The organism is Cohnella caldifontis, assembly GCF_029360585.1.
Lineage (GTDB): Bacteria > Bacillota > Bacilli > Paenibacillales > Paenibacillaceae > Cohnella > Cohnella caldifontis.
The window spans coordinates 112840-170510 of the sequence record NZ_JAQZSJ010000001.1; the positions used below are offsets into that span (position 1 = coordinate 112840).

At 61.4% G+C, this 57671-nt stretch carries 47 protein-coding genes (2 of these 47 only partly in view); 15 read left to right on the forward strand and 32 right to left on the reverse strand.

What is annotated here, in order from left to right; genetic code table 11:
* Together PTZ19_RS00570 and PTZ19_RS00575 are read left to right on the forward strand one after the other, a co-directional pair.
* Positions 1-715: the 3' portion of a class I SAM-dependent methyltransferase gene (locus tag PTZ19_RS00570; protein ID WP_276352272.1), read on the forward strand. 155 nt of this gene lie to the left of the window's left edge; 715 of the gene's 870 nt are visible here — the last part of the coding sequence; its start codon lies off the left edge, out of view; it ends in the stop codon at positions 713-715.
* Entirely contained in the window at positions 708-2000 is a 1293-nt protein-coding gene (locus PTZ19_RS00575; RefSeq protein WP_276351498.1) for a CapA family protein, read from the forward strand. The genes PTZ19_RS00570 and PTZ19_RS00575 overlap by 8 nt, the downstream gene beginning before the upstream one ends.
* Positions 2001-2140: 140 nt before the next feature.
* On the opposite strand, the gene PTZ19_RS00580 is transcribed toward PTZ19_RS00575, so the two are convergent.
* Positions 2141-2674, reverse strand: coding sequence for a MarR family winged helix-turn-helix transcriptional regulator (locus PTZ19_RS00580; RefSeq protein ID WP_339329278.1), 534 nt, complete (start codon positions 2672-2674; stop codon positions 2141-2143).
* Between the two features lie 188 nt (positions 2675-2862).
* Here PTZ19_RS00580 and PTZ19_RS00585 point away from each other — a divergent pair, with 188 nt between their 5' ends.
* Positions 2863-3045, forward strand: coding sequence for a hypothetical protein (locus PTZ19_RS00585; protein ID WP_276352294.1), 183 nt, complete (start codon positions 2863-2865; stop codon positions 3043-3045).
* 13 nt (positions 3046-3058) lie between these two features.
* Here PTZ19_RS00585 and gyrA read toward each other — a convergent pair whose 3' ends face one another.
* From gyrA to leuC, 15 genes are all read right to left on the reverse strand, one after another.
* The gene (gene gyrA / locus PTZ19_RS00590) at positions 3059-5530 is read right to left on the reverse strand and encodes a DNA gyrase subunit A (RefSeq protein ID WP_276351500.1); all 2472 of its coding nucleotides are present in this window, start codon (positions 5528-5530) and stop codon (positions 3059-3061) included.
* 566 nt (positions 5531-6096) lie between these two features.
* A complete protein-coding gene (gene parE, locus PTZ19_RS00595; protein ID WP_276351501.1) occupies positions 6097-8070 on the reverse strand; it encodes a DNA topoisomerase IV subunit B in 1974 nt (657 codons plus the stop codon).
* A gap of 37 nt (positions 8071-8107) precedes the next feature.
* Entirely contained in the window at positions 8108-9097 is a 990-nt protein-coding gene (locus PTZ19_RS00600; RefSeq protein ID WP_276351503.1) for an ABC transporter permease, read from the reverse strand.
* The gene (locus tag PTZ19_RS00605; RefSeq protein ID WP_276352273.1) at positions 9090-10064 is read right to left on the reverse strand and encodes an ABC transporter ATP-binding protein; all 975 of its coding nucleotides are present in this window, start codon (positions 10062-10064) and stop codon (positions 9090-9092) included. The genes PTZ19_RS00600 and PTZ19_RS00605 overlap by 8 nt, the downstream gene beginning before the upstream one ends.
* Before the next feature lie 23 nt (positions 10065-10087).
* Positions 10088-10906 (reverse strand): GDSL-type esterase/lipase family protein, encoded by an 819-nt coding sequence (locus PTZ19_RS00610; protein WP_276351504.1) that lies wholly within the window; start codon positions 10904-10906, stop codon positions 10088-10090.
* Between the two features lie 738 nt (positions 10907-11644).
* On the reverse strand, positions 11645-13444 hold the full coding sequence (locus tag PTZ19_RS00615) for an ABC transporter ATP-binding protein (protein ID WP_276351505.1): 1800 nt from the start codon (positions 13442-13444) through the stop codon (positions 11645-11647).
* Positions 13441-15243, reverse strand: a complete 1803-nt coding sequence (locus tag PTZ19_RS00620; protein WP_276351507.1) for an ABC transporter ATP-binding protein — start codon at positions 15241-15243, stop codon at positions 13441-13443. The genes PTZ19_RS00615 and PTZ19_RS00620 overlap by 4 nt, the downstream gene beginning before the upstream one ends.
* Positions 15244-15557: 314 nt before the next feature.
* Positions 15558-17006 (reverse strand): FMN-binding glutamate synthase family protein, encoded by a 1449-nt coding sequence (locus PTZ19_RS00625; RefSeq protein WP_276351509.1) that lies wholly within the window; start codon positions 17004-17006, stop codon positions 15558-15560.
* Positions 16993-17268: a hypothetical protein gene (locus PTZ19_RS00630; protein WP_276351511.1), complete on the reverse strand. Its 276-nt coding sequence runs from the start codon at positions 17266-17268 to the stop codon at positions 16993-16995. The genes PTZ19_RS00625 and PTZ19_RS00630 overlap by 14 nt, the downstream gene beginning before the upstream one ends.
* A 111-nt stretch (positions 17269-17379) precedes the next feature.
* Positions 17380-21060, reverse strand: a complete 3681-nt coding sequence (locus tag PTZ19_RS00635; protein WP_276351512.1) for a dynamin family protein — start codon at positions 21058-21060, stop codon at positions 17380-17382.
* Positions 21057-21746, reverse strand: a complete 690-nt coding sequence (gene nth / locus PTZ19_RS00640; protein WP_276351513.1) for an endonuclease III — start codon at positions 21744-21746, stop codon at positions 21057-21059. Before nth ends, PTZ19_RS00635 begins: the two co-directional genes overlap by 4 nt.
* A gap of 119 nt (positions 21747-21865) precedes the next feature.
* Positions 21866-24562 carry an S-layer homology domain-containing protein gene (locus PTZ19_RS00645; protein WP_276351514.1) on the reverse strand — a complete coding sequence of 899 codons (2697 nt, stop codon included), beginning with the start codon at positions 24560-24562 and terminating at the stop codon, positions 21866-21868.
* Between the two features lie 58 nt (positions 24563-24620).
* Complete coding sequence (locus PTZ19_RS00650; protein ID WP_276351516.1) at positions 24621-26411, reverse strand: N-acetylmuramoyl-L-alanine amidase family protein; 1791 nt, start codon at positions 26409-26411, stop codon at positions 24621-24623.
* A gap of 185 nt (positions 26412-26596) precedes the next feature.
* Entirely contained in the window at positions 26597-27196 is a 600-nt protein-coding gene (gene leuD / locus PTZ19_RS00655; RefSeq protein WP_276351518.1) for a 3-isopropylmalate dehydratase small subunit, read from the reverse strand.
* A 19-nt stretch (positions 27197-27215) separates the two neighbouring features.
* Positions 27216-28637: a 3-isopropylmalate dehydratase large subunit gene (leuC, locus tag PTZ19_RS00660; protein WP_276351519.1), complete on the reverse strand. Its 1422-nt coding sequence runs from the start codon at positions 28635-28637 to the stop codon at positions 27216-27218.
* 124 nt (positions 28638-28761) lie between these two features.
* Here leuC and PTZ19_RS00665 point away from each other — a divergent pair, with 124 nt between their 5' ends.
* From PTZ19_RS00665 to PTZ19_RS00685, 5 genes are all read left to right on the forward strand, one after another.
* Positions 28762-29667, forward strand: coding sequence for a LysR family transcriptional regulator (locus PTZ19_RS00665; RefSeq protein ID WP_276351520.1), 906 nt, complete (start codon positions 28762-28764; stop codon positions 29665-29667).
* 125 nt (positions 29668-29792) lie between these two features.
* Positions 29793-30689: an ABC transporter ATP-binding protein gene (locus PTZ19_RS00670; RefSeq protein WP_276351521.1), complete on the forward strand. Its 897-nt coding sequence runs from the start codon at positions 29793-29795 to the stop codon at positions 30687-30689.
* An 18-nt stretch (positions 30690-30707) separates the two neighbouring features.
* Positions 30708-31460, forward strand: a complete 753-nt coding sequence (locus tag PTZ19_RS00675) for an ABC transporter permease (RefSeq protein ID WP_276351522.1) — start codon at positions 30708-30710, stop codon at positions 31458-31460.
* Position 31461: 1 nt separating this feature from the next.
* Positions 31462-32619 (forward strand): sensor histidine kinase, encoded by a 1158-nt coding sequence (locus tag PTZ19_RS00680; RefSeq protein WP_276351523.1) that lies wholly within the window; start codon positions 31462-31464, stop codon positions 32617-32619.
* Entirely contained in the window at positions 32616-33218 is a 603-nt protein-coding gene (locus PTZ19_RS00685; protein ID WP_276351524.1) for a response regulator transcription factor, read from the forward strand. Before PTZ19_RS00680 ends, PTZ19_RS00685 begins: the two co-directional genes overlap by 4 nt.
* 73 nt (positions 33219-33291) lie before the next feature.
* On the opposite strand, the gene PTZ19_RS00690 is transcribed toward PTZ19_RS00685, so the two are convergent.
* Positions 33292-34089 carry a carbon-nitrogen family hydrolase gene (locus PTZ19_RS00690; protein WP_276351525.1) on the reverse strand — a complete coding sequence of 266 codons (798 nt, stop codon included), beginning with the start codon at positions 34087-34089 and terminating at the stop codon, positions 33292-33294.
* A 159-nt stretch (positions 34090-34248) separates the two neighbouring features.
* On the opposite strand from PTZ19_RS00690, the gene PTZ19_RS00695 reads away from it, so the two are divergent.
* The 7 genes from PTZ19_RS00695 (at position 34249) to mtnB (ending at position 41742) form a co-directional block, all read left to right on the forward strand.
* Positions 34249-35421 (forward strand): pyridoxal phosphate-dependent aminotransferase, encoded by a 1173-nt coding sequence (locus PTZ19_RS00695; RefSeq protein WP_276351526.1) that lies wholly within the window; start codon positions 34249-34251, stop codon positions 35419-35421.
* A gap of 387 nt (positions 35422-35808) precedes the next feature.
* Positions 35809-36936, forward strand: coding sequence for a glutamate 5-kinase (gene proB, locus PTZ19_RS00700; protein WP_276351527.1), 1128 nt, complete (start codon positions 35809-35811; stop codon positions 36934-36936).
* Positions 36929-38176 (forward strand): glutamate-5-semialdehyde dehydrogenase, encoded by a 1248-nt coding sequence (locus tag PTZ19_RS00705; protein WP_276351528.1) that lies wholly within the window; start codon positions 36929-36931, stop codon positions 38174-38176. Before proB ends, PTZ19_RS00705 begins: the two co-directional genes overlap by 8 nt.
* Positions 38177-38191: 15 nt before the next feature.
* The gene (gene proC / locus PTZ19_RS00710) at positions 38192-39082 is read left to right on the forward strand and encodes a pyrroline-5-carboxylate reductase (protein ID WP_276351529.1); all 891 of its coding nucleotides are present in this window, start codon (positions 38192-38194) and stop codon (positions 39080-39082) included.
* A gap of 21 nt (positions 39083-39103) precedes the next feature.
* Positions 39104-40333, forward strand: coding sequence for a 2,3-diketo-5-methylthiopentyl-1-phosphate enolase (locus tag PTZ19_RS00715; protein ID WP_276351530.1), 1230 nt, complete (start codon positions 39104-39106; stop codon positions 40331-40333).
* The gene (locus tag PTZ19_RS00720) at positions 40330-41028 is read left to right on the forward strand and encodes a 2-hydroxy-3-keto-5-methylthiopentenyl-1-phosphate phosphatase (protein ID WP_276351531.1); all 699 of its coding nucleotides are present in this window, start codon (positions 40330-40332) and stop codon (positions 41026-41028) included. Before PTZ19_RS00715 ends, PTZ19_RS00720 begins: the two co-directional genes overlap by 4 nt.
* Before the next feature lie 60 nt (positions 41029-41088).
* Positions 41089-41742 (forward strand): methylthioribulose 1-phosphate dehydratase, encoded by a 654-nt coding sequence (gene mtnB, locus PTZ19_RS00725; protein WP_276351532.1) that lies wholly within the window; start codon positions 41089-41091, stop codon positions 41740-41742.
* A gap of 64 nt (positions 41743-41806) precedes the next feature.
* Here mtnB and PTZ19_RS00730 read toward each other — a convergent pair whose 3' ends face one another.
* From PTZ19_RS00730 to dinG, 15 genes are all read right to left on the reverse strand, one after another.
* On the reverse strand, positions 41807-42217 hold the full coding sequence (locus tag PTZ19_RS00730) for a DUF2500 domain-containing protein (protein WP_276352274.1): 411 nt from the start codon (positions 42215-42217) through the stop codon (positions 41807-41809).
* A 148-nt stretch (positions 42218-42365) separates the two neighbouring features.
* Positions 42366-43748, reverse strand: a complete 1383-nt coding sequence (locus tag PTZ19_RS00735; RefSeq protein WP_276351533.1) for an arsenic transporter — start codon at positions 43746-43748, stop codon at positions 42366-42368.
* 37 nt (positions 43749-43785) lie between these two features.
* Complete coding sequence (locus tag PTZ19_RS00740; protein WP_276351534.1) at positions 43786-43989, reverse strand: hypothetical protein; 204 nt, start codon at positions 43987-43989, stop codon at positions 43786-43788.
* Between the two features lie 232 nt (positions 43990-44221).
* Positions 44222-44956, reverse strand: a complete 735-nt coding sequence (locus tag PTZ19_RS00745; RefSeq protein WP_276351535.1) for a DnaD domain-containing protein — start codon at positions 44954-44956, stop codon at positions 44222-44224.
* Positions 44957-45010: 54 nt separating this feature from the next.
* Complete coding sequence (asnS, locus tag PTZ19_RS00750) at positions 45011-46312, reverse strand: asparagine--tRNA ligase (RefSeq protein ID WP_276351536.1); 1302 nt, start codon at positions 46310-46312, stop codon at positions 45011-45013.
* 24 nt (positions 46313-46336) lie between these two features.
* Positions 46337-47548 (reverse strand): acetate/propionate family kinase, encoded by a 1212-nt coding sequence (locus tag PTZ19_RS00755; RefSeq protein ID WP_276351537.1) that lies wholly within the window; start codon positions 47546-47548, stop codon positions 46337-46339.
* The gene (locus tag PTZ19_RS00760) at positions 47545-48417 is read right to left on the reverse strand and encodes a 3-hydroxyacyl-CoA dehydrogenase family protein (protein ID WP_276351538.1); all 873 of its coding nucleotides are present in this window, start codon (positions 48415-48417) and stop codon (positions 47545-47547) included. Before PTZ19_RS00760 ends, PTZ19_RS00755 begins: the two co-directional genes overlap by 4 nt.
* 174 nt (positions 48418-48591) lie before the next feature.
* Positions 48592-49767, reverse strand: coding sequence for a hypothetical protein (locus tag PTZ19_RS00765; protein ID WP_276351539.1), 1176 nt, complete (start codon positions 49765-49767; stop codon positions 48592-48594).
* Positions 49760-50314, reverse strand: coding sequence for an RNA polymerase sigma factor (locus PTZ19_RS00770; protein ID WP_276351541.1), 555 nt, complete (start codon positions 50312-50314; stop codon positions 49760-49762). Before PTZ19_RS00770 ends, PTZ19_RS00765 begins: the two co-directional genes overlap by 8 nt.
* Before the next feature lie 146 nt (positions 50315-50460).
* The gene (locus tag PTZ19_RS00775) at positions 50461-51990 is read right to left on the reverse strand and encodes an AAA family ATPase (RefSeq protein ID WP_276351542.1); all 1530 of its coding nucleotides are present in this window, start codon (positions 51988-51990) and stop codon (positions 50461-50463) included.
* Positions 51983-52513: a hypothetical protein gene (locus PTZ19_RS00780; RefSeq protein WP_276351544.1), complete on the reverse strand. Its 531-nt coding sequence runs from the start codon at positions 52511-52513 to the stop codon at positions 51983-51985. Before PTZ19_RS00780 ends, PTZ19_RS00775 begins: the two co-directional genes overlap by 8 nt.
* Positions 52514-52757: 244 nt before the next feature.
* Entirely contained in the window at positions 52758-53285 is a 528-nt protein-coding gene (locus PTZ19_RS00785) for a cell wall elongation regulator TseB-like domain-containing protein (protein WP_276351545.1), read from the reverse strand.
* Complete coding sequence (locus tag PTZ19_RS00790; protein WP_276351546.1) at positions 53282-54589, reverse strand: amidohydrolase; 1308 nt, start codon at positions 54587-54589, stop codon at positions 53282-53284. The genes PTZ19_RS00785 and PTZ19_RS00790 overlap by 4 nt, the downstream gene beginning before the upstream one ends.
* On the reverse strand, positions 54586-55242 hold the full coding sequence (locus PTZ19_RS00795; RefSeq protein ID WP_276351547.1) for a redox-sensing transcriptional repressor Rex: 657 nt from the start codon (positions 55240-55242) through the stop codon (positions 54586-54588). Before PTZ19_RS00795 ends, PTZ19_RS00790 begins: the two co-directional genes overlap by 4 nt.
* Positions 55239-57671: the 3' portion of an ATP-dependent DNA helicase DinG gene (gene dinG, locus PTZ19_RS00800; RefSeq protein ID WP_276351548.1), read on the reverse strand. It continues 450 nt past the right edge of the window; 2433 of the gene's 2883 nt are visible here — the last part of the coding sequence; its start codon lies beyond the right edge, outside the window; its stop codon occupies positions 55239-55241. The genes PTZ19_RS00795 and dinG overlap by 4 nt, the downstream gene beginning before the upstream one ends.

Consider the following 57671-nt stretch of genomic DNA (forward strand, 5'->3'; position numbering starts at 1 on the left):
CCATTACCACCGCAGTTCCTCCGGCGGCGGCCATTGGACGTTCCGTCGCACGCTCCCGGAACGGTGGCAAATCGCCTACGGCCCCTTGAAGTTCCATATCCGGCCGACCAACTTCAAGCACACCGGACTGTTTCCGGAGCAAGGAGTCAATTGGAGCTGGATGATGGAGAAAATCCGGAGCGCCGGCCGTCCCATCCGCGTGTTGAACCTGTTCGCCTACACGGGCGGCGCGACGGTGGCTTCGGCTGCCGCGGGCGCTGAAGTATGCCACGTGGACGCGGCGAAAGGCATGGTGCAATGGGCCAAGGAAAACGCGGCCTTGTCGGGGCTCAGCGATGCTCCGATCCGTTACATCACCGATGACGTGTTCAAATTCGTCGAGCGGGAGCAGCGTCGGGGAAGGCAGTACGAAGCGATCATCATGGATCCCCCATCCTACGGCAGAGGGCCGAACGGCGAAGTGTGGAAACTGGAGAACAGCCTTTACCCGTTCCTCGAGTCGTGCGCTTCGATTCTGTCGGACCGGCCGCTGTTCGTGTTGGTGAATTCCTATACGACGGGTTTTTCCCCTACCGTCCTCAGCAACCTGCTGCAAATGGCCATTCGCCGCAAGCACGGAGGCAACGTCAGCTGCGGGGAAATCGGCTTGCCGATCACGAAGAGCGGACTCGTGCTCCCCTGCGGGATCTACGGCCGCTGGGAAAGCGATGCTTGAACGAAGTCGGAACGGGAAACCGGCGGGCCTATGGGGATGGGCCCGTCCGTTTCCCCTTCTGGTTTTCTTGGCATTGATGCTGTCGGCTTGTCTGGACGGGGGATCTCCCTCGTCCTCCCATCCGGCATCGCCCGCCGCGACCGGGATCGACAAAGTCGCGCTTCCAGGCCCATCCGAATCGGAACCCGCCGAATGGGCATCGCAGGAACCGGATAACGAATCGCCCGCCGAAGCGACGCTGCTTGCCGTCGGCGACATCATGGTCCATATGCCCCAACTCCCCGCTTACTACGACCCGGCCAACAAACGATACGATTTTTCCCCTTGGTTCGAACGGGTCGCTCCCCTATTCCGACATGGAGATTGGGTCATCGGCAATTTGGAGACGCCGCTGGCCGGCGCCGAATTGAAATATACCGGCTTTCCCCGCTTCAACGCCCCGGCCGAATTGGCGGACGCGCTGCGGGATGCCGGGTTCGACCTCGTATCCACGGCCAACAATCACGCGATGGACCGCGGTTTCGCGGGCATCGAGCGCACTTTGGCCAATGTGCGGAAAGCCGGTCTCCTTCCGGTCGGCACGGCCGGAACGGAAGAAGAGGCGGAGCGCCTGACGATCGTGGAACGGAACGGGATCCGGATGGGATTTCTGGCTTATACGTACGGCACGAACGGGATCCCCGTACCGGCAGACAAAGCATTTGCGGTTGCCTTGATCGATCCGGATCGCATGGCGTCGGATATCCGGCGCCTGCGGGAATCGGGCGCGGATGCGGTGACCGTATCGCTTCATTTCGGGATCGAGTACCAGAAGCTGCCGAACGACGAACAGCGGCGAATCGTCCGCGCGGTCGTCGGTTCCGGGGCGGACATCGTGCTCGGTTCGCATCCGCATGTGGCGCAGCCGTACGACATCGTCGAGATTCCGGCGTCCGAAAGCGCGCTGGGCGTCGTCCGCAGAGGGATCGTGATTTATTCGCTGGGCAATTTCATTTCCAACCAGACCGGCAACGGCAAGGACGTCGGATTGATTTTCGGCGTCCATCTGGTCAAAACCCGCGGCGCGGACGGCGAGTACTTAACCGGTTGGGATCGCGTCGAAACGACCCCGACGTGGGTCTGGATCGCCAAAAAAGGCGGCAAGCGCTATTATACGATCCTTCCTCTGAAACAAACGCTGGCGAATCATGACGTTCCCGGAGCGACCGATGCGGAGTACCGGCAAATGAAAACTTTGCTCGACGGCATCGACCGTCATTTGCATTCCTACCAACAAGCGAAGTGAGCTCGCGCGCGCCTAGCTTATCATCCTGTTCAATGAACGCAAAAAGCCTTGAGGCCTGCCGTCGGGCGGGGTGGAAACCACTCGGCCGAAGCGCTTCAAGGCTTTCCTTTTGGCGTACAGAATCCATGCGGACCGGACGTTCAGACGCCCAATTCTTGGTTTTCCCTAGCGGATTCCGCCGGCTGCGCCGATTCTCCGCTCTCTCGGCTTTGCGGCGATCCCGCGGCGTTTTGCGGCGGATCCGAGCCGGCTTGGGCTTTGTCCTTGGATCCGGCCACCTTTCCGATCAAATAGACGAGAAGCTGGCGGTTATGGGCGGATATGCGCTCCAGAGACCGGTTCGCCACCTCGGCCCGCACGCGCAGCCCCCGATCCGCCTCCGACCGGCCGAGCTCGGTCATGCGGATCCAGACGATCCGCCGGTCGTGCTCGTCCCGTTTCCGTTCCACGAGTCCGGCTCTCTCCATCCGATCCAGCAGCGTCGTGATGGCTGCCGGGGTCGTCTCCAAGTACGGAAGCAGGTCCGACGGTTTCATCGGCTCCTTGGACAGCAGAAGCTCCAGAACCTCCAGTTGGCCGGCCGTCAACTGCGGAGCCAGCTCCTCTTCCAGCGAAGCGTTCCATTCTTTCGTAAGCCTCATCCAGATTTTCACAAATTCCGCCGCCGTATCCATCAAACCGTCTCGCCTCCCCGAACCATGCCTTCTCTTTTATTATACTCGGGGGGGATGTCGAATGATAGTTTAACGCGATTAAATATTTACGACATGAATTTGCAAATTCCAGAACCAGGCGACAGCCTATTACATATACTAATGACAAATCTTGCACTCCGCGGCGAATGCGGGCAAGGAGGCTGACCATGACAATGTCCATGTCCGACGAACGGATCCGGATGATCGGCCAGATGGCGCTAGAGGCAGGGCTGATCGAAGACCCGCAGTGGCTGGAACGGCTCGAAGAGCCGGTGCCGCTGTGGGTCTTGTTGGATACGCTGCTCCGTTGGATCGATCGGATGGATCCGCAAAACGGTCCTTTCGACTAAACGCGATTCAAGATCAAGCTTGCAGCGGCTTTTCGAACGCTTCCGCGATCAAGTCGTCTCGCCCGGCCGTTACGACCGCTTTCCCTTGCGCCCGGCGATCCTCGATCGGCGCCGACTCGGATCCGAACTCGGCTGTCCCGCCTCCGGCCGTTACCGCCAGCAGGGTCACGGCTTCTTTCACGTGGAAGGCGGATACCAGGCGGGTGCCGTTCGGTTTGACCCGTTTGCCTTCTTTGAACTCGAACGTCTGGATCCCTTTCCCTCCCCGCCCTTGGAGCGGATAATCAAGCAGCAAGGAACGTTTCGCGTAACCGTAATCGGTCAGAACGAGGATTTCCCCCTCGTCTCCGGTTACCGGGACGGCATCGGCCACCGCGTCGTTCTCTTTGAGGTTGATGCCCCGGACGCCGCCGGCGACGCGCCCTTGCAGGCTGACCTCTTGTTCCGTGAAGCGGATGCTCATGCCTTGCTCGGAGACGAGCAGCAGGTCGGCGGGTTCGTCGGAGCGCAGCACCTTGATGACTTCATCCCCGTCTCCCACTTTGCAGGCGGCGATCGCCATGTTGCGGTTGGTCGCGTATTCGGTCAGCAAGGTCCGCTTCACCTGCCCCCGTTTCGTCACGAACACGAGCGCGGGACCTTCTCCCGCCGGTCCGCCTTCCGGCGGCGCGAGTTCGGATGCTTTGACGGGAATGACCGATACGATCCGGTCGTCCTTGGCCAGCGGCAGCACGTTCACGATCGCCGTTCCGGTATCCTTCCACTTGAATTCGGGAATCTGATGGACCGGAAGCAGGAAGTATTGTCCCTTCTGCGTGAACAGCAGCAGCGGGTCCAGCGTGCTCACGTTCAAACTCCACCGGATGACGTCGCCTTCCTTGACGCCCGCGTTATCGAGCTCGCCGCCCGAGCGCGTAAACGACAGCAGGCTCGTCCGTTTCACGTATCCGCCGCGGCTGATCGTGACGAGCACGTCTTCGGCCGGCACGATGACCTCCAGGTTGACTTTGATTTCCTCCACTTCGCCCTGGATGACCGATCGGCGGTCGATGCCGTATTTGTCGCGGATTTCCGTGAGTTCGTCCTGAATGACTTTCAGCAGCTTGCGGGGATTGTCGAGGATCGACCGCAGCTGGGCGATTTTCTTGTTGGTCTCCTCCAGTTCCTTCTCCAGCTGATTGATTTCCAGATTGGTCAACCGGTACAGCTGGAGCGTGAGGATCGCATCGGCTTGCCGCTCGGTAAAGCCGAATTTCTCCACCAAGTTGTCTTGGGCGTTCTGGCGGTTCTTCGACGCGCGGATCGTCTCGATCACGGCGTCCAGAATGTTGAGCGCTTTGACGAGGCCTTCCAGCACGTGGGCGCGGTCCTCCGCTTTTTCCAGGTCGTACTGGGTGCGGTGGGTCACCACTTCTTTCTGGTGTTCGATGTACGCCTCCAGGAGCGGCTTCAGTCCCAGCTGGCGGGGCGCTTTGTTGACGATCGCCACCATGTTGAAGCTGTATGCGATTTGCAGATCGGTCTTCTTGAACAGGTAAGCGAGGATGCCATCGGCATCCGCGTCTTTTTTCAGCTCGATGACGATCCGCAGCCCTTGCCGTCCGCTCTCGTCCCGAACCTCGGCGATGCCGTCGACTTTCTTCTCCAGCCGCAAGGTGTCGATCGCGAGCACCAGCTTGGATTTGACGACCTGGTACGGGATTTCCGTGATGACGATCTGCTGCTTGCCTCCGCGCACGTCTTCGACGGCGGTTTTGGCGCGGATGTAAATGCGCCCTTTCCCCGTCTCGTAAGCTTCGCGGATTCCCTCTTCGCCCATGATCAAGCCGCCGGTCGGGAAATCCGGGCCTTTGACGATTTTCATCAGGTCGGCGACGTCCAGGCTGGGTTCGTTCATCACCGCGATGCAAGCGTCGATGACTTCCCTCAGGTTGTGGGTCGGAATCTCGGTGGCGAAACCGGACGAAATCCCGCTGACGCCGTTCACCAACAGGTTCGGATACCGCGAAGGAAGCACGACCGGCTCCTTCGTCGAGTTGTCGAAGTTGTCCTTGAACGGGACCGTGCGCTTCTCGATGTCCCGTAACAGCTCCATGGCGATCGGCGACAGCCGCGCTTCCGTATACCGCATCGCCGCGGCCGGATCGTCGTCCATCGAGCCCCAGTTGCCGTGACCGTCGATCAGCGGATGCGCCATTTTCCAAGGCTGCGCCATGCGGACCATGCCTTCGTAGATGGACGAGTCCCCGTGCGGATGGTAGTTGCCCATCACGTCGCCGACGGTTTTCGCCGACTTGCGGTACGGCTTGTCCGGCGTGTTGCCGGCATCGTACATGGCGTACAGGATCCGCCGCTGCACCGGCTTCAGTCCGTCGCGCACGTCGGGGATCGCCCGGTCCTGGATGATGTATTTGGAATAGCGCCCGAAGCGGTCCCCTACGACCTCCTCCAGAAACGCCGGCAAAAAGTTCTCAAGAATGCTCAAACCCTGGTTCCTCCTTCAAGGAAGGCTGGTAGTAACGGCAACTCGCCGCCAAAAGGACGGCTGGTCGGCCGTACCCTTAGGCGCTAACGGACATCCTGTCCGTTATTCGGTAAAAACGCATGTCATAAAAATGTAACGGTCACCAGCGACCTTATTTCCCCCGATTCCTCTTCAATACCGGCGATAAGCGTCCGATAAGAGCACCTGTGTCCGTTAGAATTCCAAAAACCCGAATTTGTTACCATTAGCGGCCCACGTGTCCGTTAGACGTACAAGACCTGAGCGTCACCATGCATTCTCTGATCTCTTCTTCATCCATCGCCCATCATCCTCCCGTCCCACCACACCGTACCTCAAACGCGCCAACGTCGTATTGCGGGTGTCCAGAGGGCGCAGCGCCTCGGAATCCCCCTTCCGGGGAAGGGGGAGCTTAGGGGGTTGGCGGTACCCCTGACTTAGGGGGTTGGCGAAGAGGTTTGGAAAAATGTTTTGCAAAAAGGGGCACGAGAGCGGATTTCGGTGTTACGCACCGGCATTATGAAAAAAGGAGGGGAGGAGCCCTCTCCTCATTCCTCGTACTCCGTGAAGTCCACGTTCTCGATGATCCACCGCTTGCGGGGATCCACCTTGTCCCCCATCAGCGTCGATACGCGGCGCTCCGCCTTGGCGGCGTCCTCGATCTGCACCTGCAGCAGCGTGCGCGACTCGTAGTTCATCGTCGTTTCCCACAGCTGCTCGGGGTTCATCTCCCCCAACCCTTTGTACCGCTGCAGCTCGGCGTTTTTGCCGAACTCCTTCAAATAGTTCTGAAGCTGTTCGTCCGTCCAGGCGTACCGAATCGTCTCCAGCTTGCCGGACTTGCGCGTGATCTTGTACAGCGGCGGCTGCGCGATGAACACGCGGCCCGCATCGATCAGAGGCTTCATGTACCGGTAGAAGAACGTCAGCAGCAGCACCTGGATATGGGCGCCGTCCGTGTCGGCGTCGGTCATGATGATGATTTTCGAGTAATTGCATTCGTCCACGTCGAATTCGGAGCCGATGCCCGCCCCGATCGCGGAAATAATGGCTTTGTATTCCTCGTTCTTCAGAATGTCGAGCAGCTTGGCCTTCTCCGGGTTCATCGGTTTGCCCTTGAGCGGCAGGATCGCTTGATGCTTGGAGTCGCGTCCCTGCTTGGCCGAACCGCCGGCCGAGTCCCCTTCGACGATGAACAGCTCGTTCTTCGTGTAATCCTTCGACTGCGCGGGAGACAGCTTGCCGCCGAGGCTGGGGCTGTCGCTGCGCTTCTTGCCGCTGCGCACTTCCTCGCGCGCTTTGCGCGCCGCCTCGCGGGCTTTGGAGGCTTGCACCGCTTTGCGGATCAGCATGCCTCCGACCTGCGGATTCTCCTCCAGGAATACCGCCATCTTCTCGGACACCACCGCGTCGACGGCGCTCCGGGCGGACGCGCTGCCGAGCTGGTCTTTCGTCTGCCCGACGAATTCGACGTCCGACATCTTGATGTTGATGACGGCCATCATGCCTTCGCGCAAATCGGCGCCCTCGAGGTTCTTCTCCTTCTCCTTGAGCTGTCCGGTCTTGCGGGCGTATTCGTTCATGACCCGGGTATACGCGGTCTTGAAGCCGGTTTCGTGCGTGCCGCCGCCGCGCGTCGGAATCGCGTTCACGAACGATGCGATCGTTTCGGTGTAGCCGTCGTTGTATTGAAGAGCCACCTCGACCTCGATGTCGTCTTTCTCCGCCGCGAAGTGAATGACGTCGTGCAGCACCGTCTTGTCCTCGTTCAAATACTGTACGAACTGTCTGGCTCCGCCTTCGTAGTGGAACACGTCCGCTTGGCCGGTCCGTTTGTCGGTCAGCGTGACCTTCAGGCCGGAATTCAAAAACGCGATTTCCTGCAGCCGTTCCGCGAGCGTGTCGTAGCTGAGGTTGATCGAGCCGTGGAACACTTTGGCGTCCGGTTTGAACGTCACCTTCGTGCCGGTCTTGTTCGTGTTGCCGACGACTATGAGGTCCGTGACCGGCTCGCCGACGTGCTCGACGCCTTTCGCGTCGACCCAAGTTTCGAAACGCATTTTATGTATTTTGCCTTCGCGGTAAATCTCCACTTCCAGCCATTCCGACAGCGCGTTCGTCACCGACGCGCCCACCCCGTGCAGACCGCCGGATTTCTTGTAGCCCCCGCCGCCGAATTTGCCTCCCGCGTGCAGGATCGTGTACACGACTTGCGGCGTCGGAATGCCCGATTTGTGCATGCCGGTCGGGATGCCCCGTCCGTTGTCCGTCACCGTGACGGAGTTGTCCGCGTGGATCGTGACGTCGATTTTCGAGCAGAACTTGGCCAAATGCTCGTCCACCGCGTTGTCGACGATTTCCCATACGAGATGGTGCAGCCCTGCGGACGTCGTGCTGCCGATATACATCCCCGGCCGTTTGCGGACCGCGGTCAGTCCCTCCAAGATCTGAATGTCATCCGCGCTGTATTCCGTTCCTGCCTGCGCCGCGCTCTCCGCGAACAGGTCCAATTGTTCGGCCACGAACGGACCTCCTTCGAGTCTTTACCTTCGTCCTATTTTAATTTAAGATATCTTGCTTCGTAAAGACGGCAAACGATACGGCCAACCCCGCAGCCGCCCAGATCCCCAGCATGGCAAGGGAAAATCCGAGGGTCATGCCTTCGATCGGAGGGGGCGTTCCCTGTAAATAATCGGTAAGCTCCAGGTTGACGTTGAACAGGTATTTGGCGGAATGCCACGAAGACGCCATGTTCGTAAGCACGGTGCCGGCAATGACCGCGGCCATCATCGTGACGAAGCTTGCCGCCGTGCTGCGGACGAGCACGGACACCATCAGCGCCAGCACCGCTACCGTCATCGCGGAGCACCAGACCAGCCCGGCCTGCATGAGCAGGTACATATACTGCGGAACCGCGTGAACCGTCGCGACGTTGACGTCGGCGCCGCTCACCCGGAACCCCGTGAAAATCGGCTCCCCCCAACCCTGGTACCCGAAGGCGAGACCGGAGATCAAGTAGCACAACGCTGCGTTCGTGACGATAATCAAGGAAACGTATAACGTAAGCGTAACCAGTTTCGATAAAAGAATCCGCCACCGTCGGACGGGCCGGGTCAGCAGCATTTTGATCGTCCCGGTCGACCGTTCCCCGGACACGAGGTCCGAAGCGATCGCGAGCACCATCAGGGGGATGAATAGGGTAACGGAGTTGTCCAAGTACCCCCGGGTGAACGTGACCGCGTTCGGCGTGTTCGGATTCATGTCATGGTCCAAATAATATTGAAGCTGCTGCACGAGCGCACGCCGCCACTTCTTCCATTCTTCCGGAATGCGTTCGCTGCCGAGCGCCCGGGTATTGTCCGTGATGCGGTTCTGCAGTTCCGCCCGCCAGTCGCCTTTGAACTTCTCCGCGCTGTTTTGCGCGATTTTCATCTGGGCGTAAACGAACACCGGAATGAGGACCAGCAAAACGAGCACGACGAACGCGAAACGTTTCTTTTTCCACACCTTGATCGTCTCGTTCTGCACGAGCGCCAGCCATTCAGCCAATTCCCTCACCCTCCGTCAGACTCAAGAATAGCTCCTCCAGCGAAGGCGTGACCCGCTGGACGGCCCGCACCTCGACGCCTGCCCGCACCAATTCTGCCACCATGCCGGGAATCCGGTCCTCGTCCATCACGGTGACGATCGCCTCCTTCATCCCGGCCAGCACGGCATCGTCGATCCGGTGCTCATGCTCTCCGACCAGGCGAACGTTCGGGTCGGCCGCCAGCATCCCGCGTCCTTTGCCGGGCTGGTCCAGCAGCCAGAGGGTGTATGTATCCGCATGGGCAATCAGCTCCTCCACCTTGCCTACCGCGATCACTTCCCCGTGGGAGATGATCGCGACGCGGTCGCACATGAGCTGGATCTCGCTCAGCAGGTGGCTGGAGATGAACAGGCTCATGCCTTCGTCCGCCAACCGCCGGATGAAGGCGCGCAGTTCCTTGATCCCGAGCGGATCGAGGCCGTTCGTCGGCTCGTCCAGGATGAGCAGCTTCGGACTTCCGAGAAGGGCTTGGGCGATGCCGAGCCGCTGGCGCATGCCGAGCGAATAGGTTTTGACCTTGTCATGGATCCGTTTATCCAGCCCGACGATCTCCGCGACCTCCAGGATGCGCTCGCGGGTAATGCCCTTCTGCATCCGCGCGAAATGCTCCAGGTTTTCCCATCCGGTCAAATAACCGTACATCTCCGGGTTTTCCACGATGCAGCCGACGTGCCGAAGCGCCTTTTCCGGAGAGCGGCTGACGTCTTCCCCGCACACCAGCACCCGGCCGCCCGTAGGCTTGATCAGATCGACGAGCATGCGGATGGTCGTCGTTTTGCCTGAACCGTTCGGGCCCAGGAAACCGAAAATTTCGCCGGCCCTCACGTCGAAGGAGACGCCGCGGATAATGGGCTTTCCCCCGATGTTCTTTTTAAGCCCTTGCACGGACAGGACGATGTCGCCGCCTTCGATCGGATTCGCGTTCATCACGGCATTCGCCTCCTCTTCGGTTACTGCAGGGCTTGGACGATCCGCGCGGCTATGCGGGCATAACCGGCTTCGTTCGGATGGAAATGGTCCGAAGACAAATAGCTTCCGATGTCGGACTCGAACAGATCGAACGTCGGCACGACGGTCGCGTTGCCGTCCGCGGCCGCGAAGCCGTGGGCGTATGCGTTCCATTTCTGGATCGTATCGCTGGCGGGGATGCGGAGGCTCTCCACGTCGTAAAACGGGTTGTACAAGCCTACGTAAACGATCCTCGCCGCCCCGTTCAGCATGCGAAGCGCAGCGAGCACGTCGCTCAGCCTTTTCTCCGCGACCGGCAGCCGGCTGTCCAATTGCTCCGGGGAGATTTCGCTTCCTTGGGCCAGCGATCCGCCGTCGGTCGCGAATTCGAACAAATCGTTGGCGCCGATGGTCAACATGACGATATCGGCCTGCACGATGGCGTCGACGTATCCCTTGTCGTCCAAATGCTCCAGCAGTTGATCCGCCCGCAGTCCGCCGATGGCCAGATTGTTGATCACCCGCACGGGCTTGCCCATCGCTTTCGACAGGTCGGCGGCGGCGGTTTTGACGTACCCGTTGCCGGTTTCGTCGCCGGTCCCGACGGTCAAGGAATCGCCAAGCGCCGTGATTTTCAGCTCCGGCTTCGATGCCAAGGATCCCGCCGCCGCGGCCGGAGGCTTCGAAGCCTCGGGAATCGCCATGCCGGCCGAAGGCGCCCAGTGATCTTTCAGCGCCAAGCCGAAACCGGCGAGCAGCACGATCAGGCAAACCAAAGTCACGGCGCCCAGCCCGCGCCACAACCACGAAGTCGGTCTCATCTCTCTCCACCCCGTTCGTTGGAAAAAAACGCTTCTTTCCGCTATCCTTTCACGATAACGGTTTGCGGCGACATTTTCAAATGCCGGGGTGTTCCCCCATCCCCCGATACATTGCCGCCAACCTCCACAACCCTTAAAACTTTACCCCCGGATCCCCCTAACCTTTCGCCATCCCCCTAAGTCCCCCTTCCCCGGAAGGGGGACCCCGAGGCGCTGCGCCCTCTGGACACCCGCATGACGACTTCTAGCAGGAGAGTTACGAGAGTGGAGAGACTTACGTCGATTCCTGGCAACAGGTATTTCTTTGCCTCAACCAACCGTTTCGTGCGCATTCGTGCGGATCGGTTACAAGTTGGCTTCCATTTACAACGGCTGCTGCAATGAGCCTCACCCGCTCCCCTTTTAGCGTAGTACTAAAATGCACTTAATTCCCGCAAGATCAAGGGTTTTCTTAGTACTTAAGTGCCAATGCGCATTTATTTGTTTGAAAATCGGTTTTTCTAACCAATTCCTGCGAAACTAAATGCACTTAGGTTCTTGACACTTCGATTTTGCTGGCTCCCCCGGTTTTTAGATGTATTTTGGCATTTGAGCTTGACAAGTTGATGCAGAGCCCGTGTGAAGGGGACACGGAATGCGAACGTTTCTCCGCCCGTTATTTTCAAACAAAACCCGACCAGCCGAAGCCGATCGGGTTGTTCGCATTGCTTCATTTACTGATCATCCCTGCTGCACCCATTACGCCGTCAAGAAACGGTACTGGGCCTCCACGAGGCTGCGGTAATGCCCCGGGCGCTTCATGAGCTCGTCGTGGTTGCCCTGTTCCACGATCTCGCCGTGATCGAGCACGACGATCGTGTCCGCATGGCGGATCGTCGACAGCCGGTGCGCCACGATGAAGGACGTGCGGCCTTCCAGCAGCCGGCCGAGCGCCTCCTGGATACGCAGCTCCGTCTCGGTGTCGATGCTGGCCGTCGCTTCGTCCAGGATGAGGATTTTCGGATCGGCGAGCAGCGCCCGCGCGAACGAGAGGAGCTGCCGCTGGCCGACGGACAGCGCGCTGCCCCTCTCCTGCACCTGCGTATCATAGCCGTCCGGCAAGTTCACGATGAAATCGTGGGCCAGCACCGACCGGGCCGCGGCTTCCACTTCCGCGTCCGTCGCGTCGGGCCGGCCGTAGCGGATGTTCTCGCGGATCGTGCCCGAGAAGATGAACGTGTCCTGCAGCACGATCCCGACCTGCGACCGCAAGCTGTCCAAGGTGACGTCCCGCACGTCGACGCCGTCGAGCAGCACCCGGCCTTCCGTCACGTCGTAGAACCGGCACAGCAAGCTGACGATCGTGCTTTTTCCCGAACCGGTATGGCCGACGAGCGCGACCGACATGCCGGGCTTGACGTCCAGGCTGACGTTCCGCAGCGCCAGCCGGTCCGCGTCGTACGCGAAAGACACGCGATCGAACTTGACGGCGCCTTGCAGGGCGGGCATCGGAAAGGCGTCCTTTTTCTCGGGAACGGCCGGCTTTTCGTCCATGTATTCGAAAATCCGCTCGACCGACGACATCGCGATCAACAGTTGGGAATACATGTTGCCGAGCCGCGTGATCGGCTCCCAGAAGCTCCCGACGTAGTTGACGAACGCGACGAGAATGCCGACCGTTACCGCCCCGGTTTGGATCAGGTGCGTGCCGTACAGGATCAGGATCAGCGTGCCGACGGCCGACGTGATCTCGATCACCGGACCGAACAACTGGTTCATCGCGGATGCGAAGTTCCAAGAACGGAGATTGTCCCGGACCATGCCTTCGAAAAACGTTTTGTTCTCGTCCTCCTGCGTGAACGCCTGCGTGACCCGGATGCCCTGGATCGCTTCGTTCAAGTGGGAGTTGATGCGGGACGACTTGATCCGCACGATCTGCCAGGCGAGCCGGATCCGTTTCCGAAGCGAGGTGGAAACGAGGAACATGACCGGCACCGTGATCATGACGGCGAGGCCCAGCTTGAAATTCAGCGCGAGCAGGATGACGATGATGCCGAACAGCTGCAAAATGTCGATGATCGAGTTGACGAGGCCGTTGGTCAGCATTTCCTGCAGCGAGTTGACGTCGTTCGTGACCCGGACCAAGACGGACCCGGCAGGCCGCTTGTCGTAAAACCGGAAAGACAACGATTGCAAATGCTTGAACAGCGCGGACCGCACGTCGAAAATGACGAACTGTCCGATCCGGTTCGTTTTGTTGATCGTATAGTGCGACGACCACCAGCGGACCGCGTACAGCAGCAGCATCACGGCTGCAATCGTAACCAGCAGCGGCACGCTTCCGGGGCCGTCCTTCGGATGGATCGCCCGGTCGATGGCGGCGCTGAGCAGCAGCGGAATCGCCAGCCGCGGCAGCATGCCGAACAGCAGCATGACGACGGACACTTTCGCCACGTCCGACTTGTACGGGCGGATATATTGCATCAAGCGGGCCATCTGCTTCCAGTTGAACGGCTTGTCGATCAGGACGTCGTCCTGGTAGACGAATTTCCGGCTCATCCCGTCACCTTCCTCTCGATCACGGAGACGGTTTCGAGCGGGGCAAGATCCAGCTCATCCGGCCGATCGGCGAATTGGATTTTATACGTCTCGCGGTATAATCCGGGCTGGCGCAGCAGTTTCTCGTGTTTGCCCCGCTGCACGACATGCCCTCGGTCGAGAACGACGATTTCGTCGGCGTGCATGAGCGACGAGATGCGGTGGGCGATGATGAACGTCGTGCGCCCTTTCATGACTTCCCGCAACGATCTCTGGATGGCCTGCTCCGTCTCCATGTCCAGCGCGCTGGTGGAGTCGTCGAGGATGAGCACCTTCGGCTTCCGCAGGAACGCGCGGGCGATGGCGATCCGCTGTTTCTGGCCGCCGGAGAGGCCCATGCCCCGCTCGCCGACGACGGTCTCGTAGCCGTCCGGAAGCTCGCGGATGAACCCGTCGGCCATCGCCAGCCGGGCGGCTTCCTCGATCTCTTCCATGGTGGCGTTCGGCCGGCCGTACGCGATGTTCTCCATGATCGTCGTCGAGAACAGGAACGATTCCTGGAATACGACGGCGACGTGGTCCCGCAGCCCGGCCAGTTCGAGCTGCCGGATATCCTTGCCGTCCAGCGTGATCGATCCGCCGGTTACGTCATAGGCCCGCAGCAGCAGGTTCACGACGGTCGATTTGCCCGATCCGGTGCCGCCCAAAAGTCCGATGACGGAGCCGGGCGGAACGTCCAACTCGAAGCCGGCGAGCGCAGCGGCATGTTCGTCATGGCTGCCGTATCGGAATTGGACGTCCTCGTAACGGATATGTCCAATGCCATCCAGCTTGTCGATCGCCTCGGCGTTGCGGGCGTTTTTCACCGCGATCGGCTGGTTCAGCAGCTCGAGCAGCCTTTCCCCGGCCGCCTTGGACTGCGTGTAGCCGTTGATCTGGAAGCCGAGCGACCAGAGCGGCGCCACGATGATGCCGAGCATGCTGGACATCGCCACCAGATCGCCGAGCGACATGTAACCGCGAATGACGCGCCAGCCGCCGGCCAGGATCAGGATCGCGACGCTGAAGTTGGCGATGAATTCCATGGCCGGGAAGAACCGCGCCCATACGCCCGCGATCTCCAGGTTGATGTCGCGATACTCCTCGTTGCGCCGGGAAAATTTGTCGATTTCGAACGGTTCGCGGGCGAATGACTTCACCGTGCGGACGCCCATGACGTTCTCCTGCACGCTGACGGTCAATTTGCCCATCGCCGAGCGGATCGCCCGGAAAACCGGATGAATTTGCTGCTCGAATTTGATGGCCACGAAAATGAGGACCGGAATGGTCGACAGCGAGATCAGCGTCAGCTGCCAGTCGATGAACACCATCATGGCGAAGCCGAACAGCACCAAAAACATCGTGTTCATCAGCTGCGCCATGCCGAAGCCGATGAAGTTGCGGAGGCCCTCGATGTCCGCCGTCAACCGCGACATGAGGTCGCCCGTCTTGGCGTTGTCGTAGAACGAGAAGGACAATTGCTGAAGCTTGGCATAGCAGCCGTTGCGCAGCCGGGTGGCCAGCCGGTTCCCCAGGCGTCCCCCGCAAAACCCGTGGACGTATTGGCATCCGGCCTTCACGATGACGATGCCGACCGCAAGCAATGCCAGTCCGAAAACGCCTTCAAAACGGCCGGGCAAAATCATGTCGTCGATCAGCCTGCGCAGCAGCAGCGGATACGCGAGCCCGAGCGCCGTCGCCATGGCCAATCCGAGAATGGATCCCGCCAAAAACGGTTTGTCCTGCCAGTAGTAGGATTTCAATCCCCGGAAGATGTCCAAGACCGAACCTCCTGTAATCGGGAGTTTGGCGGCGCCAAATTCTCCCCGCATTTGGTTACCCCGGAAGTTTAACCCGTTTTGGCAGGCGGGGCAATTTCGGTCTGGCACCTTCAGAACGGCTCAAACGGAAGCAGGCAGAGTTAGGGAAACGGAGAACGGCGTAATCGCTTAAATCGTCGTTTATCGTGCCTTTTCCTCCCATTTTGGAAGATCCGCCGACGGAAGCCCCTGAGAGCGCAAAAAAACTCCTCCGCGTTGATCTCGGCGCCCGTGCGCCAACAATCGCGAAGGAGGATGCCTGATTGTTCAAGCCGTCAAATCGAATAAGCGGAGACCGAAACCTCTTCCGTCTCCCGTGTCGGGCGGCCGGGTTGCCGCTCGGGGGAAACGGCCGCCGGAAACGTCCGCCATTCCAGCGCCTCGTCCTGCATGTCGGGAGACGCCCACCCCCACTGGAGACCGGTCGTGCGGGCGATGTCGGCGTCCAGCGTGCACAGGTCGCTTTTGGAAATGTCGGACAGCGCCGTTCTCCCGAGGGATTGCGCCACCTGCTCCATTTCCGTCACGCAGGCCCCCAAATAGCGGGCGAGGTTGCGGGCGGACCGGTCGACATCCAGCTCCGAGGTCATTTTGCCCGTGTAGACGACGAGGCTGGTCGCCGCTTCGAACGGCGCCGTTTCCACGATTTGATCCCCGATCAAGGCCATCATGGCGGCGGTGCCGATATAGACGGCATCCGCGCCGAGCGCCATCGCTTTCAGCATGCAGCCCGGCGTGACCAATCCTCCGGTGGCGATCAGGCTGACTTGGCCGACGGCGCCTTTGCGGGCCAAGTAACGGGATGCCCGGGCGACCGCGAACAACGTCGGCAGTCCGACGTCGTCCTGCAGCGTCGGCGCCCCGCCGTGGGTACCTCCTTCCGCCCCGTCGAGCGTAATGAAATCGACCCCGGCGTCGAGCGCGATTTGGAGTTCCTTCTCCAGATGGTGCGTGGCCGCGATCTTAAGGCCGACCGGCACCCCGGTCTCCTCCCTGAGGCGGCCGACCAGTCCGATGAATTCCTCGGGGGAATCGACGCCCGGCAGTCGGGAATGGATCACGGACGGTTCGCCTTCTTTCAATCCGTACACTTCCCGGTAATCTTCCCCGATGTTCTTCGGCGTCGTCCGCTGCGACGCGGAGCCTTGGGCGCCTTGTCCCAATTGGATTTCGACCGCGTCCAGCTGCATGTACTTGTCCGGCGTGTTCATCCATCCGCCGCGGTTATATTGGCCGATGAACAGGCTGGCCGCCTCCCGTTCTTCCCGAAGCAGGCCCGCCTCCCCGGAATTCGTGGCCGTTCCGGCTGCCGTGGCGGCTTTGGCCAGCGCCAGCTTCGCGTTTTTGCTCAACGCTCCCCCGAACGACATGGCCGCGATCATGATCGGGATCGAGATCGTCAGCGGCTTGCGGGCGCGCGGGCCGATCGTTACGGACGTATCGATAGCCACCTTCTCCGGCGTCGGCATCCGGAACAGGTGGACGGGGTTGAAGAGCAGCTTCTCCCACGGCGAAAAATGGATCGGGCTGCCGAGCGGACGGGGAACCGGCGTGCCGTGGGCGGAACGCATCAGGATCTCCATCAGGTTCGCCATTCCGATCTTCTGTCCGACCGGAATCGTCGCCGACAAATTCTCGGTATACTGGTCATTGACCATGCGGGAAATGGCTTTGTCGGCCGTTTCGTTCGCGATGGAGCGGATCAGGTTCTCAATGAACTTCATGGCCCGCACCCGGCTCCATCGACTGGAGCATGCCGTCCAGACGCCGGGACATGTTCAGGCACATTTGCTTGATCGTCCCGAGCTGGCGGGCGGCGCTTTGCTCTTCGACGGCGATGTCGACGAGCTCTTGCTTTTCGAACCCCGTTAACTTCCGGTAGTGCTCGTGCTCCACGCTGGACAACGTCCCCGCCATCGTCTCGATCCGGGCAATTTCCGAACTCAAATACTCGATCGTTTGTTTCATGTCGTTCCATTCCGCCATTCGGGAGCGTCCCCTTTCGTTTCTATTGCGACTTCTCTAGGAAAGGATGTCACAAGGAAAAAGCCTCTATTCGCCCGATGAAGGGGAATAGAGGCTTTAGAAACGTGATGTTCAACCGTTGCCGATCCCGCGGACCCATTGCTCCCATTGCCCGCGGATTTCCTGAAGGCGCGCCGTCTGTGCCGGATCCGTCATCGACGCTCCGAGGCTCGAAGCATACTCCGCCAGCTCCCCGGACAACTCGGCGTAAGCGTCGCGCAGCGTTCGGCGGTAAGTTTCCGCGAGCCGGGCGTTCCACGTCTCCCGCACGGAGGATAACCATTCGTCCGCCGTTTGGAAGAGCAGTTCGGCGGCCCAGTCGCGGAGCGCGTTTTTCCCTTCGTTTTCGAAGAAATGCTTCGGGGATTTGAACGCTTGCCACAACCGCTTGGCATCGGGCAACGGACCGTCCCGATACGGTTCGCCGATCGGCAGTTCCAGGGCCGGCCGCGCGGAAGGCTCCAAGGCGAATCCTTCCTTCGCCAGTTCGGCGGCCGCGGCGTTCAGCACTTCCCCCACCGAACGTTCAAGCGTCCCCTCCAGCCGAAGCCCCGCGGAACGCAGCTCCTGCGCCAAGTCTTCCCCTAGGCCGCGCTTAAGGTCTTCCCAGCAGGCGACCAGCAGCTTCTTCAAATCCCGGCCGTCGTCCTGAAGCACGGAAGGATGGAAAGCCGTCTGAAAATGTTCGCCGAACCGGTAATACGCCCGCTGGCGCAAATGGTACAGCTGCTCGGCCGCTTCCTGCAGCAGCGGCTGCACCGCGGCGCCGGGCGCGTCCCGGCGGCCGTTCTCCCTCCACGTCTCGGCCAGCGCCATCCAGCGGTCCGCCTCCGCTTTGCGGGCGTCGGCATCCGCGGTCGCGGCCTGCAGCCACCCGTCCAGCTGGCGGCCGGCGCGTTCGATTTCCTTGCGGGCGGAAGCGGCGGCCAAGCCGCCCAGCTCCGTGCGGGCGAATGAATGGAACGCCTGCTCGAACGCCGCGAGCCCGGACGATTCCCATTGCCGCGCGTTGCCCGCCAATTTCGCGTCCAGCCCCCGCAGGCTGGATACGGCGAACAGCCGGGGATTGCGGATCCCGTGCTTCAGGAGCTGTTTCGCGACATGCTCCCGCACCGCCGCCAGCTCATCTTCCGAGGAAGCAAGGTCGGCGGCGTTGATCAGGAAAAACATTTTATCCAGTTCGAAAACGTCTTTGACGCTTCCCAGCTGGTTCAGGAACTGCCGGTCCGCCTCGGTGAACGCGTGGTTGTAATACGTCACGAACAGCACGGCGTCGGAGTTTTTGATGTACTCGAACGCCACGCCGGTATGGCGCGCGTTGATCGAATCGGCTCCCGGCGTGTCGACGAGCACCGCTCCGCCCCGCGTCAGCGGCGAATCGACGGACAAGTCGATCTCCGCCACGAAGCAGGACGCTTGCTCGTCGGCCGCATATTGCCGGTAGCCTTCGCCCGTCTCCGGAAACCGCGTGCCCAGCAAGCCGCCGTAGCGGGACCAGCCCTCGGACGCCGCGCGCAGGAAAGCCAGGTGCGGCTTGCCCCTCGGATGAACGTCGTCCCCGTTCATGCGGACGGCCAGACCCAGCAAAGCTTCGGCCGTACCGGCACCGTCGATCTCCGCCTGGGGCACGCCAAGCCGCCGCAGCGAATGGCGGATATCTTCCATCATCGCTTCGCCCGATTTCATCGTGATATATGCCGTGCCGGCCGGATGCTCCGGCGTCGGGGCGACGATGCGGTTGATCGCGGCCGTCGTCGGATTCGGGGACACCGGCAGCGCCGGTTGTCCGATCAGCGCGTTGGCGAACGACGATTTGCCCGCGCTGAAGGCGCCGAACAACGCGATCGTAAACCGGCGGCTGCGGAAGCGCTCCGCTTTGGCCGTCAGCCCGTCGGCCGTTTTGGCCAGCGCCGGAATCGGCCTCAGCAGGGCCGCCGCTTGCTCCAGCAAGGACACCGCCTCTGCCGGGGCGCCCAGCGACAGCTCGGCAGAGCCGAAATCCGCCGCCGCTTCCTCCGGCGTTTCCCGATCGTCCGCCAACTCGTCAACGTCAGCAAGCTCGAAGACGCCTGCACTCGCGGCGGTCTGGGCCGGCTGCGGCAATCGAGGTTCCGGTTCGGACGCGCGTTCGGGGAGAAGCGCCAGCAGCCGCTCCTTTACCTCCTCCTCCGACCGCTCCAGCTCGGAGTGCGCCGCGGCCGCCGTTTCCCGTCGCTGCAGGTCCGCAAGCTCCGACGTCAGCCGCTCCGCTTCGCGGTCCAGCTCCGGCTGGCGAAGCGCGAGAATTCGATCCATGAAGCCCATCGCCGCTCTGCGATAGCGGCTTTTGATCTCGGCGCTGACGTCCGCCGCGAAGTTCAGCACGGCTTGCCCGTCCGCGCCCATGCCGGGTTTCACGCGTTCCCGCAGCCACCCCGGCGTCGCGGGCTCGAAGGCGGCTTCGAGCGCGGCCTCCATGTCCTCGCCTTCCCATCCCGCTTCTCGGGCTTCGCGCCGGAGCAGCTCCCGGACGTGGCCGTTCAGATTCGCGGAGATTTGCCGGTTCAAATCGTCCGTGAGCAGCGACAGCCGGCTCTCGCGCTCCGCCTCCGTCTTCGCCGCGCCGCCGAACCAGCCGACCTTGAACCCGGGCTGCAGGCTCTCCAGCACCGCACCCGCTTTGTCCCGCGTCTCGGCGGGCGTCAGGTTGGCATTTTCCAGCAGGCGGTCCAGCTCCGTACGGACGGCGTCCTTATGGGCATTGCCCGCCCCGCGGACTTGCCGGAGCTCCTCTTCCAGCCGGCGGCGCGTTTCCGCAAGCCGCGCGTACGCCCCTTCCTCCGCGTCGCCGATCTCCCCGTGAAGCCTCTCCCGCTCTTCGCGGTGATTTTCCCGCAACGATTCGCGGAACAACTCCGCCAAATAAACCGCGGATCGCGCCGCCGAACGTCGCATCAGCTCCCCGCGCAGCGGCTTCAGCCGTTCAATCAGGGTCAGCAGCTCCCCCCATTGGGACAAAGGATGCCCGGGCACTCTCAAGGAGAGGAACAACAGTCCCGCGGGGCGGATTTTCCACGCTTCCAACGCTTGGCGAATGCCGTCCCGGAACGACTCGAACGCCACCTCCGATTCCCGGTGCTTGTCGATCTGGTTCACGATGACGTAAGCCGGCTTGCCCCAGTCGGCGAGCTGCCGCAAAAACCGGAAGTTCACGTCGGACAACACGTGGTTGTAATCGGTCACGTAAAACACGACGTCCGCCAGATGCAGCGCCGATTCCGTCGCCGCCCGATGCGCCGAATCCGTGGAATCGACGCCCGGCGTGTCCACGATCGCCAAGGTTCCGCCCAGCAAGGGTACGGGGTACGTCACCTCGAGCGAAGCGACGCCTTCCCCGTCCACGGCGAAGCCGTGCAGCTCCGCGATCGGGATTTCCTTCTCGGGAAGCACCGTGCCGTCCCCGGAGCGAAAGCTCATGCGCGCGGACGGCGCCCCGTCCGCGATCGTCACGACGTTGGCGCTCGTCGGGATCGGAGAGGACGGCAGCAGGTTCGCGCCGCAGAGCGCGTTCACCAGCGTGGATTTGCCGGCCGAGAAATGTCCGCAGAACGCCAGCGTGAGCAGGCCGCGCTCCAGCTTGGCAGCCAGTTCGCGGTATTTGGCCCCTTGTTCCCCGTCTCCCTCGGCGGTGACGAATTCCGCCATGCGTTCGAGCGATCGCCGCAGGCTCTCCGTGCCTATAGGGGACAATGGGGCAGCATCGAGTCGATTCAAGGCGTTGCGCTCCTTTTCGTTCGTTTCGCGGTCGTTTTCCGAAGCGTCGATTTCATCCGGGCTTTGCCTTCCTTGCACGTGTCCAGGAACGGGCAAACCTCGCACTTCGGATTCTGGGCCTTGCAATGATACCGGCCGAAAAAAATAAGCCGATGGTGGGTGATCGTCCACTCGTCCCGGGGAACGAGCTTCATCAGTTTTTTCTCGACTTCCAGCACCGAATCGTCCGGCTTCGCGGCGCCCAGCCGCTTGGACACCCGCTCCACGTGCGTGTCGACGGCGATGGCCGGCACCCCGAAGGCGTTGGACACGACCACGTTGGCCGTTTTGCGTCCGACCCCCGGCAGCTCCGTAAGCGCCTCGTGCTCGCGCGGCACTTCCCCGCCGTATTTGTCGATCAAGATTCGGCACAGCTTCTGGATATTCGCCGCTTTGTTGCGGAACAAGCCGATGCGCCGGATGTCGTTCTCCAGCTCCTCGAGCGGCACGTTCAAATAATCTTGCGGCGTTCTATATTTCTCGAACAGCGTCGCCGTCACTTTGTTGACCGTCTCGTCCGTGCATTGGGCCGACAGCAGCACCGCGATCACCAGTTCGAACGGATTGCGGTGGTTCAGCTCGCAGCGGGCGTCCGGGAACATCCCGGCCAACGTGTCCAGCGTGCGTCTCATCGCTTGTGCGTTCATGCGTCCGTATCTCCCGTCGTCGAAATTCCTCCCAAGTGTATCGAATCTTGCGGATTCCGGCAATATCCGAATCCAACGAAAACAGGCCGCCCCGGGGCGGCCTGTCTCGGAATTCCGGCTTATTTTTCGATTTCCATGACTTGATTCTTCCATACGTAAATCGTGATTTTGTCCCCGTTCGCCAGCTGGGTGATGGCAAGCGGCGTCGTTCCTTGGTGGATGTAGGTCGACGTGCTGAAATTGTACACGTTGTTCTCGTTCACGTTGGTCACTTTGACTTTGAACGTGGAGCCGGTAGATTGCCAGAATTCCCGCTGCAGGCCGGGGATCACTTCGATGATCGTCTTGTCGCTCTCGTCCTTGCGGATTTCCACCCGATCGTTCGGCTGAAGGACCGACAAGGACGTGTTGGAGGTCGAGTTTTTCAGGATGAGCGGCGAAGCCTCGATCGTCCGGGTCACCGTCGATCCGTTCGGCAGCAGCAGGTCAACCGTGGAAGCGGCCGCGTTGACGGCGACGACTTTGCCGTATACCGTCGGCACGACCTTCAGCTTCGTCAGCGTCGATTTCCCGCTCAGGGTGACGTTAACCGTGTTGCCTGCGACCAAACGGGACAGCGTGATGGCCGAGCCGTTCTCGTCGAGCAGCGTCGCGTTCATCGGAACCGAGACGGATTCGCTCGTCGTGGCGTCCGGCTTCTGAAGCTGCAGTTTGTTGCCGAACACGTCGACGGAAACGATCTGGTACTGCGCGGACTTCTGCACCATGATCGAATAAACCTGGTCCTGGTTGTCGTTGAGCATCACGGATACTTGGTCTCCGGGTTTGATGTCGGCGAACGAAGCCGTGCTCACCCCGTAGATCTCGACATACGGGTACGTATAAGGTACCGTTACGACGTTGGTTGCGTCCAGACGCAGCGTCAATTGCTTCGAGGTCAAGTTGTTCTCCAGCACGGTGCCGTCGTACTTCGCGTTGAAGAAAATCGTGATCGCCTTGTCGCCGCTGTAGGAAACCGTGATTTTTTTCCCGGTCGTCAGCTTGGCGAGGGCTTGCGAAGCGTCGATGGCGAACCCGTTCTGATCGTACTTGACGCTGGTGTCCAAAATGAAATTATGCGGCGTGCCGGAGGCGTCTTTCAGCGTTAATTGCTTGATGTCCGCCAAATAGCCGACGACCGTCGCGCCGGTCAAATATTGGACGCTTCGATTGGTGACCGTGATTTGCGTCACTTTGTCGTTGGAATCCAGCGTCAGCGCGATATTGTCGTCCTTCTGGAGGTCGTCGATCCCCGGACTCGCCATGCCTTGGATGACGACCTTCACGGTGTCCGCCAGAAACTTCGCTTTCAATTCCCCGTTTTCCGTGAACTGGATCGTCCTGCTCGTCTTGCTTACGTCGAACAACGTCCCGCTCGCCGATGTCGTCAGCGGCTTGTCGATCGCGACGCCGGTCACGACGCCCGCTTTGATTTCGTACGAAATCGAATTGCCCGCTTTCAGGGCGTCGGATTTTACCGGGATGCCGCCAAGCGTAAACGCGGCTTGCGGAGAGACGGACCAAGTCTCCGTCGATCCCGTCGACGGGTCGGATACCTGGAGCTCGCCGGTCGAGGCGTTCCAGGAAACGACGTTGCCTTTGCCGGTTTTGTTCACCAACGCTTGTTTGACGGCGACGGCGATGATTTTCGGCTGCGAGCGGATCGTGTCCACCGTCAGCGTGATCGGCGCGTTCGCCGGAATGTCGGCCAGCTTGATCGTATTGCCTTGTGCATCGGTAACGGCCGGTTCGGACGCGGAATCGTAGAAGTATTCCGTAATGGCGTCCCCGACCGTCAAATAGACGGACGAGCGGGAAGAACTGTATTTGGTGAACGTGCCGTCCACGGTCTTGACGTAGGCGTTGTCGTCCGTCTGCTCGACGTACCCGATGGCGCCGTTCGAATCGTGGATCAGGATCGCTTTGCTGTACAGCTTGAGGGCGGACGCGTCGATCGGCTTGTCCGAATCGTAACGGGCGTACATCGTTTCGGGCGTCAGCGTGTAGACGTGGAGGCTGCCGTCGTCATGGAGCAAGGTCAATTGATTGTTTTTGACGGACATCAGCACGCCGGACACTTGACCCGAATAGGCGACGCTCACTTTGGATTCCGCTTTGCTGAACAAGGTGGCCATGGAGGCGCGGTTGATCGCCTGCTTCGGCTCGAAAGTGGTCGGGGTCACCCCGGCGACCAAACCTTCCTGAACCGCCGTCAACACATATGGCCGGTAGACGTCATCGATTTTGGCATTGTCCGAGAACGAAGTGCTTTTGCCGGCGTTGGCCTCGGCGGCCGCTTCCTTGCCGATCGCCCGCACCAGCAGGCGGGCCACCCATTCGCGGGAAGCTCCCGCTTTGCCCCAGGACTGTTTCTCGGAGTTGGCGAGGGCGTACTCTTCGTCGGTGAGCAGCAGTTTTCTCCGGAAAGCCTCCATCACGTAAGGTTTGGCATAATCGTCCACTTGGAAGGTGCTCGGGAACGCAATGGCGCTGGAGGTGTCGATTTCGTCGGCGAGACCCATGAATTTCAACGCCACGATCACGGCGTCTTCGCGCCGGATCGTATCGGAGGGGCGGAATTTGCCTTCGCTGCCCAGGATGATTCCCTGCAAAGCCAGCTTGGTTACGTGCTTCTCGGCCCAGTGTCCCGACTTGACGTCGCTGAACGGATTCGTCGCCGCCGAAGCCATGGGGATCGATCCCGCCGCCCCCGACCAGATCGTCGCCGTCAACGCGACGGCGGAAACCCATTGCTTGTAATGCGTCTTGCCTGCCATAAGCTTCCCCTTTCCCCGGATACAGACATGCCGGCCCCTGGGAGAGGGCCGGTATGCTTTAGGATAGATTGAAATATTGCTTGATGGACGCCGCGATGGCGGCCGCTACGCGATCTTGGAACGCAGCCGAGTACAACTGCTTCTCGTTCCCCGTATGGGTCAAATAGCCGACCTCCAGCAAAACCGCGGGCATCGTGGTCGCCCTCGTCACTTTGTAATTCGCCGTGCGCACCCCGTTATCCTTGAAGCCGGTCGCGGCTACGGCGTTTTTGTGCAGCAGCTTCGCGAAGGCGAGGCTGTCGGCGCGGGTGTAGTACGTTTCCGTACCGTTCGTCGACGCCGTGAAGCTGTTGCCGTGAACGGAGAGGAACAAGTCCGCCTTCAAGTTATTGGCGAGGTTCACCCGATCGTCCAGCGTGGGGTACGTGTCGGCATCCCTCGTTAGCACCAAATTGATTTTGGGCTCGTTCGACAAGATCGCCTGTACTTTCTTCACCACGGCCAGCGTAAAATCCTTCTCCCATTTGCCGGTGATGCTGCGGGCGCCCGGGTCGCTGCCTCCGTGTCCGGCGTCCAATACGACCGTATACCCCGATTTGGCGGGGGCGGGCGTCTCTGCCTCAGGCTTCTTCAACCGGATGAAAATATGGTTCGGCGAAGTCTTCGTGTCGACTTCGTAGCCCCATGGCTGATTGAGGTCCAAGACGATCCGCACGGTTTTCGGACTGTCCGTGAATAGGGAGTAGCGGATTTTGTCCAGCGCCTCGTGCCCCACGCCCGTGAGCTCCGGCACCGTGCCGGGAGCGGGCCGCCCTGCGTTGACGGTCATGAAGCCGGGCGTGATTCCGTTCGAGAATCCGGCGGCGAAATCGTCCGCGAAATCCGCGTTCGGAAGATCGATCACGATCCGGTCCGGTCCGGTGAGCACGTTCGTCACGGGAGCGATGGAGCCGTCGTATGTAACCGTGACCAGGTTCGGCTCGTACAGGAACTGATGGATGGGTGCCGTTGCCGCGTTCGGATCGGCCGTCCCGCTGCCGGGATTGCCCGGCGTGTCCGTCGTGCCCGATCCGTTCGCTCCGGCGGCGTTCCCTGTTCCGCCTGCCGCGTCGTCGCCTTCTCCCGGCTCGACGACGCCGATTAATCCGCCGTCCGAGGGATTCGAACCCGTTTGGGTTCCGCTTCCGGACGAAGCGCCTGAGCCGCTGCCGGTTGCCGGAGTCGATCCGGCATCCGATTGGCCGTTCCCGGCGTTCGCCCCGCTGCCGGATGTCGAACCGGTTGCGCTGCCGCTTCCCGAATCCGCGCCTTTATCGGTACCCGTTCCGCCGCCGGTACCGTTTCCGGCGTTATCTGCCGTTTGGCCGCCTGTCTGGCTGCCGTCCGCAGGCTTGGTCTCGGCGTCCGTGAACAGAAACGCCGACTTGGAACCGTTGTCCCACAAAATCTGGAGGCCGAACGTCTCTCCGACGAAACGGATCGGGATGAGCGTCGTTTCCGATTGCAGCACGGGCGGTTCGGTCATCTGGACCGTTTTGCCGTTCACCTTCGCTTTCGGATCGTTCAGCGTCATCAAGATCTCCGTCGAGCCTTCCTTCACCGACACCTGCTTCTTCTTGCCGTCCCATCCTACCTTGTAACCCAGATTTTCCGCCACCGTCCGGATCGGCACGAGGACCGATGCATGAACCAGAGCGGGCGGAACTTCGGAAGCGAGTTCCTTCCCGTTCAAGTACAGCTTCGGTTGTACCGGCGTCGGCGCGGTTTTCTGGGCTGCCGCGCTTGTCCATCCGACTCCCGCGAACAGCATGAGGGCAGTGACGAACAACAAGGAAATCCACTTCTTCATGCTTCACCTCGGTGCTGAAAATCGGTTGCGGGCCGTACCGGGGAGCGGCGGACTCCCCGGCTTGTCCACGTGATTTTAGACGCCTAGGAAGCGCAAAAGTTGCGAAAAAGCGGAAAAAAGGGCCTTTCGACCCGAATTTTGGCGATTCGGCGTCGGAAGGCCCTTCGGCGGTTGACGGAAGCGGATTAATACCCTGCGGCAGCCCGCTTGGCTTCGTAAGCGGCGATCGCGTCTTCGTGCTTGAGCGTCAGGCCGATGTCGTCCAAACCTTGGAGCAGGAACTGGCGGCGATGTTCGTCAAGGTCGAAGGAGATCGACAGGCCGAGTTTGTCGGTGACCGTTTTGTTTTCCAGGTCGACCGTCAGCTCGTAGCCTTCGTTCGCTTCGGTGCGGCGGAACAGATCGTCCACTTGCTCCTCGCTCAGCTTGATCGGCAGAATGCCGTTTTTGAAGCAGTTGTTATAGAAAATGTCGGCGAACGACGGCGCGATGACGCAGCGGAAGCCGTAGTCGAGAATGGCCCACGGCGCGTGCTCGCGGGAGGAGCCGCATCCGAAGTTGGCGCGGGAGATCAGCACGGACGCGCCTTGGTAGCGTTGCTGGTTCAGGCTGAACTCCGGGATTTCGTTCCCCTTCTCGTCCCAGCGCCATTCGTAGAACAGGAATTGGCCGAAGCCGCTCCGCTCGATGCGTTTCAGGAATTGTTTCGGGATGATGGCGTCGGTGTCCACGTTGACCCGGTCGACCGGCGCGACGAGACCCGTCAATTTCACAAATGGTTGCATGTTCGTGTCCTCCTTCGCTTTAAGCCGTTACTTCGGACTTGAATTCCCAATGGCGCACGTCGACGAACTTGCCCGCGATCGCGGCGGCTGCCGCCATCTCCGGCGAGACGAGGTGCGTGCGGCCTCCGCGGCCTTGGCGTCCTTCGAAGTTGCGGTTGGACGTCGAAGCGCAGCGCTGGCCCGGCTGAAGCACGTCGGGGTTCATCGCGAGGCACATGCTGCAGCCCGCGTCGCGCCATTCGAATCCGGCTTCGACGAAAATTTTGTCGAGCCCTTCCTTCTCGGCTTGCAGCTTCACGCGTCCGGAACCCGGCACGACGATGGCGGTGACGTTCGGGTTCACTTTGTAGCCCTTCGCGACGGACGCCGCCGCGCGCAGGTCTTCGATCCGGCCGTTCGTGCAGGAGCCGATGAAGACGTAGTCGATCGGGATTTCCGTCATCGGCGTGCCCGGCTTGAGGCCCATGTATTCCAGGGCGGCCGCGGCCGCTTTGCGCTCGTTCTCCGTCGGCAGCCGTTCCGGCACGGGAACGGAACCCGTGATGTCGGTGCCCATGCCCGGGCTCGTTCCCCAGGTCACTTGCGGCACGAGCGTATCGACGTCGAACTCGACGACTTTGTCGAATGCGGCGCCCTCATCGGTGCGCAGCGCTTTCCAGCGCTCGACGGCGCGGTCGAACTCGGCGCCTTGCGGCGCGTATTCGCGTCCGCGGAGATAGTTGAACGTCGTCTCGTCCGGAGCGATCATGCCGGCGCGCGCGCCCGCCTCGATCGACATGTTGCAGACGGTCATGCGCTCTTCCATCGAGAGGCTGCGGATCGCTTCGCCCGTATATTCGACGACGTAGCCTGTCGCGAAGTCGGTGCCGTATTTGGCGATCAGGCCGAGGATCAAGTCTTTCGCCGTGATGCCGGCCGGGCGTTTGCCGACGAAGCGCACTTCCATCGTCTTCGGCTTGGCTTGCTGCAGGCATTGGGTAGCCAGCACGTGCTCGACTTCGCTCGTGCCGATGCCGAAAGCCAGCGCGCCGAACGCGCCGTGCGTGGAGGTGTGGCTGTCGCCGCAGACGATCGTTTTGCCCGGATGGGTCAGGCCCAGCTCCGGTCCCATGACGTGCACGACGCCTTGGTCGATCGTGTTCAGGTCGTACAGCTTGACGCCGAATTCCAACGCGTTCTTGGTCAGCGTGTCGACCTGCTGCTTGGAGATCGGATCGGCGATGTTGAAGCGGTCTTTCGTCGGCACGTTGTGGTCCATCGTCGCGAACGTCAGGTCCGGACGGCGGACTTTGCGGCCGCTCAAACGCAGGCCTTCGAACGCCTGCGGCGAGGTCACCTCGTGGACCAGGTGCAAGTCGATGTACAAAATGCTCGGCTTGCCCTCTTCCGCGACGATGACGTGGTTGTTCCAAATTTTCTCGAACATGGTCTGTTTACTCATCGTTTTCACCCCGAATTTCGGTATTCTCGTCGATTGATAACATCATAGCATTCCTTCCTTCATTGTTCCAAGATATAATATCTATAAGGGTAATAGTTCCAGACTATGAACGGGATGTGGAAACGTGGAATTCCGCCAATTGATTTACGCCATCCAAATCGCCTCCGAACGCAACTTCTCCCGCGCGGCCGAGAAACTGCACATCGCCCAGCCCTCGCTCAGCCAGCAGTTGTCCAAGCTGGAGAAGGAGCTGGGCGTGCTGCTGTTCAAGCGCAGCACCAACTCCGTGGAGCTGACGCACGCGGGATCGGTATTCGTAAACAAAGCCCGGCATATCGTGGACATGACGGAGCAGCTCCGGCGCGAAATGGAAGACCTCGCCGATCTGCGCAAAGGCCGGGTCGTCGTCGGCAGCGTGCCCATGACGGGCGCCCACGTGCTGCCGGATGTCCTGCCCGCGTTCCGGGCGGCCTATCCGGAGATCGAAGTCGTGCTCATCGAGGAGACGAGCCGCAACCTGGAGGAGCTGACCGTCAGCGGCAACACGGACGTCTGCCTGCTCTCCCTCCCCCTGAACGAACCGGCGCTCACCTACCAGCCCGTCATTGAAGAAGAGATTTGCCTGGCGGTGCCGCCCGACCATCCGATCGCCTCGGCAAGCCGCGGCGGCCTTGTCCCCCTGGATTCGCTCCGGGACGAGCCGTTCATTTTATTGAAGAAAGGACAAGGCTTCCGCGCCATCGCGCATGACTTGTGCGGCAAGGCGGGTTTCGAGCCCCGCGTCGTGTTCGAGAGCGGAAACATCGAGACGGTGCAGGCGCTGGTCGCGGCGGGCATGGGCATCTCCTTCGTCCCCCGCATGATCGTCCGGGGCGATTGGAGCGGACGCGCGCCCGTCTATTTGTCTTTGGAAGGACGCCCCACGCGGACGCTGGTGCTGGCCTACCGCAAAGGCCGCTATTTGTCCAACGCGGCCGAAGCGTTCATCGAAACGTTCACCCGCACGATCCGGAATCTCCGCCGCGAGTAAGACAAGCCAGATATGACATTTGTCATCCCGAATCCATTACATTCATGAATATGGAAGTTCCTTCCGACACGTTATGATGGTTTTGCAAGGTTGATCCATAACGAACGGACGGGAGCGTGTTAGGTTTGAAAGCTGCCATTCAATTGGAGCGCGTAACGAAAACGTTTAAAGGAAAAAAAGCCGTCGACGACTTGTCGCTGACCGTAGAGGCCGGTACGGTGCTGGCGCTGCTCGGGCCCAACGGGGCCGGAAAAACGACCACGATTTCCATGATCCTGGGGCTTCAGCAGCCGAGTTCCGGAAAGGTAAAGCTGCTGGAAGACGATCCCCGCAGCCCCAAAGTCCGGGACCGGATCGGGGCGATGCTGCAAGAGATCAGCGTGATCGACAATCTGAAAGTCGGCGAGACGATCAACTTGTTCCGCAGCTATTTCTCCCGTCCCCTGCCGCTCGACCAGCTGCTGCTGATTTCCGGGTTGGAGAAAGAGAAGGACAAAATGGCGACGGCCCTCTCGGGCGGCCAGCAGCGCCGGCTCGGCTTCGCGATGGCGGCGGCCGGCGACCCGGACATTATTTTCCTCGACGAGCCGACCGTCGGCATGGACGTCACGAGCCGCCAGTTGTTCTGGGACACGATCCGGGCGATGGCTTCCCGGGGCAAAACGGTCGTGCTGACCACCCACTATCTCGAGGAAGCGGACCAACTCGCCGACCGGATCGTCGTCATCGACCGCGGCCGGGTCATCGCCGACGGCACGCCGAGCGAGATCAAGGCCGGCACTACGGGCCGGATCATCTCGTTCACGGCGGGAGCCGGCGTCACGGACATCGCGCTCAGGCGACTGCCGGGCGTCACGGACACCGAATGGAGCGGACGCCGGGTGAAGCTGTACAGCGGCGACACCGACCGGTTGATTTTCGCCCTGGTGGAAAACCGGATCGACATGCGCGACATCGAAATCCAAAGCGGCGGTTTGGAAGAAGCGTTCCAAGCGCTCGTCCAACCGGCCAAAGAAGCGTAAAAGGAGCGGGATGAAACGATGAATACGACTTTCTCGGCCACGTGGGCCCAATGCAAAGCGGAGCTGCTCCGCACGATCCGGAACCGGCGGTTCGTCTTCTTCTCGGTCATCATGCCGGTCGCTTTCTTCTTCATTTTCTCCAGCACGGTGGGCAGCGACGTGAAAATCGGCAGCGTGGACTTCACCTCCTATTATTTGATGTCAATGACCGTCTACGGCGTCATCGGCGCGAGCCTCACCTCGTTCGCCCAGCGCGTCTCCAAAGAGCGCGTACAGGGTTGGATCCGGCTGCTCCGCATCACCCCTCTTCCATCCTGGTCGTACGTCCTTTCGAAAATCGTTGCGCAGGGCGTGATCAACCTGGCGATCATCCTGGTCGTCTTCGTCGTCGGCGGGATCGGGAAACAGATCGATCTGCCGGTCTCCGTCTGGCTGGAAAGCGGGCTGTGGATTTGGATCGGCGGGTTCGCATTCATGGCGCTCGGCACGCTGATCGGCTCGATGCGCAATCCCGACGCGGTGCAGGTATTGGCTCTGATCGTCTACATGTCCCTCTCGATCCTGGGCGGCCTCTGGTTCCCGACCAGCACGATGTCCGGCGCGATGCAGACGATCGCCAAAATCACCCCGACGTACCGTCTCGGCCAAGGCGCCTGGAACCTGGTCGGCGGAGAAGCGATCGACTGGGCCGGGGTCGGCATTCTGGCGGCATATGCGGTCGTGTTTATGCTAATATCGGCTTATATCATGAAGAAACAGGAAGCGGTCTGAGATGAAATTGCCGCAGCTGCTGCGCAAGCGGCCCCGGGAGGGGCCGCCTTTGGCCTTTTCCCTCGTCTGGCTTTGCTATATGGTGTTTCCGATCAGCGCGCTGCTCGCGAAGCCTTGGGAGGAAGAAGTTCTCGGCTTCTCCATCGTTGCCGTTTTCACGGTTATCTATATGCTCAGCTACTTGCTGCAACGCGGGAAACTGCTGTTCGTGCTGGGCCAGATCGTCATTATCGGCTATTTCGCTTACCGCTATGACGTGAATTTCCTGTACTTGGGCTTTTACCCGTCGCCGCTGATCGGAATGCTTCCGAAGCTATGGCAGTCTTTGACCGGCGCGTCGGCCTTGGTGGCTTTATTCGTCTTCATCGGCTGGCATCATCATCTGCCGTCGCATCCCGACATGGCGATCCAGTTGCTGCCGGCGCTGCTCATCATGCTGTTCATGCCGGTCATGCTACGGATCGGCCGGCGTTCCAAAGAACTGCGGGATAAGCTGGTGCTCGCCAACGAAGAAATCGCGCGCCTTTCCAAGATCGAAGAGCGCCAAAGGATTTCCCGCGACCTGCACGACACCTTGGGGCATACGTTGTCCTTGATCACGCTGAAGAGCGAATTGGCCGAAAAGCTGGTCGTCAAGCAGCCGGACAGGGCCATCCAGGAAATCCGCGACATTCAGTTCACGTCGCGTTCCGCGCTCAAGCAGGTTCGGGAGCTGGTGACCGGCATGAACGCCGCGACCGTCCGGGACGAGCTCACGAGCGCCAAGCAGATATTGGCCGCGGCGGGCATCGTCCTGGAAACCGAATGCGCGCTCGGGGACGGAAACGCTCCTCCCCCGCTCGTCGACAACATTCTCGGCATGTGCTTGAAGGAAGCGGTCACCAACGTCGTGAAGCATAGCCGGGCCGGCGTATGCAGGATCGCTTGGGCGGAGGGGCCGGACCGCTACACCCTTACCGTGTCGGACAACGGAGTCGGATCGGCGTCGGTTTCGGCAGCGGAATCGCCCGGCAAGAACGGGCTGAACGGCATGCGGGAAAGGCTGAAGCTGGTGGACGGACGAATGGAATTCGGCCCGGCCGGCAGCCGTGGAACCCGCGTCGTGATTACGGTTCCGAAAATCGCGAGACAGCAAGAAACGGAGGGATCGCACGCATGAGGGTTATCGTGGCGGAAGACCAGGGCATGCTTCGGGGAGCGCTGAGCGCGCTGCTCGACCTGGAAGACGATATCGAGGTGGTCGGTCAGGCCGAGAACGGCGAGCAGGCGCTGGAAATGATCCGCAACCTGCGTCCCGACCTGTGCGTGATGGACATCGAAATGCCGAAGCTTTCCGGACTGGACGTAGCCGAACGGCTGAAAGCGGACGGCGACCCGTGCCGGGTCGTCATCTTGACGACGTTCTCCCGCTCCGGGTATTTCCAGCGGGCCATGCGGGCGGGCATTCGGGGATTCCTGCTCAAGGATTCTCCGTTCGACGAGCTGTCCGCTTCGCTGCGCCGGGTGTTCGAAGGCGGCCGGGCTGTCAGTCCGGAGTTGGCGATTACGCTTTACGAAGCGGAGAACCCCCTCACCGAACGGGAACGCGAAGTGCTGAAGCTGGCCCGGGACGGACTGCCGGCCGGCGACATCGCCGCGAGGCTCTACCTGTCCGCCGGGACGGTGCGGAATTATTTGTCCGAAGCGATCCAGAAGCTGGAGGCGAAAAACCGCATCGAGGCGATCGCCGTCGCGGAGCGGAACGGCTGGCTGGATTAAGCGGAAGGCTGACTCGCGTTGCACGAACATAGCGCCCCGGCTCGTCGATTGCGGCGGCCGGGGCGCTTTGCGTTTACTGGTATAGATGCGGCCTGCGGTCTTCGAACACCGGAATGCGCCCGCGGACTTCTTCGGCCAGCCGCGGATCGATTTCGGCGGTAAGGATCGTCTCCTCTTCGCCCGCCTCCGCGATCACTTCGCCCCAGGGATCGATCACCATCGAGTGCCCGAAAAAGTTCGATTTTCCGCTCACTCCGACCGTATTGCAGGCCACGACGAACATTTGGTTTTCGATCGCTCTCGCCTGGAGCAGCGTTCTCCAATGGTGCAGCCGCGGGTGCGGCCACTCCGCCGGCACGAAGAGCAGCTTCGCGCCGTCCAAGGCGAGCTTGCGGGCCAGCTCGGGAAAACGGATATCGTAGCAGATCATCGCCCCGGCCGGCACGCCTTCGAGCTCGAAGCGGCACAGCCGGTCGCCCGCCTGCAGGTGCAAATGCTCGTCCATCAAACGGAACAAGTGGATTTTCGAATAATCCGCCAGCTCCCGGCCGTCCCTGCCGTACATGCGGATCGTATTATATACGCCGCCGTCCCGTTTCTCCGCGATCGATCCCGCCAGCACGTTCACGCCGTGGGCACGGCAGAAGTCCGAGAAAAACGCCTTCGTCCGCTCCCCGTCCGGATCGGCCAACTCGCCGATTCGGTCCAGGGCGTAGCCCGCGTTCCACATTTCGGGCAGCACGATCAAATCCGGCTTCGGCTGACGGACGACCGCGTCCTTCAGCCGCGCTTCCATGCGGGCGAAATTGACCTCGGGATTCCCGGCCTCTATGTTCATCTGAATCAACGAAATACGCAACGTTCCGCTCATGTTCGTTCCTCCGGTTCGCGACGAAAATGAATTGTTCCCATCGTACTCCATCCGGGACCGTTCGGCAATACGCCCGCCGCCTCCCGATCCGTTGCCGAACCCCTGCGGTTGTGCTAAAGTCAAACCTATCAGAAGTGAGACGGAGCGTGACGGGTACCCATGTCTTTCATTCAACCGGCAGACCGACTGCGGACGCTGCCCGAGCAATTTTTCGCTTCCCTGGTCGCCAAAGCGAACGCCCGCGCCGCCATGGGGCGCGACGTCATCAACTTGGGGCAAGGCAATCCCGATCTGCCGACGCCTCCCCATATCGTGGAGACGCTGCAGAAAGCAGCGGTCAACCCGCAATACCACCGCTATCCGCCGTTCCGCGGTTTTCCGTTCTTGAAGGAGGCCGTAGCCATGCGCTACAAGGAAGATTACGGCGTCGAGCTCGACCCTGCCCGCGAAGTCGCCATCCTGTTCGGCGGCAAAACCGGCCTCGTGGAAATCAGCCAATGCCTGCTGAACCCGGGCGACGTCTGCCTCGTGCCGGATCCCGGTTATCCGGACTACTGGTCGGGGGTCGCGCTGGCCGAAGCGGAGATGGCTTTCATGCCGCTGTTGGAGAACCGCGCTTTCCTTCCCGATTACGGCGCGATCGATCCCGGTCTCCTAAGCCGGGCCAAGCTGATGTTCCTTAACTATCCGAACAACCCGACCGGAGCGGCCGCGACGCCGGCGTTCTATGAAGAAACCGTGGCGTTCGCCCGGAAACACGGCATCGCCGTGGCCAGCGACTTCGCGTACGGGGCGATCGGGTTCGACGGCAAACGCCCGGTGAGCTTCTTGGAGACGCCCGGCGCCAAAGAAGTCGGCGTCGAATTCTACACGCTGTCCAAGAGCTACAACATGGCCGGCTGGCGCGTCGGGTTCGCGCTCGGCAACGCCGAAATCGTCGAAATGCTCAACCTCATCCAAGATCATTATTACTGCAGCTTGTTCGGCGGCATTCAGGAAGCGGCCGCCGCGGCGCTGACGGGAACCCAGCAGCCGGTGCGGGAACTCGTCGCGGCGTACGAGAAGCGCCGCGATGCTCTGTTCGCCGCGCTCGACCGGATCGGCTGGACGTCCGCTAAGCCGGCAGGCTCCTTCTTCTGCTGGCTGCCCGTTCCGAAAGGCTATACGTCCGTCGCGTTCGCGGACAAGCTGCTGGAGGAAGCCGACGTCGTCGTCGCGCCGGGCAGCGGGTTCGGAACGAGCGGCGATGGCTACGTTCGGCTCGGCCTGCTCGCGCCTGAAGCGCGGTTGGAAGAAGCGGCGGAACGCATCGGACGGCTCGGCCTTTTTTAAGCGAAGCGGCGCCGAACTTACGGCCCCTGGATTTCTTTACAAGGCCGGCGGGGCGTGGTATTCTGATAAAAACGCGTTGACGGGAACCAAACAGCGGAATCGGACATGTTCAGAGAGTAAATTTCGTGGGCTGTGAAAATTTACCGTGATCCCCGCCTCCCCCATCCCCGAGCGGCCGGCGACAAGCCGGACAGTGCCTGCTGTTATCAGGACCTGAAGAGGACGGCCGCATGGCGCTTTATGCCCGCCGTCAACAAAGGTGGTACCGCGGAAGCCAAGCTTCCGTCCTTTGCGGACGGGAGCTTTTTTTGCGTTTTGCGCTCCGTTTGCCTCATCCCTATCGGAATTACGACATCGAATTGAAGGACGGAAAGGAAGTAAGGAACGATGGGCCAACGAATCGTGGTGAAAATCGGAAGCAGTTCGCTGACGGCCGAGGAAGGCGGGTTGAACCGGGGCAAAGTGGATTTCATGGCGGATGAGCTGGCGTCCCTGTACGCCGCGGGCCATGAAGTGCTGCTCGTCACGTCGGGCGCCGTCGCCGCCGGATTCCGGCAGATCGGCTACGCGTCCCGGCCGAAGCTGGTGCACGAGAAGCAAGCCGCCGCGGCCGTCGGACAGGCGCTGCTCATGCAAGCCTACCAGGAGGCGTTCGTCCGGCACGGAATCCCGGTCGCGCAGCTCCTGCTCACCCGGCCGGATTTCGGGCACCGCGACCGCGCCCAGAACGCCCAGCGGACCGTGGAAGAGCTGCTGAAGCAGCGCGTCCTCCCGATTTTCAACGAGAATGACACGGTCGCGGTGGATGAGCTCAAATTCGGGGAGAACGACACGCTCTCGGCGCTGGTCGCCAACTTGGTCAAGGCCGACGGGCTCTACATCCTGACCGACATGGACGGCTTATACACCGCGGATCCGCGGAAGTCCCCCGGCGCTTCGAAAATCGGCCGCGTCGACGTCATTTCCGAAGACCTGTACCGGATCGCGAGCGGAGCGGGATCGTCGGTCGGCACAGGAGGCATGCGTTCCAAAATCGAAGCGGCCCGAATCGCCATGCAGGGCGGCATCCCGACCTTCGTGGGCCGGGTGGCCGAACCGGGCGATCTTAGGCAGGCGGTCGCGGGAGACGGCAAAGGCACTTATTTCATGACCTCCCTCCACTCCTTATCCGCCAAGAAACACTGGATCGGTTTCCTGTCCGTTCCGCAGGGCAAAATCCGCGTCGACGCGGGCGCCGAGCAAGCGTTGATTCGCGGAGGCAAAAGTCTGCTGCCCGCCGGCGTCATCGCGGCGGAAGGCGACTTCCATCCGGGAGACGTCGTGGAAGTCGCCGGTCCGGACGGCCGGACGCTCGGGCGCGGGGTGTCCAACTACGCCGCCTGGCAAATCACGGCCGTGGCCGGGATGGGCAGCGAGGAAGCGGCGAAACGGGTCGAAGCCGCCCGGGCCGAAGTCATTCACCGCGACGAATGGGTCGCGACCCCGATTATGAAGGAGGCAGGTTCCCATGAGTGAAGTCAAAGAAAAAGCGAGAGCCGCCAAGGAGACCGCGGCGATTCTCGCCGGACTCGCGACGGAGCAGAAAAACGAAGCTTTGCGCCGGATGGCCGAAGCGCTCGTGACGCGCGCGCCGGAAATATTGGCCGCCAACGAGGACGATTTGAAACGCGGCCGCGAGCAAGGTACCTCCTCCTCCCTGCTGGACCGTCTCAAGCTCACGGAGGAGCGGATCGCCGGCATCGCCGAAGGCGTGCGGCAAATCATCGAGCTGCCCGACCCGGTCGGGGACCTGCTGGAATCGTTCAGCCGCCCGAACGGCATGTTGGTAAAAAAATTCCGCGTGCCGCTCGGCGTCGTCGGCATGATCTACGAAGCGCGCCCTAACGTGACGGTCGACGCCGCCGCCCTATGCCTCAAGACGGGCAATGCGGTCGTGCTGCGCGGGGGCTCCTCCGCCCTCTCCTCCAACCGCGCGATCGTAGGGGTGCTTCGGGACGCGCTCTCCGCGACGGTCCTTCCTTCGGAGGCGCTGCAGCTGATCGAGGACCCGAACCGGAGCTCCGTCGACGAAATGCTGAAATTGAACGGCCTGCTGGACGTCGTCATTCCCCGCGGAGGAGCGTCGCTGATCCGCAACGTCGTGGAGAACGCCACCGTGCCGGTCATCGAGACCGGAGCCGGCGTCTGCCACACGTACGTGGACGACACGGCCGTGCCGGAAATGGCCGAAGCGATCGCGATCAACGCCAAAGTCCAACGTCCCTCCGTCTGCAACTCGATGGAGACGCTGCTGGTGCACGAAGCGTTCGCCGAGCGGCATCTCCCCGCTCTTGCCGCCAAATTCAGGGAAGCCGGCGTCGAGCTCCGGGGCTGCGAACGCACCCGTTCGCTCGTTCCGGACGTCGTTCCCGCCACCGAGCAGGATTACGCGACGGAATACAACGACTATATCCTGAACGTTAAAATCGTGAATGGCCTGGACGAGGCGCTGGCCCACATTCGCCGTTTCGGCACGATGCATTCGGAGTGCATCGTCACCGAAACGCAGGCGAACGCCGACCGTTTCCTGCAGGAAGTGGACGCCGCCGCCGTTTACCATAACGTGTCCACCCGCTTCACCGACGGCTTCGAATTCGGCTTCGGCGCCGAAATCGGCATCAGCACGCAAAAGCTGCACGTCCGGGGCCCGATGGGGCTTCCGGCGCTGACTTCCACCAAGTACCAGGTGACCGGCAACGGCCAAATCCGCAAATAAGGAGTATCTGAACCCATGAGCGCAACCGCATCCTCCCCGCTGGGGAACGCCCGCATTTGTTTTTACGGCGCCGGATCGATGGCCGAAGCGATTTTCCGCGGCCTGATCGAAGCGAAGCTCGCGGACCCGACGCAAATCACCGTCACGAACCGCCAGAACGCGTTGCGGCTGGCCGAATTGCAGCAGCGCTACGGGGTGATTCCCGCCGTCACGGAAGCGGCCAAGCAGGACGCGCTCGCCGGCGCCGACGTGATCGTGCTGGGCATGAAGCCCAAGGACTCGGCAGCGGCGCTGCGCGCGCTCGCTCCCCTGCTTCGGCCGGAGCAGCTGATCGTCTCGGCGATCGCCGGCCTGACCATCGGCACGATCGGGATGATCCTCGGCGAAGGCCGGGCGATCGCCCGCACGATGCCGAACACGTCCAGCACGATCGGTCTCGGGGCGACCGGCATCAGCTTCTCGCCCGCGGCGACGGCAACGCAGCGTGAACTGGCGCTGGCCATGTTCCGTGCCGTCGGGATCGCCTCCGTGGTGGAAGAACCGCTGCTCGAAGCGGTCAACGGCGTCTCCGGAAGCGGCCCCGCCTACGTGTATTATTTGATGGAAGCGATGATCTCGGCAGGCATGGAGCTCGGCCTCGGCGAGGAAGCGGCCCGGGACTTGACCGTGCAGACGGTTCGCGGCGCCGCCGAGATGGTCCGGCTTACCGGCGAAAATCCGGCCGAGCTGCGCCGGAAGGTCACCTCCCCCGGCGGTACGACCCAAGCCGCGATCGAGACGCTGGAGGGCTACCGTTTCCAGGAAGGGATGAACGCCGCCATTCGCCGCTGCGCCGAAAGGGCGCGGGAAATGGGCGAAACGATCCGTTCCGAAGCGGCGGCCTCCTCTTCCCCAAGCGGCGAATAGCAAGGAAAGGACGGAGAATCCATGAACGGAGCTTACAGTACCGCGACTTACCGTCTTTACGACGACAAAGCGGACTTCGATAAAAAAGCGAGAGGCATCGCGGAAGGTTTGACGGTCGGAAGCTGGACCGAGCTCCCCGAAGTGGCCAAGCAGCGGATGGAAAAATATTTGGGCCGGGTCGTCTCCGTTGCGGTTCACGATCCGAAAGACGCGGCGTCCGGCGGGCGATACGCGGATATCAAGATCGCGTATCCCGACCTCAACTTCAGCCGCGACCTGCCTGCCCTGCTCGTCACGACGTTCGGCAAACTGTCGATGGACGGCCGCATCAAGCTGCTGGACCTGCAGCCGTCGGCGGATTTCCTGTCCGCGTTTCCGGGACCGAAGTTCGGCATCCAGGGCGTCCGCGAACGCCTTGGCGTCCATGACCGGCCGCTCGTGATGAGCATTTTCAAATCCGTCATCGGCTACGACCTGGCGGGCCTGCGGGAGCAGTTCCTGCAGCAGGCGCTGGGCGGCGTCGATCTGATCAAGGACGACGAAATCCTGTTCGAGAACCCGCTGACCCCGCTCGAGAAACGCGTGCCCGCTTGTATCGAAGCGGCCCGCGAAGCCGAGCAGCAAACCGGGCAGAAGCTGATTTATTTCACCAACCTGACCGGCCCAACGTTCAAGCTGCGGGAGAACGCGTTAAGGGCGATCGAAGCCGGCGCGAACGGACTGCTGTTCAACGTGCTGGCGTACGGTTTCGACGCGCTGGCCGCGCTCGCTTCCGATCCGGATATCGCCGTGCCGATCGCCGCCCATCCGGCCATGGCGGGAGCGTTCTACCCTTCCCCGTACCATGGGATCGCCGCGCCCCTGCTGCTCGGCAAGCTGATCCGGATCGCCGGGGCCGACCTGTCCCTCTTCCCCTCTCCCTACGGCTCCGTCGTCATGCCGAAGGAGGAGAACTTCGCGGTGCGGGACGCCCTGCTCGGCGGAGAGCTTCCGCAGCGGACGGTATTCCCGGTCCCATCGGCCGGCATCCATCCGGGGCTTGTGCCGCTCATCCTCCGCGATTTCGGTCCGGAAGTCGTGGTGAACGCGGGCGGCGGGGTACACGGCCATCCCGGCGGCGCTGCCGCGGGCGGGCGGGCTTTCCGGCAAGCGGTCGACGCCGTCCTGAGCGGACAAACTTTGGAAGCTTATGCGGCGCAGCATCCCGAGCTGAAAGCCGCCATCGACCGCTGGGGGGTACGCAGCGCATGAGCGAAACGGCAGCGACCGCGCAAACGGCTTTCCCCCGGCAGCCCGTTTTGTTCTGCGATTTCGACGGTACGATTACGCTGAGCGACAATATCGTGGCGATCATGAAAAAGTTCCGGCCTCCGGGCGTCGAGAAGATCATCGACGACATCGTGCACGAGCGCGTCTCGATCCGCGAAGGCGTCGGCGCCATGTTCGCGCTGCTGCCCTCCTCCCTGAAGGAGGAAATCCGCGGCTTCGTGTTGGAGACGGCGGGCATCCGCCCCGGCTTCGGGGAACTGCTCGAATGGTGCGAATCGAACGGCGTCCCCTTTTACGTCACGAGCGGCGGCATCGACTTCTTCGTCTATCCGCTGCTGGAGCCGTTCGGCATTCCGGCCGACCATATTTACTGCAACGGCAGCGATTTCAGCGGCGAGCGCATCCGGATCACCTGGCCGCACGCCTGCGACGAGGAATGCGGCAACGACTGCGGCATGTGCAAAACGACGGTGATCCGCCGCTTCCCCAGGGACGAGTACTACCGGATCCTGATCGGGGACAGCATCACCGATTTCGCCGGCGCCAAGCTGGTCGATCTCGTCTTCTCCCGGTCGCATCTCACGGAAAAATGCAAGGAGCTCGGCCTCCCGCACATTCCGTTCGAAACGTTCCACGACATCGTAAGGGATCTAGAGATCAGGGCCCCAAAGAAGTAATCGGAAAACGCTGCGTAGGCGATCTTCACTTTTGTGGGATAAAAAAGGGGGAAAGTCCTCATGAGCTTCTTGGAAATCACGACGGAAGAGAAACAACGCGTGATCGGCGAGCTGTCGGCCGTCAAGGCCGATTTCGCTTCCCGCGGCTGGTTCGCCGGCACCGGCGGCAACCTCTCGATGCGGATCGGCGGGTTCTCGCCGGAGTCGTTCCACTTCGCCGTCACGGCCAGCGGCAAAGACAAAACGAAAACGACGCCGGAAGACTTCCTGTTCGTCGACCAAAGCGGCAAGCCTTGCGAAGCGACCCGCCTGAAGCCTTCCGCGGAAACGACGATCCACTGCGAAATCTACCGGCTCACCGGCTGCGGCGCCATTTTCCACATCCACTCCGTGTTCAACAACCTCGTGTCCGAGCTGTTCTGGGAACGGCGCGCCGTGCCGATCGACGGCGTCGAACTGATCAAGGCGCTGAACGTCTGGGAAGAAGACGCGCATATCGACATTCCGATCGTCTCCAACTTCGCCGACGTGCCCCGCATCGTGCCGGAGGTGACGCAGCGGCTCGATCCCCGCATTCCCGGCATCCTGCTGCGCAAGCACGGCATTTACGCTTGGGGTGAAGACGCGTTTGCGGCCAAACGGCATCTGGAAGCGTTCGAATACCTCTTCGAGTACGCATACCGCTGGGAGCTGCTGCAAGCCGCCAGACGCTGAGACCGAAAAAAGCTGCCCGACCGGACCGATCGGCCCGCGGGCAGCTTTCCTTTACGACCCCGGTTTAATACGCTTCCGCTCTGCGGACCCTGCTGAAGCCCAAATACCGCGTCCCTTGGAACGAGAGCCGGCCATGGTCTCCTTCGGCCAGCATGCCGAATTCGGCTCCGTCCACCCGGAACTCCATCCGGTCCCCGCTCTCTACCTCGAACGTCACGAAATATTGCGTGCTGGAGTTCACGGAGTGGTGGAAAGAATCGTTGCCGTCATGATGATGATGGTGGGACACGTGCGTGCGCTTGCTGACGACCCGGGCTTCCACGCTCAGGACGGGCGACGCGTTGTTGAAGCTCCATTGCGCGACTCCCCGGATCGCGCCGAACGCGATGATCCCGATGACGACGACGAAAAACAAGGTCATGAAACCGCCCATCGCGCCGAATCCGCCTCCGAACGCTCCGAATCCGGGTTCCATTCCGTCCATCGGCTCTCCCTCCCCCGTTCGCCGGCCATGCCAACCGTTTCTTACTGATACATACGACGCGACTGTCCGAATGTTACGCGAAACCCGAAAAAAATCCCCGCCCGTCTTGCGGACAAGGATTTCGCGGGCGGATCCGGCGTCAGCCGCGCTGCAAACCGGCCAGCGGCGCGATCCAATTCACCCAGTAGTACAAGGTGATCAGCGTGAACAGCAGCGACGGCGGAATCACGAGGATCGTGACCCGGACGTACTCCTTCCACCCGACCCGGACTTTATGCACCCGCAGGATATGCAGCCAGATCAGGGACGCCAGCGTGCCGATCGGCAGCAGCAAGGAGCCGAGGTCGCTTCCGACAACCCCCGCCAAGTAAGCCACTTTCAGCGAAAGCGGATCCAGATGCATCTCCGTCAAAGCCAACGTCCCGATCATTAAAGCCGGGTGGTTATTGACGATGGTCGACAGGAGGGACACCAATCCGCCCATGACCAGGCTCGTGTTGAGCAAGCTGGCGCCAACCGCCGGGCGGATCGCTTCCAGCAGCCAATCGGTGAGCCCGATGTTTCGCAGCGCGTAGATGATCACGTACATGCAGAACGCGAACGCCAAAATGTGCCACGGCGTCTTCTTCACGATGTCGTAAGGCGGGATCCCCCTCGTTTTCCATCTCCAAGCGAGCAGCATGACCGATCCGGCCACGGCCACGTATTCGATCGGAACGCCCAAATAGGAGGCGACGAAAAGGGCCGCCCTTACGGCGAACACGTAGAGGAAGATGCGCGCCATCAGCCGGTTCCGGTTTTTCACCCGTTCGGCGGGCGGAGGATCCATCAGCGGATGGCGGGACGAGAAACCGGGGGCTTGTCCCCAGACTCTGGGGGACGATGGCAGCCGGCGGGGAATATCCCGCAAGCAGACGATGAACAACAGGCCGAAAAGGAACAGCAGGCCGAGCATCGCCGGTACGAACATGAACAGCGTGTGCATGTACAAATCCATGCCGACGATTTGGAGCGCGATCAGGTTGACGATGTTGCTGACCCCGATCGGGGCGCTGGAGGCGGTCGCGATTAACGCGCCGGAAAGCAGGTACGGAATTTTCTGATGGTTTTTGAGTCCCAGCCGGTTCAGCAATAAAATCAAGATCGGCGTCGTGATCAGGATGCTTCCGTCGTTGTTGAAGAACAGCGTCATCAGGAAGCAGACCAGGTTCACGTAAACGAACAGCCGATACCCCGACCCTCGGGAACGAGCGGCCAGCCCGTCGGCGGCCCATTGGAAGAAACCGATGCTCTCCAGCACCATGGCGATGACGATGGTAGCGATGATCGTGATGGCCGCGCCGCTGACCGTCGCCCCGATCCGGACCAGATCCGACCAGGAGACGCTCCCCGCCAAAAAAACCAGCAGCGCGCCTCCGGTTGCCGGAACGGCTTCGTTCACTCCTTTGGGACGCCACATCATGAGCAATACGGTTAGCGCAAAGGAAAATATCGTGAGGGAGATGACGGCAGGCGAGTACATGTTGATCCTCCCCTCTCTTCCTGCCTTGGCCGTTCCCTTACCCCTCGGCGGAAGTCGTGACCGGCGCGGAGACCGCATGCACGGTCGCGACCGCTTGCTCGCCCTCCGCCTCCAAAGCAGGAACCTGAAGCCCGTCCGGTTCCGCGGGGAGATTCGGCCGTTCGGAGCTTGCGGGAGGTTTAAACAGCGCATACAGTCCCGCGGCGGCAAGCGCGATCGGCAACAGCAGGAGCCATTCCAACGATATCGCCTCCTTGATCCCACCATGCCGAACATCCGTCATGAGAGGTTGTCTGTATTGCATGTTTATGAGCGGGGGAGCCTTCCGGTTCTGATGACAATGCCTGATTGCCGCTTATTTGTTCTTTTGTACGGTACGGAGGACTGTCTGCCATCGTGAGCCGCACAACGAAAATAGGCCGTCCCGGGCGGTCGGTAACGACCGATCGGGACAGCCCCTGCGAAATCTCCATTCATATTCGGTTTCCGGACCGAAATTTCTGGGTGTGGGCGCGGGCTTCCTCCACGTTGGTCACCCGGTTGCGGCTCCACTCCAGCAGGATGCGGTCCATGTAGCGGAAATGCAGCTTCCCGGCGAACACGGACTCCTTGAGCGCGAACAACACCAAATCCTCGTCGTAACCGTCCTTGTCCAGCCAGCCGTTGATCGTCTCCACTTCCATCGGCGACAACGGACGCCCGAACTCCTGCTCGAACACGGCGAACAGATTGGTCGCGCCTCCGAATACCGCGGTTTTGGAAGCCGCCGTACGCCCGGGTCCGCGCGGATCCCCCGTTTCGCCCGTGGGCGAGGCAGGTTCTCCTCCGCCGGTCCGCATCGGAAACTCCCCGACCGCGAGCAGCGCGCCGATCTTCTGGAACAGCCCGGATAAATTATAGCGGTCCGATTGCACGCCGGTTACCGGATCCACCACTTCGTCGATGCCGATCAGCCCTTGCTTGACGAGCTTCTGCAGCGCTTGGCCCACCACGGTTGGGGAGGAGCCCAGCCGTTCCTGGAGCTGCTCGATGGTCGGGAACTCGTTTTGCTCCAGCTGCCGGAACGCCAGCAGATGGATGAGCAGCATCCCCTCCGTGTCGCTCAGCTTCAGCGCCCGGTAGGTTCTCAGCAGCGCATATGGGATGCTTACGGCGCCGTCCAAATAAGCTTCCGCCAAACCGCGGGCAATGCCGCCCCTGTCGTCCATTCTCCCAGCCCCCATTTTCAGCGTTGTCCGTTCATCGGGTCACCGTCATTCCAATTAAGGATACAAACGGTACAACATGCGGGGGAAAGCGATCGTCTCCCGGACGTGCTCCAGTCCGCAAATCCAGGCGACCGTCCGCTCCAGCCCCAGGCCGAATCCGGAATGGGGCACGCTGCCGTACCGCCGCAAATCCATGTACCACTGGTACGCTTCGTCCGAAAGGCGATGCTCGTCGAAACGCTGCCGAAGCAGCTCGGGATCGTCGATCCGCTGCGAGCCGCCGATGATTTCCCCGTATCCTTCCGGCGCGATCATGTCGGCGCAAAGCACGACCTCTGGCCGCGAAGGGTCGGGCTTCATGTAGAACGCTTTGATCGCCGTCGGGTAATGCGTGATGAACAGCGGGCGGTCGAACTTCTCCGCCAGCGCCGACTCGTGGGGCGCGCCGAAATCTTCGCCCCAAGGGAGTTCCATGCCCAACTCGGCCAGCATGCGGATCGCTTCGTCGTACGTGATGCGCGGAAACGGCGGTTTGATCCGCTCCAGCGCGGCGACGTCCCGTCCCAGCGTCTCGAGCTCGGGCCTGCAGTGTTCGAGCACGCGGCCGACCACGTGCGAGACGAATTGCTCCTGCACGCGCAAATTTTCCTCATGGTCGACGAATGCCATTTCCGGCTCGATCATCCAGAATTCGATCAGATGGCGCCTCGTTTTGGACTTCTCCGCCCGGAACGTCGGCCCGAACGAATACACCTTGCCGAGCGCCATGGCGGCGGCTTCCATGTAAAGCTGCCCGCTCTGGGTCAAGTAGGCGTCCTCGTCGAAATATCGGATGTGGAACAGCTCCGTCGTCCCTTCCGCGGAGGAGGGCGTCAAGATCGGCGGATCCACGAGCGTGAAGCCCCGTTCGTCGAAAAACTCCTGGATGGCCGAAATGATCCGGGCCCGGATCCGCATGACGGCCCGTTGACGGGGCGCGCGCAGCCAAAGATGGCGATGGTCCATCAGGAAATCGACCCCGTGCTCCTTCGGCGTGATCGGATAATCTCGGGTCAGTTGGATGATCGACAGTCCCGTCACCGACAGCTCGTAGCCGGATTGGCTCCGCTCGTCCCTGCGGACGGTGCCGGTCACGTACAGGGAGCTCTCCTGGGTCAGGCTGCCCGCGGCCTCCCACGTTTCTTCCGGGACTTCTTCCTTCACCAGCACGCCTTGAATGAAGCCCGTGCCGTCCCGCAGCTGCAGAAACTGGATTTTCCCGCTCGACCGCCGCCGGGTAAGCCAGCAGCCGATCGTGACGGATTCCCCGACATGGCTCCCGGCTTCCGAAATCGTAATCAGGGATCGGTTTTCCATAGGCGAACTTCCTCCTCTATCGTTTTACGCCGAGCTGCCTTGCCGGATCAGCCGGTACGTATCCCGCGCGATCAGCAGCTCCTCGTTGGTCGGCACGACCAGCACGGCCGTGCGGGAGCCGTCCTTCGTAATGGAACGCGGCTCGCCGGAACGGATCCGGTTCTTCTCCTCGTCCAAATCCACGCCGAGGAAAGTCAAGCCTTCGCATACTTTGCGGCGCAGCGCGTCGGAATTTTCCCCGACGCCGGCCGTGAACACGACCGCGTCCAGGCCGTCCATCGCGGCCGCATAGGACCCGATGTACTTGCGGATGCGGTAGGCGTACATCTCGAACGCCAGCCGCGCCTGCTCGTTGCCTTCCTCCATCGCTTGAATCACTTCCCGCATGTCGCTGCTGATGCCTGAGATGGCCAACAATCCGCTGTGCTTGTTCAGCATGGAATTGACTTCGTTCAGCGTGAGCTCTTCCTTATTGATCGTGTACGGAACGACGGCCGGATCGAGGTCTCCGCTGCGGGTTCCCATCATCAAACCTTCGAGCGGCGTCATCCCCATGCTGGTGTCGAACGACTTGCCGTAGAGAACCGCGGTGCAGCTGGCTCCGTTGCCGATATGGCACACGATCAGCTTCAGCTCCTCCAGCGGCCGCTTCAGGAACTCGGCCGCATTGCGGCTGACGTATTGCACCGAAGTGCCGTGGAAGCCGTATTTGCGGATCTTATGCTTCCGGTAGAGCACCATCGGAATCGCGTACATGTAAGAGCTGGGCGGCATCGTCTGATGAAACGCCGTATCGAATACCGCCGCTTGCGGCACGTCGGGCAGGTTGGCCTCCACGGCTTGAATCCCGATCATATGAGCGGGATTATGCAGCGGCGCGAGGTCGAACAGCCGGCGGATTTCCTGCTTCACGTCCGGCGTGATGAGCACCGACTCCCCGAACGATTCCCCGCCGTGGACGACGCGATGGCCGACGGCCTGGATCTCCTCGATCGAGCGAAGCACGCCGAAACGCTTATGCGTCAGCATGTCCAGCACTTTCTTGACGGCGGTCGTATGGTCCAGGATTTCGCTGACTTCGCGGACTTCCGGCCGATCCGTCACTTCATGGGACAAGATCGACGATTCCATGCCGATCCGCTCCACCTTGCCTTTGGCTTGGACGGATTCGTCCGTCATGTCGTACAGCTGGTATTTCAGCGACGAGCTTCCGGAGTTGATGACGAGCACGTTCATACGACCCGCTCACCGTCCTTGTCGTAGGCGAAAAAACCGATGCCGGTCTTGACGCCGAGATGGCCGGCGCGAACCTTCTTTTTCAGCAGGAACGACGGCCGGTATTTGAGCTCGCCGAATTCCCGGAACATCCTTTCAAGCGCCGCCAGCACCGCATCCAGGCCGAAACGGTCGGCCATGGCGAGCGGTCCCCGGTCGAACTGGTAACCGATCCGCATGGCGTCGTCGATATCCTCGGGGGAAGCCACCCCTTCCTCCAGCAGGTGCAGCGCCTCGTTGATCAGCAGGCAGATCAGCCGGGTGGTGACGAATCCGGGGGACTCGTAGACCATCACGCCTTTTTTGCCCAGCGTTTTTTCCATGAATGCCTTGGTGCGCGCGAACGTCTCTTCGGAAGTCTGCAGTCCCCGGACGATTTCCGCCACCTCGGTGCGGACGGCCGGGTAGATGAAATGCATCCCGATGACGCGTTCCGGATGTTGGGTCGACCCGGCCAGCTCCGTCAAGCTCAGCGTGGACGTGTTGCTGGCGAGGATCGCGTCCGGCGGCAAATGCCGGTCCAATTCTTCGAACACCCGTTTTTTCGCGTCCAGGTCCTCCGATATCGTCTCGATGACCAGGTCGCATTCCCCGAGATCCTGCAGCGACCTTTGTTTATGTATGCGATTCAGGATCAGCTTCTTCTCCGCGGGCGTGATCGCCCAACGCTCCATTTGCCGGTCCAGGCTCGCTTCCAGCAAGGTTAAGGACGAATCCAGCTGCTCGGGCGATCGGTCGAGGAGCAGCACGTCCAGTCCTTTCTCGGCCAGCATCTCCGCGATGCTGCGGCCCATCGTGCCTGCGCCGACGACCCCGATCTTGCGAAGCATGCTTAAGTATCCCCCTTTATGACGATGACACTGCAGTAATAGATGATCAATTCCATCTTATCATAACCGGGTTTTCCGCGGTAACGGCAGAAAAGGCGGATCGATGACAACAAGCCGCCGGAAAACGAAACCGTCCGGCAGGCTGTGCGCCCCGGACGGTTCCGTGTTCGGAGATTATGGCTGTTGCCCGCCGAACGATCGCATCGCTTCGATCCAGCGGTCCACGTAAGGGTCTTGCGCCCATTGGATCATGACCACCGTTTCGCCTTTGGCGAGCGGCACCGTAACGGGATCCGAGACGGATTCGCCGTCCCGGACGGTGCGGACGCGGATTCCCCCGACATTCGTCACGACCCCGAGCATATTGCCGTAAGTAAAGGCGTCGAGCGAGCCGGGTTCCAGCCGCTGGATCTGTTCCCAGCTCAGCGTCAATTGATCGTGCTGCACCGCTTCCGTCGGCAGCTCAACGCCCAGGAGGTCGCCGCCCGGCGTCTGCGCCGCCCATTGCCCCGGAATGCGGCTGATCCCCCACTGCTCATGGCGTTTGCCGGAAGGATCGGCGTTCCCGGCGTTCGGGACGAGTTCCTCCAGCGCGACGTGAGGTTCGGCGGCCGGATCGTTCCGCGCGGCCCCCAGCTGGGCGATGTCCTTCACCCAGAGATTGTCGGCGATGCCGCCTCGCGCGTCCCGGACTTCGGAACGGATGCTCAAATAACGGTTGCCGGCATAGACGACGCGTTCGTTCAGCAAATAATCCGGGATGGAAGCGCCCGTAAGCGCCGTATCCGCGCGGACGCTCTTGCGGCCCGTGGCTTGGATCGCCTGCAGGGCCTGCCGGCCGTCCGCCGTTTCGTTCACGGCGATTTCCCAAAAATTCTGGCCATACGGCATGTACAGTCCCGCGACGTCGGCGGCGAGCTCCAGCCGGTCGGGATCGCTTCCTTGCGGAGCGATCAGGACCGTACGGTACCGGCTTACGGTTCCGGTCGCTCCGCTCCCGGTGTCTTCCCGAAGCCCGATGAGCAGGGCGTACCGGGTGGTCGGCAAGGCCGGTGCGGCGGTCGTTTCCGCGAGGGGGGCCGAAGCGGGCGCTTGAATCTTCGCCTCTTGGGTCCCGCCTTGATGCTGTCCGTTCCATACCCATAATCCCATTCCGAAGAGCAGCACGACGAACGCGGACAACGCGTATGCGGGTACCATCCGGGAAGATCCGCGAAATCGGCCGGAACGCTCCGGTTTGCCGTCGATCCGTTCCAGGATCCTTCTGCGCAGGCGGGCATCGAAGCCTCGCCGGGGAAACGGATCGCGGGACAGCTGGTCTTTGAGCTCCTTGTCGAAGGCATCATCCATGGTCGATCTGCTCCTTCATCTTGGACAATTTCTGGCGGGCATGAAACAGCCTGGACTTGACGGTTCCTTCGGTCACGCCGAGAACCTCGGCCATTTCTTTCATGGACAGCTGATGGTGGGCGAACAGGATGATCGCTTCCCGGTATTTGACCGGCAGCTTCAAGACGAGGTCCCAGAGGTCCCCCACCGCCCATTTTTCCATCGCTTCCTGCTCCACCGAACGGGCTTCCCCCCGTTCCTCCATCCAGTCGGATAAAGTTACCTTGCGGAAAAAGGCGGATCGCCTAAAATCGATCGCCGTGTTTCGCGTGATGGTCAGCAGCCAGGTTTTCACGGAAGCGTCGCGCCGGAACGAGTGAATGTGCCGATACACTTTCAGGAACACTTCCTGCGTGATGTCGTCGGCCATGTCCCATTTGCGCGTGATGCTGTAAGCGTAGTTCCAGACCTCTTTGCCGTAGGCGGTCATGAGCTCATCCAGCAGCGCTTTGGGATCGTCCGTTTCCACGATATATTTCAGGTATTCCACGTTCGTCTCGGAGTTCAAGCCCTTGCACCTCAATTCGTTAGACGATCCGAATCGGTGTTCGGTTCAATCTTTCAGACGCAAATGGAGCCGAAAAGTTCTTCCGGAAAATCGGCGAATGCAAAAATGGCCTTCCGGCTTGTCAGCGGAAAGGCCCTATTCAATCGTCAAGATGCGGCATGAGCGGAAGAAGCGCCTCCGCCGGCGTCCTGTGCGAGGCATTCGCGCAGCCGGTCGCCCGACAGCGTTTCTTCCTTCGCCAGAACGTCCAGCATTTCGTAAAACTTGTCCTTATTAACGGCAAGATGCTGACGGGTACGGTCCATCAAGCCGTCCAGGATGCTGGCGTTCTCGCGGGCCCACTCCACTTGCGTCAGCGCTTCGGGATGCACGATGCCGAGTTCGGACATGCCGGATTCGATCAGCGTGCGCACGATGCCCGTCGCCTGTTCGAAGTCTCCCCTCGATCCGGTGCTCCGGCCGCCGTAAATGAGCTCTTCCGCGGCCGCCCCGCCGAGGGCGATCATGATTTGATCTTCGAGCGCTTGCTTCGTGTACAGGTAGCTGTCCTTGCGCGGATGGTGGCGGACGTAGCCGAGCGCTTGGCCGCGCGGCGTCAGCGACACCTGCGCGACGCTGCCGGGACGCAGCGTCTCGGCCATGAAGGCGTGGCCGAGCTCGTGCATGGCCACCCGCTCGCGCTCTTCCCGCGTCGTCTCGCGGTCGGTCCGTTCGCCCATCATCACTTTGTCGATCGCCTGCGTCAAGTCGGCTTGGCTCACCTGATCGCGGTCGTCCCGCATCGCGTAAATCGCGGCTTCGTTCATGACGCTCTCCAGCTGGGCGCCGGAGAAGCCGAACGTCTCTTCCGCGACCCGCTCCAGGGAGACGCCGTCTTCCAGCGGTTTATTGCGGGCATGCAGGCGCAAAATATGCTCGCGGCCTTTCTTGTCCGGCAAATCGACCTGGATATGCCGGTCGAACCGCCCCGGCCGCAGCAGCGCCGGATCGAGCAGCTCCTTGCGGTTGGTCGCCGCGATGAGCAGGATGCGGACGGACTCGTCCCCTTGGATGCCGTCCATCTCGGTCAGCAGCTGGTTCAGCGTCTGGTCGTATTCGCGCTGCTGGCCGCCGTCGCGCTTGCCGCCGATGCCGTCGATCTCGTCGATGAAAATGACGGCCGAGCCGCGCTTCAGCTTGACGGCCTGATTCCGGGCTTCCTTGAACAAATCTCGGATCCGGCTCGCGCCCACGCCGACGTACATTTCCACGAATTCGCTGCCCGAAGCGGCGACGAAGGCGGACTTCGTGCGGTGGGCGGCCGCTTTGGCAAGCAGCGTCTTGCCCGTTCCCGGAGGTCCCGTGAGCAGGATCCCTTTCAGCGGACGGATGCCGAGCTTCCGGATTTCCTCGCGCTTGACCATGAAGTCGAGCGCTTCGATCAGCTCTTTCTTGGCCTGTTCCTGGCCTCCGATGTCCTCGAAAGACAGCGGCGAAGGCGCCTTGGCCGGGCGCTTGCCGCCGGCCGCGCCGACCGCCAGCCCCCCGCGGGACTTGGTCATCAGGAACGCGGCGCTTGCCAGCACGCCGACCGCGACGAGCGGCATCGGTGAAACCCCGGCATAGAGCAGGAAAATCGCCAGGACGGACAGGAAGCCGATCGCGATTTCTTTGCGGTACGATTTGAAGTTACGCATTCGGCCACACCCCCATCGTCGCCGATTCGCGGGGCAGGACGACGAATTTCGCCGCTTTGCCGTCAACCAGCCGAATATAGACGTTATCGTCGTCCATGTCGGTATAAGCCTTCACGCCCGGGAAACGGGCCGACAGCTGGTCCATGGCGGTGCGGATGCCGGTATAGCGGTGGGTTTCCATCGATTCCGCGACGTCGAACAGCGAGTAGCTCCATGCTTTCTCCAGCGTTCCGTTCGAAGCGTCTGATTGCACGTTCAGCTCCAGCTTTTTGCCGGAGACCGCACCGTTGTCCTTCAATTTCCGGTAGATGTCGGCCAAATCGGCGTCGGGCGTCAGCTTCAAATCGACCGTGACTTCTCCGGAGGTCATGTCGGTTTGGGCGGAGGTCACGCCCGCCAGCGATTCCGCGACCCGGTCGAGCGGCTTCTCGACGGCGTATTGCCGGTAGAAAGTCCAACCGCCGAACAGCAAGCCCGCAGTCACTACGGCCGTCGCGAGCAAAGGCACCACTTTGATTTTCATTCGTCTAACCTCCTTGCCTAGCAAGTATGATGAGTTCATTGGATGGGATGGATAGGCTCGTTCAACGAGCGAACATATCCGAGTATATCATCTTTTGATAGACGAATGTTGCGTGAAAGACTGGCAACGCAGCCATGGAAAGCGATCGCGCTTCCTGATTCGCGAACGACCCCGCCACGGAAAAAAGCCGCAAACACGCCATGTTTCCATGGCTGCATGCGGCCGCACGAAGCGTATCAGCGATTCAACTGCCTGGCAAGTCGTAGGTTTTCAGCAGCGTTCCGTCGCGGAACGAGTAGAAATCGATGCTTTGCTGGTCGGCTCTCGGCGCTTTCTTGTAACGGATTTCCCAAATCGGCTGATCGAACGCCCACCCGGGGAGGATCCGGATCACCCGGGCGGACGGACGGTCGATCGCGAACCGTTCGCGAATTCGCGCTTCGGAATATCCGTCGCTCAGCTTCATTTTCTCGATGCCGCCTTCCCGCTCCCAGACGAACCATTCCACCCCGTCCCGGTCTTTCCCCAACACGACCCAGAGCGTTTCGTTCCAAGTGTACGAGACGGCGCTTTCGATCTCCGTAAGGCCGGCCTGCGACTCCGCCAGTCGGACGGCGTTTCTTTCCTCCCCGCGATATCCGGCGTCCGCGGAGCGAACGTACAGCACGACGCCCAGGACCGCCAGCACGACAAGGGTAACGAAAGCGGCCAGCCAGCGCGACAAAGTCATGCCCGGCAAACGCCGGCGGCTCTCGGTACGGCTCGGGGTCATCCCCGCAGCCTCTCGAAGCATGCTTGGGCCTCGTACCGGATCCGCTCTTCGTCCAGCGTCAAAAGCTCGCCGTCCCGGAGCAGCTGCCGGCCGTCCACCCAGACGTGGCGGACGTCGGCGCTCGACGCCGAGTAAACGGCGTGGGAAATCAGATCCGTGCGGGGAACGAAACGGGTGTTCGCCGTCGATACCGCGATGAAATCGGCCTTCATCCCCGGACGCAGCGCGCCGGTCACTCCCCCAAGCCCGAGCGCCCGCGCCCCGTATTCCGTGCCCATACGCAAAGCTTCCGCGGCGGGGATGACCGTCGGATCGCCGGTCACGCCTTTGTGAAGCAGCGCGGTCATCCGGATCTCCTCGAACAGGTCGAGGTTGTTGTTGCTGGCGACGCTGTCCGTGCCCAAGCCGACGGTTACGCCGGCGGCCAGCAGCTCCGGCACCCGGGCGACCCCGCTGGCCAGCTTCAGATTGCTGATCGGGTTATGCGATACCGCCACGCCGCGTGCCGCGAGCAGCGCGATTTCCTCGTCCGTCAAATGCACGGCGTGGGCGACGAGCGCCCCAGGCTTGCCGAAAAAGCCGAGCCGGTCCAAATGCTCGGGCGGGCGAACGCCGTAATCCCGTACGTTCTGCTCGACTTCGAACCGGGTTTCCGACATATGCGTATGCAAGGGCAAATCCAAATCATGGGCGGCCTCGACGACTTTGACGATGAAGTCCGGCGGGCAGGTATACGGCGCATGCGGACACATCATGACGCGGATCCGCCCGTCGGCGGCGCCATGCCAATCCTTCGCGAAGGAGACCGCGTCCTCGAGCTTCGCTTTCCGCACGTCTTCCGGCACCAATCCGATCATGCCCCGGGTCAGGACGCCCCGCAGGCCGGACTGCTCCACGACCTCTCCGACCCGGTTCATATGGTCGTACATGTCCAGGAAGGTCGTCGTCCCCGTGCGGACCAATTCGGCGGCCGCCAGCGCGGTTCCCCAGTACACGTCGTCCCCGGTAAACTTGGCTTCCATCGGCCACATGTAATTTTCCAGCCAATCCTGCAGCACCCGGTCGTCCGCGTAACCGCGCAGCAGCGACATTGCCGCGTGGCCGTGCGTATTGACGAGCCCGGGCAAGAAGAGCAGATCTTTGCCGTCCATGATCTCGTCGGCCCATTCGAGCCGTTCCGGCGTCGGTTCCCCTTCCCCGATCTCGGCGATCCTCGTTCCTTCGACCGCCATCCATCCCGCGAAATACGGACGGTTTTCCTCCAACGTTGCCAAGTATCCCCCGCGGATCAGCCACTTTTTCATGCTTCGACGTCCCCTTGTCCTTTGCGATTGTCGTCATCCATGTAATAAGCCAAGCTGAGCAGCTCCGCCGTGAAATCCGCATAATGGATCCGGACGCCCGAAGGAACCCTGAGTACGGCGGGAGCGAAATTGAGAATCCCTTTAATGCCCGCGGCCACGAACCGGTCCGCCACGTTCTGGGCTTCCGCTGCCGGCACCGTGATGATGCCGATCGTAATGCCTAGCCGCTCCACCGTCTCTTTCAGCTCATCCATCGCCTGCACGTTCAAATGGTTGATTTGGCTGCCGGTTTTGCTCTTGTCGGCATCGAAGACGGCCACGATTTTCATGTTATCCTTGGTGTACATATTGTAGTTGCAAAGGGCTCTGCCCAAATTGCCGGTGCCGACCAGCGCCACGTTCAGCATCTGGTCCAGCTTCAGGATTTGCCGGATTTTCTCGATCAGGTACGCGACGTTATAACCGACGCCCTTGCGTCCGAATTCGCCGAAAAATGCCAGGTCTTTGCGGATTTGGGCGGGATTGAGGTCCAGCTTCTCGCCCAAGTCCTGGGAAGAAACGGTCTGGACGTCGGACAAGCTGAGTTCGTTCAAATACCGCAAATAGACGGGCAGCCGGCGCACGACCGCCTCCGAAATTTTATCCTGCTTCATCCCGCTTCCCCTCCGTCCGTTCGATCCGTCTCCAGCCATTCTCTCACCCTTTCGGCCAAACCCGCGGCGGGCAAATGCTCCATTTTCGGCCCCGGCAGCGAATAGAGAAAATATTTCCCGTACCGCGTATCGATCACGCGGGTATCGTACAAAATCACGATGCCCCGGTCGCTTGCCGTTCGGACGAGCCGCCCGAATCCTTGCTTGAAGCGAATGACCGCCTGGGGCAGCGACAGCTTCATGAACGGGTTCTGGTTCTCCGCCTGCAGCTTTTCCGACTTCGCTTCGACGACGGGATGGTTCGGGGGCTGGAACGGCAGCCGCACGATCGCGAGGCAGGTGAGCGCGTCGCCCGGCAAGTCCACGCCTTCCCAATAGCTGCTCGTTCCCAAAAGCACCGAAGCGGGCCGTTCGCGGAACTGGCGGGTCAACCGGCTTCGGCTGGAGCCGTCGATCCCTTGGCCGAGCACGTCGATGCCCGACGGCTTCAGCGCTTCCTTGAGCGGCGCATAGACCGTTTTCAACATGCGGTGCGAGGTGAACAGCACCAGCATCCGCCCGCCGACCGTCCGCGCGACGTCCGTCAATGACGCCGTCAGCGCCCGTACGAATTCCGCTTCCCCGTCTCTGCCGCGAATGGCCGGAAAGTCCCGGGGGATGAGCACCAGCGCCTGCTCCCGATAGCGGAACGGAGACGGCAGGCGGGCCGTGCGCAGTCTCCCTTCCTTCTCGTGCTCCGACAGACCGAGCTGCTCCGTGACGTACTGGAACGACTTGTCGACCGTGAGGGTGGCCGACGTCATGACGACGCTGGCTTTGCGGTCGAACAACCCGTCCTTGAGCAGCTCGCTCACGTCCGCGGGTACCGCGTACATCCAGACGGAGCGTCCCCTGTATTGGAAATGGCCTTCCGCCCAATAGACGTAATCCTTTTCGTTAAACGCCAGGAACGCGGCCGTGTCTGCCCGGACGGACGCAACGTCCTTCACGGCGCCGCTCAGATCGGTCAACAATCCCTGCAGCGCGTATTCGTCCGTCTCCTCGCGGATTTCCGCGATCAGCCTTTCCATCGGACGGATGAAATCGGACAGCAGCTGGATCGCGTTCTCCGCGTCCGTCTTGACTGTCTGCCACCCGGCCGGGAGCGCATTTGGCCTCAGGCGCAGCGTCAGACTGCCGGTTTCGTCTGCAGCCGATTCGGCGGCGAGCAAGCCGAACAGCGACTCGGCATATCGCTCCCAAGCGTCCCGGATCTGGTTCAGCTTGCCGGGCATCTCCTCCGTTTTCTCGATCCAGGCTTGCGATTTCCCGTGGGAGATGGAAGCCAGAGCGATCGACAGCTGGGGAATAAGGCCGGTGCGGGAATCCCGCCACAGCCTTTGCAACGGCACGGCTAGCGAGTTGTACCCGGTTTTGCGGCCCAAGTGCTGGCTGGCGACTTCCTCCAGATGATGGGCTTCGTCTACGACCAGCCGGTCGTACGAAGGCAGCAGGCGGTGTTCCGCCCGCATGTCGGTGAAAACGAGCGCGTGGTTCGTAATGATCAGATCCGCTTTGCCGGCTTCCTGCCGGGCCCGATGGTAGAAGCAGCGGTGGAACCACGGGCAGGCGCGGTTCAGGCAAGAAGCCGCGTCGCTCGCGACGGCGTCCCATTCCTCTTTCGCGCGTCCGAGGTTCAGCTCCTCCCCTTCCCCGCGCTCGGTCTCCGAGAGCCAGACGATCATGGAGGCGCGGGCAACCGCCTCGTCTTCTCCCAGCGCATAGTCCGGCACCGTCACGCGGTTCTCGAATTTGCGGAGGCATAAGTAATTGCTGCGCCCTTTGAATACGGAAGCGCGGAACTTCACGGGCAGCACTTCCTGCAGCAAAGGAAGATCGCGCTGCCGCAGCTGTTCCTGCAGCTGGATCGTGTGGGTGGTGACGACGATTTTTTTCGATTCCTTCAGCCCATAATAGAGAGAAGGAAGCAAGTAACCCAGCGATTTGCCCGTTCCGGTTCCGGCCTCGACGAGCAGATGGGAGTCCGTCGCGAACGCCTCAAGCACTTCGCCGAACATGATGGACTGTCCTTCGCGTTCCTCGTAGGCGGGAAGCATTTCTTTCATTTTGCGGGCGGTTTCGGAAGACAGTTCTTCGAAGGTCATGCCGGACAGCACTTTTGCCGCTTCTGCCGTCTCGTCCTGCCGGCCGGACGAATCTTCGTCGCTCCATTCGCCGGCTTTCATGGCGAATTGACGATGGTAATGGTAGCCTTCGGGATCCGGCAGCAATTGGGTTTCCCGCTCCCGCAGCGTTAAGCCGATGTACCAGCCGAGGTCGCTGAGGTCGGGATCGAACAGCGCCCCCACCCTCTGCAGCGTCAGCAAGGGCATCGAACGCAGCTTGTCCGTCGCGATGCGGAACAGCTCCGCCGTGGCCATCGCGTCGCT

Excerpts from the sequence above, each read along its gene's own strand:
- PTZ19_RS00730 (WP_276352274.1), bottom strand. The coding sequence starts at position 42,217 with ATGGAACCCGGATTCGGAGCGTTCGGAGGCGGATTCGGCGCGATGGGC.
- PTZ19_RS00690 (WP_276351525.1), bottom strand. The coding sequence starts at position 34,089 with ATGAGCGGAACGTTGCGTATTTCGTTGATTCAGATGAACATAGAGGCC.
- mtnB (WP_276351532.1), top strand. The coding sequence starts at position 41,089 with ATGAGCTTCTTGGAAATCACGACGGAAGAGAAACAACGCGTGATCGGC.
- PTZ19_RS00645 (WP_276351514.1), bottom strand. The coding sequence starts at position 24,562 with ATGGCAGGCAAGACGCATTACAAGCAATGGGTTTCCGCCGTCGCGTTG.
- PTZ19_RS00720 (WP_276351531.1), top strand. The coding sequence starts at position 40,330 with ATGAGCGAAACGGCAGCGACCGCGCAAACGGCTTTCCCCCGGCAGCCC.
- leuD (WP_276351518.1), bottom strand. The coding sequence starts at position 27,196 with ATGCAACCATTTGTGAAATTGACGGGTCTCGTCGCGCCGGTCGACCGG.
- PTZ19_RS00675 (WP_276351522.1), top strand. The coding sequence starts at position 30,708 with ATGAATACGACTTTCTCGGCCACGTGGGCCCAATGCAAAGCGGAGCTG.
- PTZ19_RS00735 (WP_276351533.1), bottom strand. The coding sequence starts at position 43,748 with ATGTACTCGCCTGCCGTCATCTCCCTCACGATATTTTCCTTTGCGCTA.
- PTZ19_RS00755 (WP_276351537.1), bottom strand. The coding sequence starts at position 47,548 with ATGAACGTGCTCGTCATCAACTCCGGAAGCTCGTCGCTGAAATACCAG.
- PTZ19_RS00780 (WP_276351544.1), bottom strand. The coding sequence starts at position 52,513 with ATGAAAATCAAAGTGGTGCCTTTGCTCGCGACGGCCGTAGTGACTGCG.
- proC (WP_276351529.1), top strand. The coding sequence starts at position 38,192 with ATGAGCGCAACCGCATCCTCCCCGCTGGGGAACGCCCGCATTTGTTTT.
- nth (WP_276351513.1), bottom strand. The coding sequence starts at position 21,746 with ATGAACGCACAAGCGATGAGACGCACGCTGGACACGTTGGCCGGGATG.
- PTZ19_RS00785 (WP_276351545.1), bottom strand. The coding sequence starts at position 53,285 with ATGACCCCGAGCCGTACCGAGAGCCGCCGGCGTTTGCCGGGCATGACT.
- PTZ19_RS00625 (WP_276351509.1), bottom strand. The coding sequence starts at position 17,006 with ATGAAGTTCATTGAGAACCTGATCCGCTCCATCGCGAACGAAACGGCC.
- PTZ19_RS00650 (WP_276351516.1), bottom strand. The coding sequence starts at position 26,411 with ATGAAGAAGTGGATTTCCTTGTTGTTCGTCACTGCCCTCATGCTGTTC.
- PTZ19_RS00775 (WP_276351542.1), bottom strand. The coding sequence starts at position 51,990 with ATGCGTAACTTCAAATCGTACCGCAAAGAAATCGCGATCGGCTTCCTG.
- PTZ19_RS00795 (WP_276351547.1), bottom strand. The coding sequence starts at position 55,242 with ATGAAGCAGGATAAAATTTCGGAGGCGGTCGTGCGCCGGCTGCCCGTC.
- PTZ19_RS00610 (WP_276351504.1), bottom strand. The coding sequence starts at position 10,906 with ATGAGACCGACTTCGTGGTTGTGGCGCGGGCTGGGCGCCGTGACTTTG.
- PTZ19_RS00605 (WP_276352273.1), bottom strand. The coding sequence starts at position 10,064 with ATGAACGCGAATCCGATCGAAGGCGGCGACATCGTCCTGTCCGTGCAA.
- PTZ19_RS00790 (WP_276351546.1), bottom strand. The coding sequence starts at position 54,589 with ATGAAAAAGTGGCTGATCCGCGGGGGATACTTGGCAACGTTGGAGGAA.
- PTZ19_RS00680 (WP_276351523.1), top strand. The coding sequence starts at position 31,462 with ATGAAATTGCCGCAGCTGCTGCGCAAGCGGCCCCGGGAGGGGCCGCCT.
- PTZ19_RS00585 (WP_276352294.1), top strand. The coding sequence starts at position 2,863 with ATGACAATGTCCATGTCCGACGAACGGATCCGGATGATCGGCCAGATG.
- PTZ19_RS00765 (WP_276351539.1), bottom strand. The coding sequence starts at position 49,767 with ATGGATGATGCCTTCGACAAGGAGCTCAAAGACCAGCTGTCCCGCGAT.
- leuC (WP_276351519.1), bottom strand. The coding sequence starts at position 28,637 with ATGAGTAAACAGACCATGTTCGAGAAAATTTGGAACAACCACGTCATC.
- PTZ19_RS00705 (WP_276351528.1), top strand. The coding sequence starts at position 36,929 with ATGAGTGAAGTCAAAGAAAAAGCGAGAGCCGCCAAGGAGACCGCGGCG.
- PTZ19_RS00630 (WP_276351511.1), bottom strand. The coding sequence starts at position 17,268 with ATGGCGGAATGGAACGACATGAAACAAACGATCGAGTATTTGAGTTCG.
- asnS (WP_276351536.1), bottom strand. The coding sequence starts at position 46,312 with ATGGAAAACCGATCCCTGATTACGATTTCGGAAGCCGGGAGCCATGTC.
- PTZ19_RS00695 (WP_276351526.1), top strand. The coding sequence starts at position 34,249 with ATGTCTTTCATTCAACCGGCAGACCGACTGCGGACGCTGCCCGAGCAA.
- PTZ19_RS00615 (WP_276351505.1), bottom strand. The coding sequence starts at position 13,444 with ATGAGCCGGAAATTCGTCTACCAGGACGACGTCCTGATCGACAAGCCG.
- proB (WP_276351527.1), top strand. The coding sequence starts at position 35,809 with ATGGGCCAACGAATCGTGGTGAAAATCGGAAGCAGTTCGCTGACGGCC.
- PTZ19_RS00715 (WP_276351530.1), top strand. The coding sequence starts at position 39,104 with ATGAACGGAGCTTACAGTACCGCGACTTACCGTCTTTACGACGACAAA.
- PTZ19_RS00685 (WP_276351524.1), top strand. The coding sequence starts at position 32,616 with ATGAGGGTTATCGTGGCGGAAGACCAGGGCATGCTTCGGGGAGCGCTG.
- PTZ19_RS00575 (WP_276351498.1), top strand. The coding sequence starts at position 708 with ATGCTTGAACGAAGTCGGAACGGGAAACCGGCGGGCCTATGGGGATGG.
- PTZ19_RS00580 (WP_339329278.1), bottom strand. The coding sequence starts at position 2,674 with ATGGATACGGCGGCGGAATTTGTGAAAATCTGGATGAGGCTTACGAAA.
- PTZ19_RS00760 (WP_276351538.1), bottom strand. The coding sequence starts at position 48,417 with ATGCTTCGCAAGATCGGGGTCGTCGGCGCAGGCACGATGGGCCGCAGC.
- PTZ19_RS00745 (WP_276351535.1), bottom strand. The coding sequence starts at position 44,956 with ATGGACGACAGGGGCGGCATTGCCCGCGGTTTGGCGGAAGCTTATTTG.